General features: G+C 73.1%; 50 protein-coding genes and 2 pseudogenes (1 of these 52 cut by a window edge). 27 read left to right on the top strand and 25 right to left on the bottom strand.

Annotated features, from left to right (window positions below; all coding sequences use genetic code 11):
• The 3 genes from glyA to ACFY04_RS18915 form a co-directional block, all read right to left on the bottom strand.
• On the bottom strand, positions 1–673 hold the 5' portion of the coding sequence (gene glyA, locus ACFY04_RS18925) for a serine hydroxymethyltransferase (RefSeq protein WP_389118038.1). Its footprint begins 728 nt before the window's first position; 673 of the gene's 1,401 nt are visible here — the first part of the coding sequence; its start codon is at positions 671–673; the stop codon falls past the left edge of the window.
• Positions 674–727: 54 nt separating this feature from the next.
• Positions 728–4,003, bottom strand: coding sequence for an amino acid adenylation domain-containing protein (locus ACFY04_RS18920; RefSeq protein ID WP_389118036.1), 3,276 nt, complete (start codon positions 4,001–4,003; stop codon positions 728–730).
• 91 nt (positions 4,004–4,094) lie between these two features.
• Positions 4,095–5,999, bottom strand: a complete 1,905-nt coding sequence (locus tag ACFY04_RS18915) for a BTAD domain-containing putative transcriptional regulator (RefSeq protein ID WP_389118035.1) — start codon at positions 5,997–5,999, stop codon at positions 4,095–4,097.
• 200 nt (positions 6,000–6,199) lie between these two features.
• Between ACFY04_RS18915 and ACFY04_RS18910 the strand changes: the two genes are divergently transcribed.
• Positions 6,200–6,421, top strand: a complete 222-nt coding sequence (locus ACFY04_RS18910) for a hypothetical protein (RefSeq protein ID WP_389118032.1) — start codon at positions 6,200–6,202, stop codon at positions 6,419–6,421.
• Between the two features lie 65 nt (positions 6,422–6,486).
• Here the strand turns inward: ACFY04_RS18910 and ACFY04_RS18905 are convergent, their stop codons facing one another.
• Both ACFY04_RS18905 and ACFY04_RS18900 read right to left on the bottom strand, forming a co-directional pair.
• Positions 6,487–9,528: a BTAD domain-containing putative transcriptional regulator gene (locus ACFY04_RS18905; RefSeq protein WP_389118030.1), complete on the bottom strand. Its 3,042-nt coding sequence runs from the start codon at positions 9,526–9,528 to the stop codon at positions 6,487–6,489.
• A gap of 160 nt (positions 9,529–9,688) precedes the next feature.
• Entirely contained in the window at positions 9,689–10,159 is a 471-nt protein-coding gene (locus ACFY04_RS18900; RefSeq protein ID WP_389118028.1) for a MarR family winged helix-turn-helix transcriptional regulator, read from the bottom strand.
• A gap of 416 nt (positions 10,160–10,575) precedes the next feature.
• On the opposite strand from ACFY04_RS18900, the gene ACFY04_RS18895 reads away from it, so the two are divergent.
• Entirely contained in the window at positions 10,576–12,069 is a 1,494-nt protein-coding gene (locus ACFY04_RS18895; RefSeq protein ID WP_389118156.1) for an FUSC family protein, read from the top strand.
• On the opposite strand, the gene ACFY04_RS18890 is transcribed toward ACFY04_RS18895, so the two are convergent.
• Positions 12,059–14,356 (bottom strand): HelD family protein, encoded by a 2,298-nt coding sequence (locus ACFY04_RS18890; RefSeq protein ID WP_389118026.1) that lies wholly within the window; start codon positions 14,354–14,356, stop codon positions 12,059–12,061. The genes ACFY04_RS18895 and ACFY04_RS18890 overlap by 11 nt on opposite strands.
• Positions 14,357–14,497: 141 nt before the next feature.
• On the opposite strand from ACFY04_RS18890, the gene ACFY04_RS18885 reads away from it, so the two are divergent.
• From ACFY04_RS18885 to ACFY04_RS18875, 3 genes are all read left to right on the top strand, one after another.
• Complete coding sequence (locus ACFY04_RS18885; RefSeq protein WP_389118024.1) at positions 14,498–15,091, top strand: GNAT family N-acetyltransferase; 594 nt, start codon at positions 14,498–14,500, stop codon at positions 15,089–15,091.
• 212 nt (positions 15,092–15,303) lie between these two features.
• Positions 15,304–16,440 carry a nitric oxide synthase oxygenase gene (locus ACFY04_RS18880; protein WP_389118022.1) on the top strand — a complete coding sequence of 379 codons (1,137 nt, stop codon included), beginning with the start codon at positions 15,304–15,306 and terminating at the stop codon, positions 16,438–16,440.
• Positions 16,441–16,495: 55 nt separating this feature from the next.
• A complete protein-coding gene (locus tag ACFY04_RS18875) occupies positions 16,496–17,560 on the top strand; it encodes a lactonase family protein (protein ID WP_389118021.1) in 1,065 nt (354 codons plus the stop codon).
• Between the two features lie 86 nt (positions 17,561–17,646).
• On the opposite strand, the gene ACFY04_RS18870 is transcribed toward ACFY04_RS18875, so the two are convergent.
• From ACFY04_RS18870 to ACFY04_RS18860, 3 genes are all read right to left on the bottom strand, one after another.
• On the bottom strand, positions 17,647–18,561 hold the full coding sequence (locus tag ACFY04_RS18870) for a sirohydrochlorin chelatase (protein WP_389118018.1): 915 nt from the start codon (positions 18,559–18,561) through the stop codon (positions 17,647–17,649).
• 96 nt (positions 18,562–18,657) lie between these two features.
• Positions 18,658–19,344, bottom strand: a complete 687-nt coding sequence (locus ACFY04_RS18865; protein ID WP_389118016.1) for a uracil-DNA glycosylase — start codon at positions 19,342–19,344, stop codon at positions 18,658–18,660.
• Between the two features lie 11 nt (positions 19,345–19,355).
• Entirely contained in the window at positions 19,356–20,447 is a 1,092-nt protein-coding gene (locus ACFY04_RS18860; protein ID WP_389118015.1) for a WD40/YVTN/BNR-like repeat-containing protein, read from the bottom strand.
• Between the two features lie 223 nt (positions 20,448–20,670).
• On the opposite strand from ACFY04_RS18860, the gene ACFY04_RS18855 reads away from it, so the two are divergent.
• The 3 genes from ACFY04_RS18855 to ACFY04_RS18845 all read left to right on the top strand — a co-directional run bounded on the left by ACFY04_RS18855 (position 20,671) and on the right by ACFY04_RS18845 (position 23,657).
• A complete protein-coding gene (locus ACFY04_RS18855; protein ID WP_389118013.1) occupies positions 20,671–21,993 on the top strand; it encodes a wax ester/triacylglycerol synthase family O-acyltransferase in 1,323 nt (440 codons plus the stop codon).
• 76 nt (positions 21,994–22,069) lie between these two features.
• Entirely contained in the window at positions 22,070–23,170 is a 1,101-nt protein-coding gene (locus ACFY04_RS18850; RefSeq protein WP_389118011.1) for an NADH:flavin oxidoreductase/NADH oxidase, read from the top strand.
• Between the two features lie 139 nt (positions 23,171–23,309).
• Positions 23,310–23,657 carry a helix-turn-helix domain-containing protein gene (locus tag ACFY04_RS18845; RefSeq protein WP_314241949.1) on the top strand — a complete coding sequence of 116 codons (348 nt, stop codon included), beginning with the start codon at positions 23,310–23,312 and terminating at the stop codon, positions 23,655–23,657.
• Between the two features lie 58 nt (positions 23,658–23,715).
• On the opposite strand, the gene ACFY04_RS18840 is transcribed toward ACFY04_RS18845, so the two are convergent.
• The 3 genes from ACFY04_RS18840 to ACFY04_RS18830 all read right to left on the bottom strand — a co-directional run bounded on the left by ACFY04_RS18840 (position 23,716) and on the right by ACFY04_RS18830 (position 26,673).
• Positions 23,716–24,336: a prealbumin-like fold domain-containing protein gene (locus ACFY04_RS18840; RefSeq protein WP_389118009.1), complete on the bottom strand. Its 621-nt coding sequence runs from the start codon at positions 24,334–24,336 to the stop codon at positions 23,716–23,718.
• Positions 24,337–24,563: 227 nt separating this feature from the next.
• A complete protein-coding gene (locus tag ACFY04_RS18835; RefSeq protein WP_389118007.1) occupies positions 24,564–25,928 on the bottom strand; it encodes an FAD-dependent oxidoreductase in 1,365 nt (454 codons plus the stop codon).
• Between the two features lie 52 nt (positions 25,929–25,980).
• Positions 25,981–26,673 (bottom strand): DUF305 domain-containing protein, encoded by a 693-nt coding sequence (locus ACFY04_RS18830; RefSeq protein WP_389118155.1) that lies wholly within the window; start codon positions 26,671–26,673, stop codon positions 25,981–25,983.
• 82 nt (positions 26,674–26,755) lie between these two features.
• Here ACFY04_RS18830 and ACFY04_RS18825 point away from each other — a divergent pair, with 82 nt between their 5' ends.
• A complete protein-coding gene (locus tag ACFY04_RS18825) occupies positions 26,756–28,240 on the top strand; it encodes an LVIVD repeat-containing protein (RefSeq protein ID WP_389118006.1) in 1,485 nt (494 codons plus the stop codon).
• A gap of 2 nt (positions 28,241–28,242) precedes the next feature.
• Here the strand turns inward: ACFY04_RS18825 and ACFY04_RS18820 are convergent, their stop codons facing one another.
• The 4 genes from ACFY04_RS18820 to ACFY04_RS18805 form a co-directional block, all read right to left on the bottom strand.
• Positions 28,243–28,899, bottom strand: coding sequence for a TetR/AcrR family transcriptional regulator (locus ACFY04_RS18820; RefSeq protein ID WP_389118004.1), 657 nt, complete (start codon positions 28,897–28,899; stop codon positions 28,243–28,245).
• Positions 28,900–29,001: 102 nt separating this feature from the next.
• Entirely contained in the window at positions 29,002–29,661 is a 660-nt protein-coding gene (locus ACFY04_RS18815) for a phosphatase PAP2 family protein (RefSeq protein ID WP_389118003.1), read from the bottom strand.
• A 56-nt stretch (positions 29,662–29,717) separates the two neighbouring features.
• Complete coding sequence (locus ACFY04_RS18810) at positions 29,718–30,659, bottom strand: M56 family metallopeptidase (RefSeq protein ID WP_389118002.1); 942 nt, start codon at positions 30,657–30,659, stop codon at positions 29,718–29,720.
• An 81-nt stretch (positions 30,660–30,740) separates the two neighbouring features.
• On the bottom strand, positions 30,741–31,295 hold the full coding sequence (locus ACFY04_RS18805) for a DUF5134 domain-containing protein (protein ID WP_389118001.1): 555 nt from the start codon (positions 31,293–31,295) through the stop codon (positions 30,741–30,743).
• A gap of 130 nt (positions 31,296–31,425) precedes the next feature.
• Between ACFY04_RS18805 and ACFY04_RS18800 the strand changes: the two genes are divergently transcribed.
• On the top strand, positions 31,426–31,965 hold the full coding sequence (locus tag ACFY04_RS18800) for a GNAT family N-acetyltransferase (protein WP_389117999.1): 540 nt from the start codon (positions 31,426–31,428) through the stop codon (positions 31,963–31,965).
• 75 nt (positions 31,966–32,040) lie between these two features.
• Here ACFY04_RS18800 and ACFY04_RS18795 read toward each other — a convergent pair whose 3' ends face one another.
• Positions 32,041–32,733, bottom strand: a complete 693-nt coding sequence (locus ACFY04_RS18795; protein ID WP_389117997.1) for a glycerophosphodiester phosphodiesterase — start codon at positions 32,731–32,733, stop codon at positions 32,041–32,043.
• A 190-nt stretch (positions 32,734–32,923) separates the two neighbouring features.
• Positions 32,924–33,550: a PadR family transcriptional regulator gene (locus tag ACFY04_RS18790; protein WP_389117995.1), complete on the bottom strand. Its 627-nt coding sequence runs from the start codon at positions 33,548–33,550 to the stop codon at positions 32,924–32,926.
• 49 nt (positions 33,551–33,599) lie between these two features.
• Here ACFY04_RS18790 and ACFY04_RS18785 point away from each other — a divergent pair, with 49 nt between their 5' ends.
• The 5 genes from ACFY04_RS18785 (at position 33,600) to ACFY04_RS18765 (ending at position 38,920) form a co-directional block, all read left to right on the top strand.
• Positions 33,600–34,721 (top strand): LLM class flavin-dependent oxidoreductase, encoded by a 1,122-nt coding sequence (locus tag ACFY04_RS18785; RefSeq protein ID WP_389117993.1) that lies wholly within the window; start codon positions 33,600–33,602, stop codon positions 34,719–34,721.
• Positions 34,722–34,967: 246 nt separating this feature from the next.
• Entirely contained in the window at positions 34,968–36,374 is a 1,407-nt protein-coding gene (locus tag ACFY04_RS18780; RefSeq protein ID WP_389117991.1) for a DUF6421 family protein, read from the top strand.
• 26 nt (positions 36,375–36,400) lie between these two features.
• A complete protein-coding gene (locus ACFY04_RS18775) occupies positions 36,401–37,162 on the top strand; it encodes an SDR family NAD(P)-dependent oxidoreductase (protein ID WP_389117989.1) in 762 nt (253 codons plus the stop codon).
• Positions 37,141–38,235, top strand: coding sequence for a low specificity L-threonine aldolase (locus ACFY04_RS18770; protein ID WP_051773584.1), 1,095 nt, complete (start codon positions 37,141–37,143; stop codon positions 38,233–38,235). The genes ACFY04_RS18775 and ACFY04_RS18770 overlap by 22 nt, the downstream gene beginning before the upstream one ends.
• Positions 38,236–38,320: 85 nt before the next feature.
• Complete coding sequence (locus tag ACFY04_RS18765; protein WP_389117987.1) at positions 38,321–38,920, top strand: transglutaminase family protein; 600 nt, start codon at positions 38,321–38,323, stop codon at positions 38,918–38,920.
• On the opposite strand, the gene ACFY04_RS18760 is transcribed toward ACFY04_RS18765, so the two are convergent.
• Positions 38,856–40,109: an MFS transporter gene (locus ACFY04_RS18760; protein ID WP_389117985.1), complete on the bottom strand. Its 1,254-nt coding sequence runs from the start codon at positions 40,107–40,109 to the stop codon at positions 38,856–38,858. The genes ACFY04_RS18765 and ACFY04_RS18760 overlap by 65 nt on opposite strands.
• Before the next feature lie 80 nt (positions 40,110–40,189).
• Here ACFY04_RS18760 and ACFY04_RS18755 point away from each other — a divergent pair, with 80 nt between their 5' ends.
• The 3 genes from ACFY04_RS18755 (at position 40,190) to ACFY04_RS18745 (ending at position 42,575) form a co-directional block, all read left to right on the top strand.
• Complete coding sequence (locus tag ACFY04_RS18755) at positions 40,190–40,750, top strand: CGNR zinc finger domain-containing protein (protein ID WP_389117983.1); 561 nt, start codon at positions 40,190–40,192, stop codon at positions 40,748–40,750.
• A gap of 90 nt (positions 40,751–40,840) precedes the next feature.
• Positions 40,841–42,055 carry an alginate lyase family protein gene (locus tag ACFY04_RS18750; protein ID WP_389117981.1) on the top strand — a complete coding sequence of 405 codons (1,215 nt, stop codon included), beginning with the start codon at positions 40,841–40,843 and terminating at the stop codon, positions 42,053–42,055.
• Between the two features lie 112 nt (positions 42,056–42,167).
• On the top strand, positions 42,168–42,575 hold the full coding sequence (locus tag ACFY04_RS18745) for a hypothetical protein (protein ID WP_389117979.1): 408 nt from the start codon (positions 42,168–42,170) through the stop codon (positions 42,573–42,575).
• A gap of 79 nt (positions 42,576–42,654) precedes the next feature.
• Here the strand turns inward: ACFY04_RS18745 and ACFY04_RS18740 are convergent, their stop codons facing one another.
• Positions 42,655–43,377 carry a lysophospholipid acyltransferase family protein gene (locus tag ACFY04_RS18740; protein ID WP_389117977.1) on the bottom strand — a complete coding sequence of 241 codons (723 nt, stop codon included), beginning with the start codon at positions 43,375–43,377 and terminating at the stop codon, positions 42,655–42,657.
• A 235-nt stretch (positions 43,378–43,612) separates the two neighbouring features.
• Here ACFY04_RS18740 and ACFY04_RS18735 point away from each other — a divergent pair, with 235 nt between their 5' ends.
• The 5 genes from ACFY04_RS18735 (at position 43,613) to ACFY04_RS18715 (ending at position 48,294) form a co-directional block, all read left to right on the top strand.
• Positions 43,613–43,942: a thioredoxin family protein gene (locus ACFY04_RS18735; RefSeq protein ID WP_389117975.1), complete on the top strand. Its 330-nt coding sequence runs from the start codon at positions 43,613–43,615 to the stop codon at positions 43,940–43,942.
• A 279-nt stretch (positions 43,943–44,221) separates the two neighbouring features.
• A complete protein-coding gene (locus ACFY04_RS18730; RefSeq protein WP_389117974.1) occupies positions 44,222–44,806 on the top strand; it encodes a flavin reductase family protein in 585 nt (194 codons plus the stop codon).
• A 200-nt stretch (positions 44,807–45,006) separates the two neighbouring features.
• Positions 45,007–45,792: an electron transfer flavoprotein subunit beta/FixA family protein gene (locus ACFY04_RS18725; protein WP_030012969.1), complete on the top strand. Its 786-nt coding sequence runs from the start codon at positions 45,007–45,009 to the stop codon at positions 45,790–45,792.
• Positions 45,793–45,850: 58 nt separating this feature from the next.
• On the top strand, positions 45,851–46,813 hold the full coding sequence (locus ACFY04_RS18720) for an electron transfer flavoprotein subunit alpha/FixB family protein (protein ID WP_202202861.1): 963 nt from the start codon (positions 45,851–45,853) through the stop codon (positions 46,811–46,813).
• A gap of 182 nt (positions 46,814–46,995) precedes the next feature.
• A complete protein-coding gene (locus ACFY04_RS18715; protein WP_389117971.1) occupies positions 46,996–48,294 on the top strand; it encodes a DUF6986 family protein in 1,299 nt (432 codons plus the stop codon).
• Positions 48,295–48,328: 34 nt separating this feature from the next.
• Here ACFY04_RS18715 and ACFY04_RS18710 read toward each other — a convergent pair whose 3' ends face one another.
• On the bottom strand, positions 48,329–48,574 hold the full coding sequence (locus ACFY04_RS18710) for a hypothetical protein (RefSeq protein WP_389117970.1): 246 nt from the start codon (positions 48,572–48,574) through the stop codon (positions 48,329–48,331).
• A 225-nt stretch (positions 48,575–48,799) separates the two neighbouring features.
• Positions 48,800–49,786 carry a LacI family DNA-binding transcriptional regulator gene (locus ACFY04_RS18705; protein ID WP_389118153.1) on the bottom strand — a complete coding sequence of 329 codons (987 nt, stop codon included), beginning with the start codon at positions 49,784–49,786 and terminating at the stop codon, positions 48,800–48,802.
• Positions 49,787–49,975: 189 nt separating this feature from the next.
• On the opposite strand from ACFY04_RS18705, the gene ACFY04_RS18700 reads away from it, so the two are divergent.
• Positions 49,976–51,013 (top strand): NUDIX domain-containing protein, encoded by a 1,038-nt coding sequence (locus ACFY04_RS18700; RefSeq protein WP_389117968.1) that lies wholly within the window; start codon positions 49,976–49,978, stop codon positions 51,011–51,013.
• On the opposite strand, the gene ACFY04_RS18695 is transcribed toward ACFY04_RS18700, so the two are convergent.
• Positions 50,983–51,591, bottom strand: a complete 609-nt coding sequence (locus ACFY04_RS18695) for a TetR/AcrR family transcriptional regulator (RefSeq protein ID WP_389117965.1) — start codon at positions 51,589–51,591, stop codon at positions 50,983–50,985. The two genes, ACFY04_RS18700 and ACFY04_RS18695, sit on opposite strands and share 31 nt — an antisense overlap.
• A 92-nt stretch (positions 51,592–51,683) precedes the next feature.
• On the opposite strand from ACFY04_RS18695, the pseudogene ACFY04_RS18690 reads away from it, so the two are divergent.
• Positions 51,684–51,755 (top strand): annotated as a pseudogene (locus ACFY04_RS18690) (hypothetical protein); the annotation flags it as partial.
• A 109-nt stretch (positions 51,756–51,864) separates the two neighbouring features.
• Positions 51,865–52,152: pseudogene (locus ACFY04_RS18685) on the top strand (FAD-dependent oxidoreductase); the annotation flags it as partial.
• Positions 52,153–52,199: 47 nt separating this feature from the next.
• Here ACFY04_RS18685 and ACFY04_RS18680 read toward each other — a convergent pair.
• Positions 52,200–52,904, bottom strand: a complete 705-nt coding sequence (locus ACFY04_RS18680; protein WP_389117964.1) for an MBL fold metallo-hydrolase — start codon at positions 52,902–52,904, stop codon at positions 52,200–52,202.
• A 116-nt stretch (positions 52,905–53,020) separates the two neighbouring features.
• Positions 53,021–54,385, bottom strand: coding sequence for a dipeptidase (locus tag ACFY04_RS18675; RefSeq protein ID WP_389117963.1), 1,365 nt, complete (start codon positions 54,383–54,385; stop codon positions 53,021–53,023).
• 370 nt (positions 54,386–54,755) lie between these two features.
• Between ACFY04_RS18675 and ACFY04_RS18670 the strand changes: the two genes are divergently transcribed.
• Complete coding sequence (locus ACFY04_RS18670) at positions 54,756–55,955, top strand: geranylgeranyl reductase family protein (protein WP_389118151.1); 1,200 nt, start codon at positions 54,756–54,758, stop codon at positions 55,953–55,955.
• Positions 55,956–56,105: the final 150 nt, after the last annotated feature.

Raw genomic sequence — 56,105 nt, 5'->3', positions numbered from 1 at the left:
CGTCCGCGATCTCCCGGAAACGGGCGAAGTCGATGCTGCGCGGGTACGCGCTCGCCCCGCAGACGATCAGCTTCGGGCGGTGCTCCAGGGCCAGTTCGCGGATCTGGTCGTAGTCGAGCAGCCCCTCCGGGGTCACCCGGTAGCCGTGGGCGCGGTAGTAGCGGCCGGTCACCGAGGCGGGGGAGCCGTGGGTGAGATGGCCCCCGCAGTCCAGGTCCAGCCCGAGCAGGCTGTCGCCCGGGCTCAGCAGCGCCGTGATCACGGCGAGGTTGGCGGAGGAACCGGAGTGCGGCTGCACGATCGCATCCTGCGCCCCGAACGCCGCGCACGCCCGGTCGATCGCGAGGCGCTCGATCTCGTCGGCGACCCCGCAGCCGGCGTGGTAGCGGTTCCCGGGGAAGCCCTCGGCGGTCAGGTTGCCGAGCGCGCTGCCCCCGCAGGCCAGGACGGAGGGATCGGCGACGCTGGACGCGGCGACCATCATCAGGGTGTCGCGCTGGCGCGCCGACTCCCGGGCCAGCAGGTCGTACAGGACGGAATCGCGTTCTCTCAGCCGGGTGTTGGCGTGCGCGGCGAAATCGACCAGGTCCGGCGCGGGCACCCGCGGTGCGCCGCCCCGGAGTCCGTCCTCGTCCAGCGGATCGGTGACGGGCGCGGGCAGGGTGAGACTCATGACTGTCCCCTCTCGGAATCGTCCGTGATGGCCGTGCTGAACCGGCTCGTGTCCTCAGCCGTCCGCATCGGCGGTGTCCGTCTCGTCCGCCTCCAGCTCGCCGAAGGCCTCCGCGGCGGCGACGGCCTCCGCGCCGTGCTGCTCGTCCGCGGCGATCTTCTCGGCCAGCCCGGAGATCAGCGGGTTCTGGAACACGGTCTTCACCGGCACGGGCACTCCCAGCAGCTCCTTGAGCAGACCGGCCAGCCGGGTACCGCTGAGCGAATCGCCGCCCAGGCTGAAGAAGTTGTCACCGGGCGCCACCCCGTCGAGGCCGAGGATGTCGGCGACCGCCGCACACAGCACGAGCTCCAGCGCGCTGCCCGGCCCGTCCCCGGCGTCGCGTACGGCCGCCTCGTCGGCGGACTGCTGCCGCCCCGCGGAGGAGGCCAGCAGCAGCCGGTCGACCTTGCCGTTGCGGGTCAGCGGCAGCTCCGGCAGCACGGTGAGCGCGGCCGGCACCATGTAGCCGGGAAGCTGCGCGGCGAGCCGCTCCAGCACCGGCCCGGCCGCCTCGGCTCCGGCCACGACGAAGGCGTGCAGCCGCCGCACCCCGTGCGCGCTGGCCGGGGCCACCACCACGGCCGCCTCGACCTCGGCGTCCTGGCGCAGCACGGCTTCGATCTCGCCGAGCTCGATCCGGTGGCCCTGGATCTTCACCTGGAAGTCGTCCCGGCCGAGGATCTCGATGCTGCCGTCCGGCAGGTACCGGCCCAGGTCACCGGTCAGGTAGGCGCGTTCGCCGCTCTCCGGAAGGTGCACGAAACGGTTCGCGGTGCGCTCCGCGTCGTTCCAGTAGCCGAGCGCGAGCCCGACGTCGCTGGCCACCGCCATCTCGCCGACCACCCCGAGCGGGCGCTCGTAGGCGGCCGGGTCGACGACGTAGTAGCGCTGGTTGGTGATCGGCTTGCCGTACGGGATGCTCGTCCAGGAGGGGTCGACCTCGCCGATCGGCTGGAACAGCGACCAGCAGATCGTCTCGGTCGGACCGCCCGAACCCACCACCTCGATCCGGGGGCTCTGCGCCCGCAGCCGGTCCGGCAGCGTCAGCGGGATCCAGTCGCCGGAGAGCACGGACAGCCGCAGGGACTCCAGCGGCCGGCCGCCGCCGCGCCGCTCGCGTACCTCGGCCTCGCCGACCAGCAGTTCCATCAGGACGGGCACGGAGTTCCAGAGGGTGACCTGCTCGTCCTGGACCAGATCGGCCCAGACATCGGGCTCGGCGTGCTCGAACGGCGGCGGCAGCACCACGGTCCCGCCCTGCGTCAGCACCCCGAACACGTCGTAGACCGAGGCGTCGAAGTGCAGCCCGGAGATGGCCAGCAGCCGGTCCCGCGCACCGACCTCGAAGCGCTCGGCGACATCGCGGATCAGGTTGACCACGCCGATGTGGTCGACCATCACGCCCTTGGGCTCACCCGTCGAGCCCGAAGTGAAGATCGTGTACGCGAGGTCCGCCGGGGTCTGCGCGGTGTCGGGCCGGGTGTCGGTCCCGGACTCGAAGTCCTTGTCCACCCGGTAGCGGCGGGCCGTGGGAGGCCAGCTGATCCGGGAGTCCAGCCAGGACTGGGTGAGGATCCGGTCGACCTTGGCCTCGGTGAGCAGGCGGCGCAGCCGCTCCGGCGGCACGGACGGGTCCAGCGGCAGATAGGCGGCGCCGGAGGCGAGGATCCCGTAGACCGCGGCGTACTGCTCCCAGCCCTTCTCCATCACCACGGCGACCAGCTCGCCCGGGGCCGCCCCGTGGTCCCGCAGCGTGTGCCCGATCCGCCAGGCGTACGAGGCCAGCTCGCCGTAGCTCAGGCGCCGCCCGGCATCCACCACGGCCTCGGCGCCGGGGGTGCGCTCCACCTGCTGGGCGAACAGCTCGTGCAAGGTGGTGTACGGGATCTGCCCGGCCGTGTCGTTGACCTGCCGGCGCAGCGTCCGCTCGGCCGCCGGGATCAGGTCGAAGCGCCGGGTGTGCAGGGACTCCGGGTCCCGCGTGAGCCGCTCCAGGAGGTCCACGTACACGCCGAAGGCGGCGTCGACGAAGCCGGGCGCGAACGCCCCGTCGACGAAGTCCCAGATGACGCGCAGCTCACCGGCCAGTTCGCGCAGCTGTACGTCGAGCGAGACCTGCGGGGTCTGCGAGATCGAGTACACCTCCCGGCCCAGGTCCGTGACGGGCCTGCGCACCGGGTAGTCGAGCAGGCTGGTCACGACCACCGGCATGCCGGCCTGCGCGCCCACCCCGTGCAGCCGGGTCAGCTCGCGCAGCACCCGGACGCCGTTGAAGGCGCCGTGCTCCGCGTCGCGGGCGAGCTGGTCGCGCAGGGCGTGCGCCCGGTCGAGGAAGGTCGCGCCCGAACCGTCGGCGGCGAGCATCACGGCGTTGGTGAAGTCACCGAGGACGCCGGTGATGTCCGGGTGCACCGCCGGGCGCTGGAAGACAGGGTAGTTGATGGTGAAGTCGGACTCCTCCGCCCAGCACCGGACCACCTCGGCGAAGGCGGCGGTGAGCAGGACCGACGGCGTCAGCCCCGCCTCGCGCGCCCGCGCCGAGAAGCGCTGCCAGTCCGCGGGGGAGAGGCGGTGCTCGCGCCGGTCGAAGCGCACCTCGCGCCCGCCGCCGCCGGAGCCCCCCGTGGGCAGCGAGGGGGCGGGCGGCAGGGTGGGGACGCGCTCGACCCAGTAGTCGCGGGCGGCGCGGAAGGCCTCGGTGTGCGGCAGGGCGTCCGCGCGCCAGCGGGCGTACTCCGCGAAGCTGATACCGGGCTCCGGGAGTTCGGCGTCCGGGTTCTCGTACAGGTCGACCAGCTCGGGGAAGAGCACCTGGAAGGCACTGGAGGCGTCCAGCACCTGCAGGTCGATCCCGAGGTGGACGCGGCTCAGGTTCCCCGGGCCGCCCAGCCGGATGATCCGCAGGTCGAACAACGGCCAGCTGCCCACCGGGAAGACCACGTGGCTCATCTCGTCCCGCAGCGCGGCGAGCCGCTCCCGCGAGGCGTCGGCGGACAGCCCGCTCAGGTCCACGACCGGTATCCCGAAGGGCAGCGGGTCCGCCGGCACCCACTGGGTGCCGTCCGTGCGGCCGATCGCGCGGAGCATGTCGTGACGGGCGACCACCTTGCGCCAGGCGGCGGCGAAACGCTCGGGATCGAGGTCCGCACGCTCCCACTCGAAGTATCCGTAGCAGCCGATACCGCCCAGCTCGACTGCTTCACCTCGCCCGATCATCAGTGCCTGCTGCGTCTCGGTCATCGGGAAGGACGCGGCACTGTCCGCGCGAGCGGGCAGGAGCTCGGTCATGGTCCAACTCCATTCGGTGTTACGGGCCGTTGGCTGGTGCTTGCCTGGGGTGGTGACGGGCCGGAGCGCCCTGCTGCGGGGCAGGGCGAGGCTAGGGGCGGTGAGTTAGCCGCCGGTTATGTTCCGCCCGGGCGGCGGTGACGGTGGCGGTGGCGGCGGCGGTGGCGGCGGACCCGCGGTCGGGCGCGGCCCCTTCGCCCAGGGTGAGCGCGAAGAGCCGTACGAGCGGATGGAACAGGTAGCAGGGCTGGCCCCACTCGTCCGCGCCGCTGACCTCCAGCAGGGCCGCGTCGGCGAGCGCCTCCAGCAGCCGCTCGGCCTCGGTCTCCGGCAGGTCCAGCGACATCGCCGCGTCCGCGGCCGGGAACGGCTGCGGGCCGAGCGCGGCCAGCGCCGGGAACACCGCCCGCACCTCGGGGTCCAGCGCCCGCCAGGACGGCAGCAGCGAGCTGTGCACGTCCAGATCGCCCGAGTGCAGCTCCCGCAGCCGGGTGACGGGATCCGCCAGCCGGCGGGCCAGCCGGTCCGGGGTGGAGTGCGGCCGGGCGGCGATCCGGGTCCCGACGATCCGCAGGGCCAGCGGCAGACCGGCGCAATGCTCGACGATCGCGGACGCCGCCCCGGGTGCCGAGGCCACCCGGGCGGGACCGGCCGCGGCCGAGAGCAGCTCCAGCGAGTCCCGGGGTGCCAGGGGAGCGAGGGCCACGGTGTGCGCCCCGGCCACGGTGGGCAGGGCCGTCCGCCCGGTGACCAGGACCGCCGGCTCCGGGGTGTTGGGCAGCAGCGGCCCCAGCTGGGCGGCCCCGGAGGCGTTGTCCAGCACGATCAGCAGCTGCCGGCCCCGGGTCCGCTCCCGGTAGAGCCGGACCAGCTGCTCCTGGTCCTCGGCGGCCGGTACGTCGTCCATCGGCCCCAGCGCGCGCAGCAGCCCGCGCAGCACCCGGTTGGGGTGCCGGGGAGTGCCGTCGGGCGCGCGCAGGTCGGCGTACAACTGCCCGTCGGGGAAGTGCCGCTGGCAGCGGTGGGCCGCGTGGACGGCCAGGGCGGTCTTGCCGAGCCCGGCCATACCGGTGACCAGGACCCGGCGGGGCCGCCCGGAGCCCTGCGCATCGGGGGCCAGCGCACGGCACAGCAGCTCCAGTTCGGGCTCCCGGCCGGTGAAGTCGACGGTGTCGGGGGGCAGCATGGCGGGAGCGCCGTCCGGGCGGCCGGCCGCGTCCCGCCGGGGGCCGGCCAGGACGGCGGGGGCGGAGCGCGGCCGCCGGTCCAGCGTGCCCTCCAGCAGCGCCCGGTAGGTGGCCTGGAGCTCCTCGCCGGGGTTCACGCCCAGCTCGTCGGCGAGCACCGCGCGGCCGTGGTGGTAGAGGTGGATGGCGTCCGCCTGCCGCCCCGACCGGCACAGGGCGGTCATCAGCTGGCACCGGATGCGCTCGCGCAGCGGGAACTCGGCGACCAGGCCGGTGAGCTCGCCGGTGATCTGCTCGTGCCGGCCCAGCGCGAGATCGGCCGCGATGCGGTGCTCCAGAGTGACCGCCCGGGCCTCGGTGAGCCGCGGCGCCTCGGCGTCGGCGAGGTATTCCGTGGCGTTGGCGAAGGGCAGCCCGTTCCACCGGGCCAGGGCGCCGCGCAGCAGCTCACCGGCCTTTTCGAAGTCCTCGGCGACCAGTGCCTCGCGGCCGCTGAGCGCCAGCTTCTCGAATTCGCTCAGGTCAAGGGTCGCATTACCGATGCTCATGGCATATCCGGGCGGCCGACGATCGATCAGAACATCGTCGCCGAGAATCTTGCGCAAACGGGAAACATAGGTGTAGAGCTGTGCGCTGACGGTGGCCGGCGGAGCCCAGCCCCACAGCAGCCGGCACAGCCGTTCGTCGGAGATCACCTCTTCACGGGCCACGAGGAGCGCCGCGAGCACGGTGTGCAGCTTCGCCCCGGAGAACGCGACCCGGCGGCCGTCCCGCCGTACCTCGACTGGCCCGAGCACTCGGAATTCCATGTACCGCCCCATCCGTGATTCATGGAGAAGAATCTCTGAACGAAGCTAGTGGAGTGCGTTGTCTCCTCGATATCGTGGCGATTTCGAGGGCGGCCCGGGTCACGAAATCGATGGAACACAGAAGAAAAAGGAGGCGTCCCTACTGTTCCATTCATGCCGCAGCGAGCGGCAGTGATGCTCCACCGAGAGGGGATTCCCAGATGCGCAGCACGCGGACGGTGAAGACGGCGAACACGACGGCGGCGGCCTGCCTGGTCGTTCTTGCGGGGGTGTTCGTCGGCGCGGGGGGAGCGTCGGCCGTCCTGGCGGACACGCACATCACCACGCAGGCGGACGACGACATGCCCTGGGGCGTCGTCAAGCCGCTGGTCCCCCCGCACCCCGGCTCCGCCGGCACGAACGGCGACATGCCCTGGGGCTGACCCGCCCCGCCCCGCTCCGGCCCCGCCCCCCGCTCCCGCCCCGCGCTACGACGCGCCGTCGGCCGCTAGGCCTTGTCGCCCTCCGGGTGCGTCAGCAGCAAGGTCAATTCCGCCGCGGTGAAGGAACGATGCGGCAGCTCACCGGCGCCCCCACCGCCCGGCTCGCCCCCACCGCCCGGCGCGCCCTGGACCGCCGCCAGCAGCCGGTCCGCCTGCGCCCGCCAGGGCTGCGCGCCGACCTCGCCGAACGCGGCCCGCGCCCGCCGGAACCTCTCCGCCGCCTCCGCCGAGCGGCCGCCGATCGCCTCCACACATCCCAGATCGGTCTCCACCCGGGCGTACAGGAAACGGTCCGCCAGCTCATCCGTGATCTCCAGGGCCTGCTGCAGCGTCCCCCCCGCCGCCGACAGCAGGCCCTGGCTCCACTGCGTCTGCCCCAGCCCCCGCAGCGCGTGCGCCTCCCCGACCCGGTCGCCCTCGCCCCGCGTCAGCCGCAGTACCGCGCCGAAGGCCTCCGCAGCCTCGCCCAGATCTCCGGCGCGCAGCCGGACCTCGGCCAGCCGGTACACGCTCTGCGCCTCCGCCCGCACCGATCCGGTGCGCCGGCTCAGCGCCACCGCCTGCTCCGCGAGCGGCAGCGCGCCGCCCACGTTGCCCCGGTCCAGTTCGATCTGCGCCTGGAAACCGAGCAGATGGGCCTCGTTCCCGATGTCACCCGACGCGTGGAAACCGCCGAGGGCCGCCTCGCAGTACTCCAGGGCCCGCTCCCAGTCCCCCTGGAACCGCGCGCACATGGCCAGGTTCCGCTGGGCGAGCGCCGCGCCGCCCACGTCACCGGTGTTGCGCAGCAGCCGCAGCGCGGCCATGTTCCAGCCCTCGGCCTGCTCATACCGCCGCTGGTAGATCGCCAGCGACCCCAGCAGCCGCAGCATCGTCGCCTCGCCCGGTTCGTCGCCGGTGCGCCGGGCCGAGGCCAGCGCCTGCTCGGCGCAGCGCTGCCAGTCCTCCAGGTAGTTCTTCGTCTCGAAGTGCGGGACCGCGCTCTCGGTCAGCGTCCACGCGTACCGCGCCCGGCCCGTCTCCGCCGCGTGCGCCACGAGGTCCGTGACGGCCGTGCGCTCCGACTCGAACCAGTCCATCGGCGTGGCCAGCAGCTCGTCGGCCAGCTCCGGCAGGAAGCGCGGGGCCGGTGCCGGCGTCCGGCCCACCGGGAACTCCCGCCCGTCGATCCGCCGGTGCGCCTCCTCGGCCAGCCAGAGCCAGGACGCGAAGGCCCGCTCCAGCGCGGCGTCGGTCTCCCCCGCCGGCTCGTCCGACTCCGCCCGCTCGCGGGCGAACAGCCGCAGCAGGTCCTGGAACCGGTAGCGGGCGGCCCGCCCCGGCTCGGCGTCGGCCACCTCCAGCAGCTGCGCGTCGACCAGCTGGTCGATGAGTTCCTCCGCGTGCCACACATCGGTGTCCAGTACCGCCGCCCCCGCCCAGGCGGCGAAGTCCGCCGTGCGCAGCAGGCCGAGCCGGCGGTACATCCGGGCCGTCTCCGGCGGCAGGTCCCGGTAGGTGAGCCGGAAGCCGGCGCGCACCCCGCCCTCGCCCGGGCTCAGCACGTCGAGGCGGGAGCGGTGGTCGCGCAGCCGCGCCACCAGGCTCCGTACGCTCAGATTGGGTTTGGCCGCCAGCCGCGCGCCGGCGATCCGCAGTGCGAGCGGAAGGCAGTCGCACAGGGCGCCGAGCTGTTCCACCGCGACCGGGTCGCTGCCGAACCGGTCGGCCCCGGCCAGTTTGATCAACAGCGCCGTCGCCTCGGTCGGCTCCAGCATCCGCAGCCGCAGGGTAAGTGCCGTGTAGTCCCCGGTCAGATCGCCCAGGCTCTCCCGGCTGGTGGCCAGCACCACGCTGCGTCCGCCACCCGGGAGCAGGGGTCTGAGCTGGTGGAAGGAACGTACGTTGTCCAGGACGATCAGTGTTTTGCGGGTGCTGAGCAGGCTCCGGAACAGCGAGGCCCGCTCGTCGGGATCCGCCGGTATCTGGGGGGCGCCGATCCCGAGGGCGCGCAGGAAGCGGTCGAGCACGGCGGCGGGGGACACCGGCGCGTGCTCCTCGTCGTACCCCCGCAGATCGGCGAAGAGCTGGCCGTCCGGGAACTGGTCGGCGACCTGGCTCGCCCAGTGCACCGCGAGTGCGGTCTTGCCCACCCCGCCCACGCCGACGATGGTCGCCAGCGCAGGGGTGTGGGGGTTGTAGGGCTCCTTCAGGAGCCGGTCCAGGGAGGTCATCTCCCGCTGCCGGCCGGTGAACGCCATCACGTCCGCGGGCAGTTGTGCCGGGATGGTGCTCAGGGCCGCCGGCGCGGGCGCCGCCGTGGCGGGGGGCCGGGTCAGTTCGGGGGAGTCGCGCAGGATCAGTTCGTGCAGCTGACGCAGTCCGGGACCCGGTTCGATCCCGAGCTGCTCGGTGAGTAACCGGCGGCCGTGCAGGAACACCTCGAGGGCCTCGGCCCGCTGACCCGACCGGTACAGGGCCAGCATGAGGTGTTCGCGGCACTGCTCGCGCAGGGGGTGCCGGGCCACCAGCTCGGTGAGCTCACCGGTGAGCGCGCGGTGCCGGCCCAGCTGGAGCATCAGCCCGGCACGCTCCTCCATCAGCGCGAGCCGCATCTGCTCCAGCCTGGTGGTCTCCGCCTCCAGCCGGGAGCCGGAGGGCTCGTCCAGCGCGGAGCCCCGCCAGATGCTGAGCGCCTCCTCGAACTGCGCGCACGCTTCTTCGGTCCGTCCGTGCCGGGCGGCGTCCCGCCCCTGCTCGGCCCGCTCCATGAACTCCTGGACGTCGATCCGGTGCTCCCCCTTGGCCAGCAGGTAGCCCGGGGGAGAGGTGATCAGCAGATCGGTCACCCCGGCCTGCTTGAAGGTCTTGCGGAGGGTGGCCACGCAGATGGCGATCTGGTTGCGGGCCGTCGCGGGGGGAGATTCCGGCCAGACGGCGTCCACCAGGGTGTCCACCGACACGATCCGGTCGGCGTAGAGCAGCAGCATCGACAGGACCGTGGCCTGGCGCCGGCCGTTGATGCGCAGCGGACCGTCATCGGTCTGGACGAGCAGCGGTCCCAGCACTCTGAAGACAAACCGATTCAAAAGGTCCCCCGGCCTTGAAACCCCGCGTCAGGCGCGAACGGTACCGCAAAGAGCGTTCCTCGGCGCAGTCAACTCTTGGGAAAAACATGGGCAGTTTCAGGCCAGCTTGTCCGTATAGCGGCGGACGCGTGCGCGGGCTTCACCGAGAGTCGTCGGACCCGATCGACGACAACGCGCCGGACAGGCCCCGCAGCACCTCGGCCGTGCGCTGTACCTCGTCCTCGCCGCCGAGGCCCTCGCACAGCTGCCGCGCCAGCCCGGCGAGACAGGAGTCGATCTCCCGTTTCACGGCCACGCCCTGCTCGGTGGCGGTGAGCAGCTTGGCCCGCCGGTGCGCCGGATTGTCCAGATAGACCGCGAGCCCCTGCCGCACCAGCAGGTCCGCTATGCGCTGCACGCTCTGCCGGGTGGTCCCCACCCGCCGGGCCACGGCGGACACGGACAGTGATTCATCCGTCACCGTGCTGAGTATCTGCCAGCGTGCGGCGCTGAGCCCCGAGGCGAGCGCGAGCCGGTCGAGGGCCGCGGTGAACCGTCCGTTCAGCCGGAAGACCGCCACGGCGGCCCGGCTGAACGCCTCGGCCTCCCCGGACTCCGCCGTACGCGTCAACGTCGGTCCCCTTCCGTACGCCCCGCGGGTCGCTGCACGATAACAGCGCGTGGTCACGTGGACGAGAGTCGGCCGCGACGGCGCGACCCGGCCGGTGCGCCGGGCCCGTCGGGGCGGTGGCACGGGTCGGCGGAGGGTGCCCGCCGGGCTGGTCCGTTGGCAGGTATGTGGCCGACAAATCCGCTCATGAACTGTACCAATGGCCCAGTCCCGGCAAGCTCGGTTGAGCCAGTGGGCCTCCGGATGCTTATCTGTGGCGTATCCATGTACTTACGGCGCCGCGCAGCGCCGGACGGCAACGAAGCCGGTTCCGGAGCGCGGCGCCTTCGCCGTGCCCGTCCACCGCCCACCACCCCCGGGCGGCGCCGGGCCGGCGCGCAGCACTGCAAGGGGGGCGGCACACCGCCGTGAAGAGGATGTTCGTGGCTCCGGATCCGGGGCGTATGAGACTGCGGAACTCGGCCCGCGCGGTGATCGGCGTCGCCGCCGCCGTCGCCCTCGCCGAGGTGTGCGGTCTCTCCCTGACCGCCTCCATCACCGGGGGGCTGGCGGCCCTGCTCGCCCTCTTCACCGTGCTCGACGCGAACGTCCGGGCCCAGCGCCTCACCACCGCCCTCCTGCCCGTCGCCGGGTTCCCCGTCCTGGCCCTCGCCACCACCCTGCACGGGGTGCCGCTCGCCCGGGACGCCGCCTTCCTCGCCGTCGTGTTCGCCGGGGTGTACGCCCGCCGCTTCGGCCCGCGCGGACACGCCCTCGGGATCTTCGGCTTCATGATGTTCTTCGTCACCCAGTTCCTGCACGCCCGGCCCGGGCAGCTGCCCGAGCTGTACGCCGCCGTCGGCCTGGCGCTCCTCGCCGCCGGTGCCGTGCGCTTCCTGCTGTGGCCCATCGAGCGGCGCACCCCGCCTCCCGCGGCCCCGCCCGGCCTGCCCGGAACCGGGCTCGCGCGGCCGACCACCCGGCAGGCCTTCCAGGCCACCGCCGCCTGCGCCTTCGCGCTCGGCATCGGCCAGGCGCTCTCCGACGACCGCTGGTACTGGGCCGTCGGCACCTCCTGGTGGATCTTCGTGAACACCGCCTCCCGGGGCGAGACCCTCGTACGGGGCTTCCGCCGCGTCCTCGGCACCGTCGTCGGCATCGCCGCCGGGCTGCTGATCGCCGTACCGCTGCACGGCGCGCCGGCGCCCACCGCCGTACTGGTCGCCGTATGCGTCTTCGGGATCTTCTACACGGCCGCGCCCTCGTACTCCTGGATGATGTTCTTCGTCACCGTCATGGCCGGACTGCTCTACGGCCTCCTCGGCGTCCTGCACCCCGGACTGCTGCTCCTGCGCTTCCAGGAGACCGCCATCGGCGCGCTCGGCGCCGCCCTCGCCGTCGTGCTCATCCTTCCGGTCACCACCCACGCCGCCAACGACGCGTGGATCCAGCGCGCCCTGCACTGCGTACGCGCCTCCACCGCGGCCGCTCTGGAACGCCTCGCGGGCGACCCGGACGCCGACCCCGCCCCGCACGCCGCCGAGCTGGAGCTGCTGCTGGGCCGGGTCCGGATGGCGCTCGCGCCGCTCGTCCACCCGCTGAGCCCGCTGCGCGCCCGCAAGGCCCGGGCCCGGCAGGTGCTCGCGCTGCTCGACGACTGCGCCCGGGACGTGCGCGGGCTGGCCGCCGTCGCCGCCGACCCGCAGGCCTCGCACGACGCCCGGCTGGCCGCCGCCTGCTGGCGCGTGGAGGCCGCGGTGGAGGCCCTGACCGCCCCGCACGGCACTCCCGGGATCGCCACCGTGCCGCACCCCCGGCCCGCCGCCGCGGAACCGGCCCTCGCCCACCTCCACGGCCTGGAGCACACCCTCGTGGCACTGGCGACCCCGCTGCGCACCGACCCCCGGGCGCCGCTGGTCATCAGCGCCTGAGCAGCCCCTCCGGGGTGTCCGCCAGCCCCGCCGGCAGCCGGCCGGCGGTGTGCACCACCCCGAGGGCCTGGGTGGCCCGGGTCAGCGCCACGTACAGGTCGCTCGGCCGGAGCTCGTCCGGTTCCACCACGATCACCGTGTCGAACTCCAGCCCCTTGGCCTGGCGCGGGTCCAGCAGGACCACCTCCGCGGTCAGGTCCGGCTCCGCGCCCGCGCGCACCCCCGGCAGTACGGCGGCCAGCGCCGCGTGCCGCGCCCGCGGCGCGATCACCGCGAGCCGCCCCTCGGCCGGCAGCTCCCGCGCCACGGCCTCCCGGGTCGCCGCCGCCAGGTCGCCGGTCGCGTGCGCCCACGGCCGCACCCCGGTGGCCCGTACCGAACGCGGCGGTTCGAAGCCGGGATCGCGCGTCCGCAGCACGGCCGCCGCCACCTCCATGATCTCGGCCGGCGTGCGGTAGTTGACCCCCAGCCGGACCAGCTCCCAGCGCTCGCCCACGTACGGCGAGAGGATCCGCTCCCACGAGCCGCAGCCCGCCTCGTCGGCCGTCTGCGCCGGATCGCCGACCAGGGTCATCGACCGGGTCGGGCAGCGCCGCATCAGCAGCCGCCACGCCATCGCCGACAGCTCCTGCGCCTCGTCCACGATGACGTGGCCGAAGGCCCAGGTACGGTCGGCCGCGGCCCGCTCGGCGGTGCTGCGGTGGTCGGCCTCCTCGTGGCGCTCGGCCATCCGCTCCGCGTCGATGATGTCGTGGGCCGCGAGGAACTCGTTCTCCTCGTCCTCGAACTCGTACGACTGGGAGCCCTCGGACAGGTCCAGCACGCCCTGCGCGTAGGCGATGCGGCGCTGCCGGTCCCGCTCCTCGGCGGCCCGCCGGGCCGTGTCGTCCTCGCCGAGCAGCTCGGCCGCCTCGTCCAGGAGCGGCACGTCGGCCGGGGTCCAGTCCGGCCGGGCCGAGGGCGCTCGCCGGATCAGGTCGGCCTCGTGCGCGGGCAGGTGGGTGGGCTCCGCCAGGAAGTCGGAGACCAGCTGCTGGGGGGTGAGGGAGGGCCACAGCGCGTCGATCGCCGCGTGCACGGCGGCGCTCGTCGCGATCTCCTTGCCGAGCTGGGCGATGTCGTCCGACCCCAGCAGGTTCGGACCGCCGTACGGATCGGCGCCCAGCCGGTCGGCGAGCTGCGCGGTGAGCGCGTCGATGACCGGGAAGGCGAAGGAGGGCCGCGCCTGGTTGTGCGGCAGCCCGGTGGCCCGGGCCCGGTCCCGCGCCTCGTACGCCATGGTGCGGTCCAGCAGCAGGGTCCCGTACCCCTCGTGGTCGATCTCCAGGGCCGGCTCGGGGACGGTGTCGTACTCCTCGCCGGTGTCCGCCGGTACGGTCTCCGGCAGGCACTGCCGGTCGGCCACCACCCGGGCGAGGACCTCCGCCATCGCGGCCCGCCCCTTCACCGCGGCGGCCCCGGGGCGGTCGGTGCCGGTGGCGTGCACCCCGGGGAAGAGCTCACCCGGGGTGGCCAGCAGTACGCCCGTCTCGCCGAGGGCCGGGAGCACCCCGCCGATGTAGCCGAGGAAGGCCGGGCCCGGTCCGACGATCAGCACACCGCGCTTGGCGAGCAGCTCCCGGTGGGCGTACAGCAGGTACGCGGCGCGGTGCAGCGCGACCGCGGTCTTGCCGGTGCCGGGACCGCCCTCGACGACCAGCACCCCGCGGTGCGTGGAGCGGATGATCCGGTCCTGCTCGGCCTGGATGGTGCGCACGATGTCGTGCATCCGGCCGGTCCGGGCGGCGTCGAGGGCGGCGAGCAGCACGGCGTCCGCGTCCGCGCCCTCGTGGCCGGTGCGCTCCGCGTCGGTCAGGTCGAGGATCTCGTCGTGCAGGGCGGTGACCACGCGCCCCCGGCTGCTGATGTGCCGGCGGCGGCGCAGCCCCATGGGGGTGTGACCGGTGGCGAGGTAGAAGGGGCGGGCCACGTCCGCGCGCCAGTCCAGGACGAACGGAGTCCGTTCCGCGTCGTCGGCCCGGATTCCGAGCCGGCCGATGTGGTGGTCCCGGCCGTCGGAGAACTCCAGACGGCCGAAACAGAGGCCGTTCTCGCCCGCATTCAGGGCGGAAAGCAGACCGGACTGCCCGGCGACCAGGACGTCCCGCTCCAGCCGCGCCTGAAACCCGGTACCGACATCGCGCAGCGCCCCTTCGACCGCCCGTTCGGCCTGGTCACGGAGACCGTCGAGGCGCTCATAGAGCTCGGTGACGAATTGCTGCTCTTTCCGGAATTCCTCGGTTGACAATTGCACTCCTGCCGCGATACGGTGTCCTCGTAAGCTTCTTCACGACTTCGTTTCAGGCGAAGTCGTGAACCATTGAATATACGCTCTCTTCTCCCTCGGCAGCCAATTCGGCCGGGGGATTTTTTGCGTACGGTGGATCTCATGACCACCGCACACGGCTCAGCCGACGGAATCGTCTACCGCCTCGCCCGTCCCGAGGACGCGGGTGCCATCGAGGCCCTGGACAGCTCCTTCACCACCGCCACGGTCTTCGAGGTGAGCGACCCGGGCTCGGGTGACGGCGCCGGCTCCGGCTTCCTGCTCCGCGAGGTCCCCGTGGACCCGCCCGTGCACAAGGTGTTCCCGCCGGAGGAGCACGACGAGCAGGTCTTCGGCGGCGGGAAGGACTCGGCCGCCGACGCGCGGACCTTCGTGGCCCTCGACGGAGACCTGCTCTGCGGGTTCGCCGCCGCCGGCTACGCCCCCTGGAACCGGCGGCTGACCATCGAGGACATCGAGGTCTCGCCCGGCCACCGGGGCCGCGGCATCGGACGCGCACTGATGGAGTGTGCCGAGCGGTTCGCCCGCGAACGGGGCGCGGACCACCTGTGGTTGGAGGTCAGCTCGGTCAACGCCCCCGCGGTGCACGCCTACCGGCGCATGGGATTCACCTTCTGCGGCCTCGACACCGCGCTGTACGGCGGCACGCCGGCGGCCGGTGAGCAGGCGCTCTACATGAGCCGCCCCTGCCGCTGACCCGGCGCAGGGCCAACTCCCGGAATGCGCCGCATTGTACGCCCCTGCGTGCCCTGCCGCAGCCCGATCCATGAGGGATCACCCGGAGGGGTGCTCCCTCACTGCCGACCACCCCACGCTGACCTGCGACATGTACAACGGGTAATTGTTTATTGCACATTCATCCGGCATGTACAGGGTGGATCTGGTCGGACAGGGGGTAACCGCCCGGAATGGAAATTCTTCAACAGCGCTCCACCACCGCTCAGGTGTGGGAAGCGGCCGAGGAGTTCATCCGACTCTTCCACCGGGAGACCGCGGACGCCGGCGATCCGCGCGCCCGGCTCGCCGCCGTGAGAGCCGAGCTCGCCGAGACCGGCAGTTATGTGCACACCCCCGAGGAACTGGTCCACGGGGCCCGGGTGGCCTGGCGCAACAGTAACCGCTGCATAGGCCGGCTCTACTGGAACTCGCTGCGGGTCCGCGACCGCCGCGAGCTCACCGCCGCCGACGACATCGCCGCCGAGTGCTTCGACCACCTGCGCGAGGCCACCAACCGGGGCAGGGTCAGGCCCACGATCACGGTCTTCGCCCCGGACACCCCGGCCCGGCCCGGCCCGCTGATCTGGAGCGAGCAGCTGGTCAGATATGCGGGCTACGGCGACCACCCGTCGATAACCGTCGGCGACGCCCGAAACGCCCCGCTCACCGAGGCCCTCCTCCAGCTCGGCTGGTCCGGCGGCCCCGGCACCCCCTTCGACCTCCTGCCGCTGGTGGTCCAGGGAGCCGACGACAAACCCCGCTGGTTCGACACCCCCGCGGACGCCGTCCTGGAGGTGTCGATCGGCCATCCCGACGGCGACGGCTGGGCGGACTGGGGGCTGCGCTGGCACGCCGTACCCGCCATCTCCAACATGTGCCTGGAGATCGGCGGCATCCACTACCCGGCCGCGCCGTTCAACGGCTGGTACATGGGCACCGAGATAGGCGCCCGCAACCTCGCGGACACCGACCGGTACAACCTGCTGCCCGCCGTCGCCCGCCGCCTGGGCCTGGACACCACCAGCGACCGGTCCCTCTGGAAGGACCGCGCGCTTGTCGAACTGAACCGGGCCGTCCTGCACTCCTTCGACCGCGCCGGGGTCACGATCGCCGACCACCACACCGAGTCCCGGCGCTTCCTGTCCCACATGGAACGGGAGGAGCGCAAGGGGCGCGAGGTGGGTGCGGACTGGTCCTGGATCGTGCCGCCGATCTCCGGCTCCGCGACCCCGGTCTTCCACCGCACCTACGAGGACCGCAGCAGCAGCACGGCCTACGTCCACCACCCCGGCGCGCAGGAGCGGGCCCAGGGGCGGGATTTGGTCTAGACCTTCTGTTACCGTCGGCACCGGACGGATCCGGCAGCGGTGAGAGGGGTTTCCTGTGGGCGGCGCGGACAGCAAGGGCCGAAGCGGCGAACACCGGGCCTACATCGGCTCCTTCACCTCGGGGGGCGGCCGCGGTGTGACCATCGCGGCCGTGGATCCGAAGACCGGGGCGCTGACCCCGCTCTCGGTTGCCACCGCCGAGGATCCGTCGTACCTCGCTCTCGCCCGGGACACCGGCGTCCTCTACGCGGTGAGCGAGACCGAGCGGGGCGAGGTGGCGGCCTTCCGGCCCACCGCCGGCGGCCTCGCCCCGCTCGGCGCACCCATGCGCGTCGGGGGCTCCGGGCCCACCCACCTCAGCGTGGCCGGGCGCAGGCTGCTCACCGCCAACTACACCTCCGGCAGCGTCAGCAGCCTCCCGCTCGCCGCCGACGGCCGCCCGGGCGGGCCCTCCCACGTCCTGCCGCACCAGGGTTCCGGCCCCGACACCGGCCGGCAGGAGGGCCCGCACGCCCATCAGGTGCTGCCCGACCCGACCGGCCGCTGGGTGCTCAGCGTGGACCTCGGCACCGACTCGGTACGGGTCTGCGCGCTCGACCCGGCCACCGGGGCGCTGCGGGTGCACACCGAGACCGTGCTGCGCGCCGGGACCGGTCCCCGCCACCTCGCCTTCCATCCGGAGGGCGCGGTGGCGTACGTCCTGCACGAGCTGGAGCCGCAGGTGACCGTCTGCCGCTGGAACGGGGCGTCCGGGCGACTGGAACCGGTCGGCGAGGTCCCGGTGGCCTCCGGGGGCGCCTCAGGGGCCGTACGGGCCTATCCCTCGGCGATCGTCGCCTCACCCGACGGCGGATTCCTCTGGGCGGCCGTCCGGGGGGCCGACACGCTCGTCACCCTCTCCCTCGCCGACGGCCCCGGGAAGCCGCGGCTCACCGGCGCCGTGGACTGCGGCGGCGCGTGGCCGCGCGATCTCGCCGTCGACCCCTCGGGGAACCGGCTCTACGCGGCCAACGAGCGCTCGGGGGACGTCACCTGGTTCGAGGTGGACCCGCTGACCGGGCAGCCGCACCGGGCCGGCTCGCTGGCCGTGCCGGCGGCCGCCTGCGTGGTCCTCGGCTGACCCGGGCGCGCGGGGCACGCGAAAGGGCCCCCGGCGGCCACGGTCTCCCGTGGCCGCCGGGGGCCCTTTCGCGTCATACGGGCGGGTCAGTGTGCGGCGGCGTCCTGGGTGATCCCGAGCGCCGCGGCGTACTGCGCGACGGCCAGCTTGCCGAGCGCGCCGTAGGCGCCGAGCACCTCGGCGGTGGCGCAGTCGGCCTCCTTGCAGGCGGTGTCCAGGAGCCCGTCGGCGGCCTCCGGGCCGATCAGGTACGGGGCGAGCGCGAGCAGCGTGGAGCCCTCGCGGCGCAGCTGCTCGGCGACCGCGGCCACCGAGCCCTCCTGGTCGAGCGCGGCGGCCATGACGGGCACGGCGAGCCGGGCGGCGAGCAGCATGCCCGTGATCCCGGCGGCCTGTACGGCCTCCTCGCCACCGGTGGTGGCCAGCACGATGCCGTCGGCGGCGGTGGTCACGGTGAAGAGCCGGGCGCGGTCGGCGCGGGCCAGGCCCGCCTCGGACAGCCGCACGTGCAGGCCCTCGGCGAGCAGCGGGTGCGGGCCGAGCACGTCGGCCAGCTCGGCGGCGGCCGAGGAGTCCATCAGCGCCTGGCGGATCCGGCGGAGCAGATCGCTGTCGGGGCCGGCCAGCAGCGGCACGACCACGGCGTCCGGGCCGGTCGGCGCGGGCACCTCGTGGCCGGCCGCGCGGGCGAAGTCCGCGCGCGCGACACGCTCGGTCGCGACGGCGCTCAGCACGCCGGACAGGGACGGGAATTCGGTGGCGTCGTCACCTTCGAGGAAGCCGATCCGGGCGTCGAGGCCCGGCAGCTCGGAGCGGCCGATGCTGATGATCTCTTCCGCGAGCCCTCGCGAGGCGGCCGAGGGGGCACCGGGCACGGCGAGCACCAGCGCGGGCGCGCCCTCGGGCGCCACCGCGGGCTCGGGCCGGCGGTGCCGTCCGGTCTGGCGGGGTCGCGGCATTCGTACGGGCAGGCCATTTGCGGGCCCAGTGGGGGAGCTCATGGCGCCGCATGCTACTGGCTTATCGGAACAAGGTGTTCGGGCAGGGCCTTCTCGCGAGGCATCTGTCCGTATTTATCCGGTGAATATCAGATACGTTCAACTGACTGACGGCAAGCGCCAGTCCACAGGCTGTGAACCCTGGCCCACCAGCAGCTCGTTCGTCCGGCTGAACGGCCGGGAGCCGAAGAACCCGTAGTCGGCCGACTTGGGGGAGGGGTGCGAGGACTCCACGACGGGCAGTTCGCCGAGCAGCGGGCGCAGGTTGCGCGCCGCCCGTCCCCAGAGGATGGAGACCAGCGGCTTGCCGCGCGCGGCCAGGGCCCGGATGGCCTGGTCGGTGACGGCCTCCCAGCCCTTGCCCTGGTGCGCGTTGGAGCGCCGGGGCGCGGTCGTGAGCGACCTGTTGAGCAGCAGGACGCCCTGCCGGGTCCACGGGGTGAGGTCGCCGTTCGCCGGGCGGCCGGTGCCGATGTCCCGGTGCATCTCCAGGAAGATGTTGTCCAGGCTCGGCGGAACCGGCCGTACGTCGGGGGCGACCGAGAAGGACAGGCCCACCGCGTGTCCCGGCGTGGGATAGGGATCCTGCCCGACGATCAGTACCCTGACCTCGTCGAAGGGCTGTTGGAAGGCGCGCAGCACATTGGCCCCGGCCGGTACGTACGTCCTCCCCGCCGCGATCTCGGCGCGCAGGAAGTCGCCCATGGCGGCGATCTGCCCCGCCACCGGCTCCAGAGCACGGGCCCAGCCCGGCTCGACGATCTCGTTCAACGGTCGTGCTGCCACGGTGGATCACTCTACTGGCCCAACGTGGCCGCCCGCACACACAGGACGTCGGGCAGGTGCCCGGCGAGCAGTTGCCAGCTCTCGCCGTCGTCGTGGCTGGCGTACACCTCGCCGTTGCGGTTGCCGAAGTAGATGCCCGCCGGGTCCGCGTCGTCCGTGCACAGCGCGTCCCGGAGCACCGTGCCGTAGTGGTCCCCGGCCGGGAGCCCGCGCGCCAGCGGCTCCCAGGTGGCGCCCGCGTCCCGGGTGCGGAAGACCCGGCACCGGTGCTCGGCCGGGACCCGGTCGGAGTCGGCGTTGAGCGGGAAGACGTAGGCGGTGTCCGGCCGGTGCGGATGGGCCGCGACCGCGAACCCGAAGTCGGAGGGCAGGCCGCCGCCGATGTCGGTCCACCGGCCGCCCGCGTCGTCGCTGCGGTAGACGCCCCAGTGGTTCTGCAGGTACAGCCGGTCCATGTCCCCGGCGTCCTGGGCGATCTTGTGCACGCACTGGCCGAACTCCGGGTTCGGGTCCGGCAGGAACACCGCCGACACCCCCTCGTTGGACGGCGCCCAGCTGGCCCCGCCGTCCCGGGTCCGGAACACCCCGGCGGTGGACACGGCCACGGTCACGGCTTCCGGATCCCGCGGGTCGGTGATCACCGTGTGCAGGCCCTCACCGCCGCCGCCCGGTACCCACTTCCCACGGCTCGGGTGCTCCCACAGAGGGCGGACCAGCTCGAAGGAGTCGCCCCGGTCGGTCGAGCGGAACAGCGCGGCCGGTTCCGTCCCCGCGTACACCACGCCGGGAGCCTCGGGGCCGGCCGGCTGCAGCTGCCAGACCCGCTCCAGGGAGGCCCCGGTGTCCTGGGGGAACTTCACGGCGGGCGCGGCGGGCTCCCGCCAGGTCGCCCCGAGGTCGTCGGAGCTGAAGACGGACGGCCCCCAGTGCGAGCTGTCCCCGCCGACCAGCAGCCGGGGCGCCGGACCCCGCCGGTCGACGGCGACCGCGTAGACGGCCTGGGCATGGAAATGGGGCCCGTCGAACTCCCAGGGCGCACCGCCCCGGCGGCGGCCGATGAAGAGTCCTTTGCGGGTTCCCACGAGCAGCACTGCGTCGGCCATGGCCGGCACCTCCGGACCTCGTCGCCCTCGGCGGGCGTCCTTGCGGGGTATCTTTTTGGCCAGTCTGCACCTGCCCGGTGACAGTGACCCGGCGGACAGCGCAGGGCTGCTGATGAGCAGATCAATACCGATCATTTACCGCCCGGAAATGCTTGTTGCTTGCATGTGGGTGTCCGTAATGGATTGACTTCAGGTCACTGCCGCCGCCCGCGAGAGGACGTATGTGGCCACCGAGCACCTGTCCCCGCTCGACCTCGCCTTCTGGCGGATCGAATCCGCCGACCACCCCATGCACCTGGGTGCCCTCGCCGTGTTCCGCGCCACCGGGCCCGGCGCCGCGGAGCGGGCCGCCCGCCTGCTCGCCACCCGGTGCGCGGCCGTGCCGCGCCTGCGCCGCCGGATCCGCGACGTGCTGCTGCCGGTCGGCGCGGCCGCCTGGTCGCCGGACCCCGGCTTCGACCCGGCCCGGCACGTGTTCCTCGTCCGTACCGACGAGGCCGTCCCGCACGCCGCCGCCGGACCGCTGATGGCCCGGCCGCTGGACCGGGCGCTGCCTCCGTGGGAGGCGCACGTGCTGGCCGGACCCGATCCGGACTCCTTCGCGGTGCTCTTCAAGTTCCACCACGCCCTCGCCGACGGCCTGGGCGCGCTGGCCCTCGCGGCCACCCTGTTCGACGAGGCGACGGCCCCGCGGCCGCCCGCGCGCCCGGTCCCCGACCAGCGGGGCGGCTCCGTCCTGCGCCGCCTCCCCGGAGTCCTGGCCGCCCGGGTCCAGGACGTCGGCCAGGCCTTGGAGATCGGCGCCGCCGTGGCCCGCGCCGGACTGCCGCTCGGGGTGCCGGCGGCCCTCACCGCAGGCCCCACCGCCTCGGGCGCCCGTGCGGTGGCCGGCCTCGCGCTCGACCTGGACGAGGTCAACCTCGTCCGCAAGGGCGCCGGCGGCACCGTCAACGACGTGCTGATCGCACTGGTCGCGGGCGCGCTGCGGCGCTGGCTGGCGGAGCGGGGCGATCCCGAGCCCTGGGGCGCGGGCCCGCGCGCGCTGATCCCGGTGTCCCGCCGCCGCGGGCCCGGAGGCTCGGGGGGCGCCGGAAACCGGCTCTCCGGCTATCTGCTCCGGCTGCCGCTCGCCGAATCCGATCCGCTGCGCCGCCTGGACAGCGTGCGCGCCGCCATGGACCGCAACAAGGACGCCGGACCCGCCCGCGGCGCCGGGGCCGTCGCCCTGCTCGCCGACCACATCCATCCGCTCGGCCACCGGCTCGGCGGCCCGCTCGTGGCCCAGGCCGCCCGGCTGCTCTTCGACATCCTGGTCACCAGCGTGCCGCTGCCGGGCTTCACCTTCACCCTGGGCGGCAGCCCGGTCCGCGAGGTGTACCCGCTCGCCCCGCTGGCCCGGGGGCAGTCGCTCGCCGTCGCGGTCTCCACGTACAAGGGGACGGTCCACTACGGACTGGTCGCCGACGCGGAGGCCGTCCCGGATCTGGCGGCCCTGGCGGGGGCGCTGCGCGCGGAACTCGACGAGCTTGTACGAGAGGTCTCGTAGTACGAGGAAATTCGTAGTACGGTGACTCTCGTACTTGGTCGATCCCCGGCATGCCCGGTCGTATCTGGAGAGCCTGATGAGTGCTGCCCCCGCCGCCTTCGCCGCCCTGTTCGCGCCCTACACGCTCCGCTCCGTCACCATCCCGAACCGGGTGTGGATGGCCCCGATGTGCCAGTACAGCGCCGAGGCCTTCGGCCCGAACGCGGGCGTGGCCGGCGACTGGCACTTCGCGCACTACGCCGCCCGCGCCACCGGCGGTACCGGGCTGATCGTCCAGGAGGCCACCGCGGTCTCCCCGGAAGGCCGGATCTCCCCCTACGACCTCGGCATCTGGAACGACACCCAGGTGGCGGCACTGCGCCGGATCACCTCCTTCGTCAAGGCCCAGGGCGCCGTTCCCGGCATCCAGATCGCACACGCCGGCCGCAAGGCCTCCACCGACCGCACCTGGAAGGGCGGGCGGCCGGTCGGGCCCGAGGCGCACGGCTGGCAGCCGCTCGCCCCGAGCGCGGTGCCGTTCTCCGAGGACCACCCGGTGCCGCACGAGCTGACGGTCGAGGAGATCCGGGAGATCACCGGCCAGTTCGCGGCCGCCGCCGAGCGCTCACTGGCCGCGGGCTACGAGGTCGTCGAGATCCACGGCGCCCACGGCTACCTCATCGGAGAGTTCCTCTCCCCGTTCAGCAACAAGCGCACCGACGAGTACGGCGGCTCCTTCGGGAACCGCACCCGCTTCGCCCTCGAAATCGTGGACGCCGTACGGGCGGTGTGGCCCGAGGAGCTTCCGCTGTTCTTCCGGATCTCCGCCACCGACTGGCTGGAGGAGGAGGGCTGGACCGCCGACGAGACGGTCCGGCTGGCGGACCTGCTGCTGGCGCACGGGGTGGACCTGCTCGACGTCTCCACCGGCGGCCTCGCGCCGCACGCGCAGATCCCCGTCGGCCCCGGCTTCCAGGTTCCCTTCGCGGCCCGGGTCAAGGCCGGGACCGCCCTCCCCGTGGCCGCCGTCGGCCTGATCACCGAACCGGAGCAGGCCGAGAAGATCCTCGCCAACGGGGAGGCCGCCGCCGTCCTGCTGGGCCGGGAACTGCTCCGCGACCCGTACTGGGCCCGCCGCGCCGCCAAGGAGCTGGGCGGGGAGATCCGTACGCCCGAGCAGTACCAGCGCTCCTGGTGACGCGGGTACGGCTCCGGCGCCGCCCGCCCCGGAGCCGTACCACCGGTTTCCACGACCCACCCGCCTTCTTCGACGACTCTCGTACGATGGGGCCCACGCAGCATCCGGAGCGGACCGATCGAGTGAGTGGAGCAGGGACATGACGGAACGGGACACCTCCCGCACCCTCGCCCACCCCGAGGCGGGCGAGATCCGCCTGGAAGGCGTGCTGCACGCGCTCTCCGACCCGGTCCGGCTGTCCATCGTCCTGGACCTGGCCGCCTCGGCGGAGGACCTGGCCTGCTCGTACTTCGACCTGCCGGTCACCAAGTCCACGACCACCCACCACTTCCGCGTCCTGCGCGAGAGCGGCGTCGTACGCCAGGCCTACCGCGGCACCACCAAGCTCAACGCCCTGCGCCGGGAGGAACTGGAGGCGCTCTTCCCCGGCCTCCTCGACAGCGTCCTCGCTGCGGCCGCGGCCGAGGCGGCCCGGCTCGCGTCCTGAGCCGCGGCGCGTGAGCCGGTGCGGCATCCGCCCGCTGGCCGGGGCCGTGATGGGCGGGTTACGCGACCTCACCGGCGGTCACGGGCGTGGGCGTGTTCTCGGCGGTCACCGTCACGCCTTCGGCGATGTTCTCCTCCGTCAGTACCAGGGGGCCGAACACCGGGCCGGCGGGCAGGTCGTAGCCGGGCGGGGCCTGGGTCTCCTGCCAGTAGTAGACGCCGGTCGGCAGGGTGCGCGTGCACGTCCCGTCGGCTCCGGTGGTGCAGGGGTCGCCGATCCCGGTGTCCGGGTCGCCGCCGGTGGGCTGGAGTCCCGGGATGCCGTTGGTCTCCTCCCAGAGCTGGAAGCCGGCGCCGGCCAGCGGGTTGCCGGTCGCCTCGTCCTCCTTGATCACCGTGACGTCACCGAGGGGCACACCGGGGCCCTCGCAGCCGGGAGTCCCGGCCTCGCAGTGCGGCGGAGGGCACCACCCCGGGCCGCCGGCCAGGGTGTGGTCCGGGCACCGGGCGGCACCCCCGGCAGCCAGGCTCGCGATGCCCGGCTGGTTCCGGACGGTTGTGACCGCCCCGGCCGCCGCCGCGGCGTACGAGGGCGTCGAAACCAGCAGCGCCGTCGTCGCCACCCCGAGGACCCAGGGCCGCCACCCGCTCCATGACCGACGGAATCCGTTCGGTGCCATGACACTCCATCCGCATACCGCTCCGGGGCATAACTCCAGCGACATGATCGGCCCGCGCGCGCGGGCTGGCCCGGCGACACTCCCGCATGAGGGCATTCCGCCCGGATCACCACCCGGAAGCACTTCCGCGACGTCCGTGACGGGGAGCCACGCGAAACGAGGTCGGGGGTGCCGCAGGATCTCCGCCCGCCGCGACACCGGGGGAGGGATGATCCGCGGCAGCCGGCCTAGGCCCGGCCCGAGTCCGCCGCGTCCAACAGGCCCTGCCAGTCCGGGATCTTCACCGAGCGGCGGCCCAGGGAGCGCCCCAGATCGGCCTCGGCCGCCTCGATGGCCAGCCACCCCGGCCACCGCACCGGGCGCAGACCCGCCGCCCGCAGGGCGTCCAGCGGGTCCCCGGGAAGGTCGCGCCGGGCCAGTGCCCCCGCGTCCTGGAGCAGGGAGGACACGGTCTCCTTGGCGCAGGGCCGGTTCGTGCCGATCACCCCGGTCGGGCCGCGCTTGATCCAGCCCGCCACGTACTCGCCGACCGAGGCCCGGCCCGCGCGCAGCACCCGGCCCGCCGCGTGCGGGACCGTACCCTTCGCGGGGTCGAAGGGCAGCCCGGTGAGCGGAACGCCCTTGTACCCCACCGAGCGCAGCACCAACTGCGCCTCGATGTCCTCGTGCACGCCCGTCCCCGTCACCCCGCCCCGGCCGTCCGGGGCGGTGCGCTCGAAGCGCATCCCGGTGACCCGGCCGTCCGGCCCGCCCAGGATCTCCACCGGCCGCAGGTAGAACCGCAGGGCGATCCGGCGCGGCCCCGCGTCCGGGCGGGCCCCGGACCAGCCGCGCAGCACCTCCAGGTTCCGCCGGGCCACCGCGGGCAGGGCGGCGGCCGCCTCCGGGTCGGCGTACACGGGGTCGAGGGCCAGTTCGGCCGGGTCGGCCCAGGTGTCCACGCCCGGCAGGGTGCCCAGTTCACGCAGCTCCTTGGTGGTGAACCTGCCCTGCGAGGGCCCGCGCCGGGCCACCATCGCCACCTCGCGCACCCCGCTCTCCGCGAGCGCGCCGAGCGCCGGCTGCGGCATGTCCGTCGGCGTCAGTTCGGCCGTGCCCCGGGCCAGGATCCGCGTCACGTCCACCGCGACGTTGCCCGCCCCGACCACCACCGCCGCATCCACGCCGGGCAGGTCGAAGACCTCGCCGGCGGCGTCCGGGTGCCCGCTGTACCAGGACACGAAGGCCGTGGCGGAGTGCACCCCGGTCAGCTCCTCACCGGGGATCCCCAGCATCCGGTCGCGGGCCGCGCCCACGCAGTAGACCACCGCGTGGTACAGCTCCAGCAGCCGGTCCGCGGGCAGCGCCTCCCCGCCGACCTCGACATTGCCGAGGAAGCGGATGCGCTCGTCCTCCAGCACGGTGCGCAGGCTGCCCTGGAGCGACTTGATCTTCTCGTGGTCCGGGGCGACCCCGTACCGGACGAGCCCGTAGGGGGCGGGGAGCCGGTCCAGCACGTCCACCCGTACCCCGGGCACCTCGCGCTGCTGCACCAGCGTCTGGGCCGCGTAGACCCCGCTGGGGCCCGATCCGACAACGGCGACTCGAAGCACGGCGGAGCTCCTCCCGCAGGTGGTCCCAGCATGACACCGGCCCCCCGCGGAGTCAGCCCATCGTGCGCATCCGGTGGATCTCGGCGCTCTGCGTGGCCACCACCTCGGTGGCCATCTCCTCCACCGCCACGTTGTTCCCGCCCGCCAGCGCCTCGCCGGCCATCGTCAGGGCGCCCTCGTGGTGGGCGGTCATCAGCTTCACGAAGAGCCGGTCGAAATCGGCCCCCCCGGCCGCGGTCAGATCCGCCAGCTGCCGCTCGGTCGCCATGCCCGGCATCGCTCCGTGGTCGTGGCCCTGCCCGTGCCCGCCGGAGCCCGCCGCCGGGGCCGGATGGAGGGCCAACCACTTCTCCATCGCGCCGATTTCGGGCTTCTGGGCCGCCGTGATCCGCTCCGCGAGCCGTTTGACCCCGTCCGCCGCGGCCCGCTCCGGGGCCAGCGCGCTCATCGTCAGCGCCTGCCGGTGGTGTTCGATCATGCGCGACACGTAAGCCTGGTCGGCGGCGTTCGGGCTGTCGTCCGGTTTCGCCTTCGCGGCCTCTTCGGGGGTGAGGTGACGGGCCTTCTCGCCCGGTCTGCCCGGCGCGACGACCGTGGCCCGTCCGTCGTCCGCCCGGTCCGTCCCCTGGTCCCCCTGGCAGCCGGAGAGCGTCAGCAGGAGGCCGGCGGCGGCCGCCACCACGGCGGCGAGCCGGACGGGCGGCGCCGGTAAGGCCCGGGGGCGGCCCCTGAGGTCTTTTGCCATGTCCATGAAGAGAAGATACTGCGGGGGTCCTGGTTCCGCTCCCTCGCGGGCGGAGCCGATCGGGCTCTCAAAGGAGGGCACAGTGACCTCGCTACACACCAGGCGGGTGCGGAACAGGAGGGTGGGGGTGGCCGTCGCCGCGGCCGGGCTCCTCACCACGCTCCTGACGGCCGGACCGGCGGCCGCGACCCCCGACCCGGGCGACTTGGCACCCGGCAGCGCGCATCAGCACGGCGCCGGCCTCGCCGAGGGCCGGGAACTCGCCCCGGGCGACATCCCCGGCCAGGACGAGATCGTGCACAGCGCCAACGTCAAGCCCCTGGCCAACATCCCCAGCAGCGACCCCGCGGGGATCAACACCGACCTGGCCTTCCAGGGCAGGTACGCCTACGCGGGCAGCTACAGCGGCTTCACCATCTACGACATCGCGAACCCGAAGGCACCGAAGACGGTCACCCAGGTGCTCTGCCCCGGCGGCCAGAACGATGTCTCCGTCCACGGCGACCTGCTCTTCCTGTCCACCGACTCCTCGCGCAGCGACGACTCCTGCAACAGCGTCTCGCAGCCCGCCACGGAGAAGTCCTCGTGGGAGGGCATCAAGATCTTCGACATCAAGGACAAGAAGAACCCCAAGTACATCAAGTCCGTCGAGACCGCCTGCGGTTCACACACCCACACCCTGGTGCCGGGCGACCGCGACCTCTACCTCTACGTCGCCTCGTACTCCCCGAACGAGGCCTTCCCCGACTGCAAGCCGCCGCACGACGGCATCTCGGTCGTGAAGGTCCCGAAGAAGGCGCCGGCGAAGGCCGCGGTCGTCGCCTTCCCGGTCCTCTTCCCCGACGGCGGCAACCCGGGCGCGCCCACCAACCCCGGCGTCTCCAAGACCACCGGCTGCCACGACATCACCGTGCTGCCGTCCAAGAACCTGGCCGCCGGAGCCTGCATGGGTGACGGCATCCTCTTCGACATCAGCAAGCCCGAGCAGCCACGGGTCATCGACCGGGTCCAGGACAACGTGAACTTCGCGTTCTGGCACTCGGCCACCTTCAACGAGCGCGCGAACAAGGTGGTGTTCACCGACGAACTCGGCGGCGGTGGCGGCGCCACCTGCAACGAGGCCACCGGTCCGAACCGCGGCGCCGACGGGATCTACGACATCACCGGCCGCGGGGACCAGCGCAAACTCGCCTTCCGCGGCTACTTCAAGATCCCGCGTCACCAGGCCGACACCGAGAACTGCGTGGCCCACAACGGCTCGCTGGTCCCGGTCGGCGGCGGCCGCGACATCATGGTGCAGGCCTGGTACCAGGGCGGCGTCTCCGTATGGGAGTTCACCGACTCCGCCCGGCCCAGGGAGATCGCCTACTTCGAGCGCGGACCGCTGACGACGGACCAGCTCGGACTCGGCGGGTCCTGGTCGGCGTACTACTACAACGGGCACATCTACTCGAACGACATCGTCAAGGGCCTCGACGTGCTGCGGCTCGACGACCGGCGCACCGAGAGCGCCCGGTGGGTGCGGATGGACCGGCTCAACGTGCAGACCCAGCCCGCGTACCACTGACCTCAGGGGCGCGACGGGTGCGAGGGGTGCGGAGGGGGTGAGGGAAACGTTCCGCCGGGCGGCCCGCCGTCCGGCGGAACGCCGAGCTCCCAGTCCAGCCCGTAGCGCTGGAACAGTTCCGCCCGCAGCCGCTGTGCCGGCATCGGGGCGCCGGGCAGCAGGATCGCCACGACCGCGCCCATCAGCAGGGCCCGCAGCAGCGGATAGTCCGTGTCCGGGTCCGCCGAGCCGTACCGGACGACGGTGTCCCGCAGCAGCTCCGCCAGCCGTTGCTGCTCGGGGCACTGCACGAAGCCCTCGGCCGTGAGGATGCCCGCCATGTGCGTGCGCATCAGCAGGGGTTCGTCCCGGGCGAGCCCCAGGACCGCGTCGACGGCACGCGCGAGCCGTTCGCGCCCGCACTCGCTGCGGGGCTCCCGCTCCAGCGCGGCGTACAGGGTGAGGTGCATCAGCCGGTGCACCGCGGACTGCAGCAACTGCCGTTTGCCCGGGAAGTAGTACGAGACCAGGCCGCGTGCCGCGCCCGCCCGGTCGGCGATGTCGCCGAGCGTCGTGGCCTCGTAGCCGTGCTCGGCCACGAGTTCGACCGTGGACTGCAGCAGCCGCTCCCGGGAACGTCTGCGCAATTCTTCATTGACCGATGCGCTGCGCGGGGACATGCTTACTCCTGCGTTGACTGGCTCCTGGCCAATATACTCAGCGCAGGGTGTCGCCTGCTCTGGGTGACACGGGGGATCATCCAGGGCAGGCACGCCGTACCCTCACTGTTCCACCGGGCCGCAGCCGCGTTCGCGGACGGGCACGGACGTCGCGAGAGCCACCAGGGCCACTCCCAGCAGCCAGCCCGCCAGCACGTCCGACGGCCAGTGCACCCCGAGGTACACGCGGGTGAAGCCGACTCCGAGCACCGAGACCACGGCCACCGCCCAGGCGGCCACCACCCAGGGGACCGGCACCCGGCCCCGGGCCGGGCGGGGGAGCAGCCACAGGAGCAGTCCGCACACCACCGTCGCGGTCATGGCGTGGCCGGACGGGTAGGCCGCGTACTGCGCCGAGTCCACCGGATCCGGCCACACCGGACGCTCCCGCCCCACCAGTGCCTTCAGCCCCTGCTGCAGCGCCGAGGCCGCCAGCGTCACCAGGGCCACCCGCAGCGCCCGCCCCCGGTCGCCCCGCCACCACAGCAGCGCGCAGGCGACCGCCGCCAGCGCCCGCATGGTCCAGGGGTCCCACACCCAGTCGCTGAGCACCTGCATCAGGTGCGTGACCCCGGGGTGGGTGACGGCGTGGACGTGGAGATCCCGGGCGACCCGTTCGTCGTAGGCGAGCAGCGGCCGCCACTGCGCGACCACCAGCGCCGTCAGCACCGCCCCCAGCAGGGCGCAGCCGATACCCGTCCACCGCAAGTGATCGTTCCGCATGTGGAGATCCTTGCACCGCCACCCGCCGGGCGGCGTGGGGCGGCGCCGGGGCGTACCTACTGGGCGAGGGCGCTCAGCCCCGGTACGAAGGCCACCAGCAGCGGGATCGCCGGGACCAGCGTGGCCAGCGCCGTCAGCCGCAGCCGGCGGCCGGGGGAGAGCCGGGGCGCCGCCGACAGCAGCCTGCGCACCCGCTGCGGAACGTGCGCGTGCTCGGGCGAGGAGGCCCCGAACACCCCCCGGTCCTCGTTGAGTCCGACCAGGGCCAGCGCGATCGTCAGCCGTCCGAACCGCCGGGAGGCCATGTCGTCGGCGGCCATCTCCACCAGCCGGTGCATCTCCGCCTCGAACGCCGCGAAGACCGGAACCTGCGGGAAGCCCCTGGCCAGCGCCCGCGAACAGTGCAGCAGCCAGTCGTGCCGGGCCGTCGCGTGCCCCTGCTCGTGCGCCAGCACCGCGTCCAGCTGGCTGCCTTTCAGCCGGCCCAGCGCCGCCGTCGTGACCACCAGCTGCGGGGCCGCTCCCGGCAGCCACCAGGCGTCCGGCCGGGGACCCTCCAGGACGACGAGCCGCGCGCCCGCCGGGTCCTCCCCGGGCAGCAGCGGGGCCCGTACCAGCAGTTCGCTGCCCTGCGCTCGCCGCCGGGCCCGTGCCCGCAGCACCTCACCGGTCAGCATCGCCCCGGTCCACAGCCCGCCGCCCGCCAGCACGAGCGCGGTGACGGCGGCCCAGGGCCCGCCGGCCGGGCCGAGGGCGTAGGCGTCGACCACCCCGTGCGGGGCGGAGGCGAACAGCCGGCCCCGGACCTCCTGCCAGGCGGCCGCCGAGCTCAGCAGCATCGACAGCCCGAAGCACAGGAGCACGGCGCCGACCACGCACTGCCACACCCACAGGGCGACGACCGGCTCACGCTCGGGCCACCGGGCCCGGGCCAGCAGACGGGGGGCGAGCACCGCGGTCAGGGCGCCGAGCAACAGGAGAACGGCGGGGACCATCATGGCCGCCAGCCTATGAGCGAGGGACTACCTGCGGGTACGTCCTCGGGCCATTGGTGACGCAGGACACGTCCGCCGGCTCCGTCACATCGTGAGCAGCATGGCCAACATCCCCATTCCCATGGCGAGTCGGCAGGCGCGGACGAGTTCGGTGGGCCCGCCCCGGCCGGCGGCCGGCCGCGAGGACGCGGCGTCGCCCGCGGCGATCAGCCGGGTCCCGCCGAGCATCACGTACCCGGCGTAGTAGAGGAGCAGCGCGCCGGTCAGCAGGGGCGGCCCGGCCGCCTGGGCGTGCTCCGGCCCGTGCTCCGGCCCGGACCCGGCCATCAGGGTCATGTAGACCATCGTCAGCGAACCCACCAGGTGGTGCGTGTGGTGCGGTCTGCCCCGCAGCAGCCACAGGGCGTGCAGGGCCGCGCCGCAGAAGACCACACCCAGCACCGGCGCCCGCCACCCGTCGCCGCGCCCGCCGAGGGGCACGGCCATCAGGGCCATCCCGAATCCCATCACCGCCTCCCCGGCGGCGCCGCCGTCCGAACCCCGCGCCCGCCGCAGGCAGTACGCACCGCTCACCGCGCACAGCAGCACCAGCAGCCAGGAGGAGACGGAGGTGGTGGGGGACGTGGCGGAACCGTGCACGGCGGAACCTCCCGGTTCGTCGGCGTCACGGGGAGAGATGCCCCTCTCACACCACCCTCACGCGGCTCCGGGATACGCTCTCCCTGCCTTCCAGGCATGTCATATGCCGCCGTACTGAACGGAGCGCCCGATGTCGACCGCCCAGCCCGCCGCCCTGAGTTTCCGAAGTGCCGTCGAGGCGGACGTGCCGGAACTGGTGGAACTCGTCGAGTCCGCCTACCGCGGGGACGCGAGCCGGGCCGGCTGGACCACCGAGGCCGACTACCTGGACGGGCAGCGCACCGACCCGGACGGGGTCCTCGCCGTCATCGCCGCCCCGGACGGGGTCCTGCTCGTCGTCGAGCGCGCGGGCGAGCTCGTCGCCTGCTGCCAGCTCGAACACCGCGACGACCACGTCTACTTCGGGATGTTCGCCGTCCGCCCCGGCCTCCAGGGCGCGGGCCTCGGCAAGGAGATCCTGGCCGAGGCCGAGCGCCGCGCCCGCGAGACGTGGGGCGCCAAGGAGATGCGGATGACGGTGGTGCACGTACGGGAGGACCTCATCGCGTACTACGTGCGCCGCGGCTACCGGCGCACCGGCGAGCTGAGCCCCTTCCCCTACGGTGACGAGCGCTTCGGCGTCCCGCTCCGCGAGGACCTGGCCTTCGAGCTGCTGGTCAAATCGCTCTGAGCCGGAGACGGAGACGGATCCGGACCCGTATCCGGACCCGTATCCGTAGCTGTATCCCGTGCCGGGCCGCCGCCGTCAGGCGGTGAAGCGTCCCGTGCTGCGGATCTCCGGGAAGTCCGTGGCGGCGCCGTCCAGTCCGAGCGCCCGCGCGAGCCGCAGCAGGTCCAGGGTGTCGACCGCCCTGCCCGTCACGCGCAGGCCCGCCGCGTGCGCCGCGTCCACCGTCTCCAGGCTGAGCCGGTGGATGTCCACGGCGACCGTCGCGGCGCCCGCGGCCAGCGCCCGGTCCACGACGGACCCGGCTCCGCCGCCGGGGGAGGCCGCGTACAGGACGGTCCGTACGCCCGGCACCAGCCGGGCCGTCTCGGCGAGCACCGCCTCCTGGGTGGAGGCCACCTCCACCCGGGAGGTCAGGTCGTGGCGCAGGATCAGCTCCGCGAGCACCGCGGCAGTGGCCAGGTCGGCGACGAAGGCCTGGAGCGGCACCCCGACCGCGTCCAGGACCTCCTCCAGGACCGGCACGTGCTCGCCCTGACCGGCGTCCAGCTCGCGCAGCTCGGCCAGGGTCAGATCGGCGACGGCCCCCGAGCCGTCGGTGGTCCGGTCCACCTCGGGGTCGTGCACGGCGACGAGGGCTCCGTCCTTGCTCAGGCGCAGATCCAGAGCGATGACGTCCATGCCGCAACGTTCCGCTCGGAGGTACGACCGCAGGGTGTTCTCCGGTTCGACACCCATGACCCCGCGGTGACCGATGGTGAGGAAAGTCAAGGTTCTCTCGCTTCCGTCGACGGCGGCTCCCCGCGCGGCTTCGGTGTCCCGACCGGCCGCGCGCGATGAGGTCGCATGCTAGTGCGCCGCGGGTGCGAAGGGACCGGGCGTGCACGGCCCCGGAGGAGCGCCCCGGCCGCTTCCCGCCAGGGTTGTGCGCCCCACCGGGACCGGCGCCGCGCCTGTCGCGTCACCCGGGCGTGGGCGCGTCCCCGTCGGCTTGACGGCCCGGGTCCTCCTGGGCGCCGGCCAGCCCGTCCAGGTCGGTGAGCAGGGCCTCGGCGAGCTCCAGTTCGGCCAGGTGCTGCCGTTCGCTCCAGCGCAGCGCGAGGGCCGGGAAGGTCCATTCCGGGACGCCGCTCGCGTGCTCCATGGCCTCCCGTACGGCGGCCAGCTCGCCCCGGGTCCGCTCCAGATGCTCGCCGACCATCGCGCGCAGCCGCTCCGGCTCGGCCAGGTGGCCGAGCCAGATCCGCAGCAGCAGCCCGTGCTTGAGCACGGGGGGCCCGGCCTCGCCGGTGTCGGCGGCCCAGCCGGCCAGCGCCTCGCGCCCCGCGTCGGTGATGGCGTAGCGCCGCTTGGCCCGCGCCTCCTCGGGTCCCGAGCGCACGGAGGCCGCGTAGCCCCGTTCCTCCAGACGGCGCAGCTCCGCGTAGATCTGGCTGATGGCCGGTGACCAGTAGAAGAAGCGCAGGGAGGAGTCCGCCCACTTCTTCAGCTCGTAGCCGGTGCGCTCGCCGGGGAAGGAGAGCAGGCCCAGAACGGCCCACGCGGTCGGCGGCAGCTCTTGCTTCTTCGACTCCTGACTACTAGTCATATTTCGAATTGAAGTGAGACCGGGTACGCGACGCAACCCTGGAGGCACAGTGAAATTCTCCGTGATCTTCGAAGCCCAACTTGCCGACCCGACGGTGGAACGGGAGCACCGGCTCTTCCGTGACTGCGTCGAGCAGGCCGTGCTCGCCGAACGCATGGGATTCGACCGGATCTGGGCGGTCGAGCACCACTCGCTCAAGTGGTACGCCCACATGAGTGCCCCCGAGATCTTCCTGACCTGGGTCGCGGCCAGGACGAACACCATACGCATCGGTCGCGGCGTCGTGTGCATGCCCTTCAACTTCAACCACCCGGTGCGGGTCGCCGAGCGGGCCGCCATGCTCGACCTGCTCTCGGGCGGGCGCCTCGACCTCGGGGCCGGGCGGGGCGGCACCGAGCAGGAGACCTCGCTGTGCGGGGTGGACCGGGACCGCACCACGGCCGAGGTCGAGGAGGCCCTGCGGATCATCGGCAGCGCCTGGCAGGAGGAGGAGCTGGAGTACCACGGCGAGCTGATCGACATCGACCCGCACCCGATCCTGCCGCGGCCGCGGCAGACCCCGCATCCGCCGCTGTTCCTGGCGTGCAGCCGGGGCGAGACCCTGGTCCAGGCGGCCGAGCTGGGGATCGGGGCGCTGGTGATGGGCTTCGCCGGCCCGGAGTCCATCGCGCGGATGCGGTCCGTCTACGACGCCGCGATCGCCGGGCGCGACGGGAGCCGGTTCGTGTCCACCGTGGTCAACGACCACTTCTCCGTGCTGTGCCCGACCATCGTGCTCGACGACCGGGAGGAGGCGCGCCGGATCGGCACCCGCGGGCAGCGGTTCTTCGCCCAGTCCATCGGTCACTGGTACGGCGGGGCCGGCGTCCCGGACGAGGCCGTGGTGGCGGGCGCCGACGAGGCCGCGGAGATGCGCAGGGCCGCCGAGCAGGTGGTGGCCCGGCTGCACGAGCTGGACATCCCGGTCCGGCCGGCCTCGACGGCCACGTTCAACGCCGACCACGCCTACGGGACCGCCGACGAGGCCATCGCGTACGTGGAGCGGCTGAGGGAGGCGGGCGCCGACGAGATCATGTGCCTGATCCAGATGGGCACGGTGGGGCAGGAGGCCTGCCTGGAGACCCTGAGGCAATGGGGCAAAAAGGTTATTCCGTACTTCCGGGGTGTGTGACGGGTGTGTGATGTGCGCCCCATGCCGGCCGTCGGGCTCCGTCCGCCCCGGCCCGGCCGGCGGGCGGCCGCCGGCCGGGAAGCCTTGGCGCAATTGGGCGGAGTGGTCGGTTCCGCGCTGACGAACGGGAAGACTTCCGGTGAAATGGGGGGTCGCGCAGGATAATTTCCGGAGTTCCCTCTTGAGGGGGAGAGCCTCGCGCGCATACTCTGCCCATACGTGAGGTTCTCCTGTGGAGGAAGTGACATGACGGAAACTCTTGTGCCCGGTACCGGCGGCGCCGTGATAACCGCTGGAGCGCGGGTGGTCGACCACCCCGCGTGGCCCGAGCTCAAGGCCGCCGTGGAGGAGATCCGGCCCTGGCAGGCCAAGGACGGCTCCATCGACTTCGAGGTCGAGGGCGCGCACGGCCGTGCCACCGTCCTGGCCGCGGTGGAACGTGTGATCACGGCGGTCGAGGCGCTGTCGCCGCTGCTCCCGCACGCGGCCGCGTACCACCGGGCCCTCGTCGCCGACCTGCGCAAGTGGGCCGCGGACGACTTCAAGGTGCCGGACTTCCTCGACTCCCTGCTGGCCTTCCACCCGGCCGCCGAGCGCGCGGACGGGCTGCAGCACCTCGTCGTCTTCCCCATGTACACCCAGAACGGCAACCTGGACCGCAACCTGGAAGCCGTCGTGCTCAAGATGGTGTGGCCCGAGTGGCTCGCCGAGCTGGAGCGCACCCGGTACGACAACCCGCTCTTCCTCGGCATCACCTTCGAGGACTTCACGCCGGGCTACGACACCCACTCCGCCGTGCTCTTCCCGGAGACCATCGCCGTGCGCGAGGCCCCCGAGCGCTTCACCTGGGGTGGCATCTTCTGCGACCGCGAGGCCGCCCGCTACCGCAAGGTGACCGAGGCCGCCGTCGACATCCTGGGCATCGACCTGCCCGAGGACATCGCCCGCATGGTCGAGGACCAGGAGCGCTGCGAGAAGGCCTTCGTCCTGTGGGACATGGTCCACGACCGCACCCACAGCCACGGCGACCTGCCGTTCGACCCCTTCATGATCAAGCAGCGCCAGCCGTTCTGGATGTACGGACTGGAGGAGCTGCGCTGCGACCTCACCGCCTTCAAGGAGGCCGTGAAGCTGGAGTCCGAGGGCAACGAGCACGGCCGTGACGTGCAGTACGCCGTCCTCTTCGACCGGATGTTCCGCTTCCCGGTCTCCGGTGACCGCAACCGCAACTACGACGGCCTCGGTGGCCAGCTGCTCTTCGCCTACCTCCACAAGCACGACGTCGTGCGCTGGACGGACAACAAGCTGAAGATCGACTGGATGCGCGCCCCGCAGGTCACCAACCAGCTGTGCGCCGAGATCGAGGACCTGTACCGGGCCGGCATCGACCGCCCGAAGCTCGTGCACTGGTTCAAGGCGTACGAGCTGGTCTCCACCTACCTCGCCCCGCACCCGGGTTCCAAGTGGGCCAAGGGCCCCGACGCCCTGGACCTGACGCAGCCGCCGCGCAAGCTCGTGGACGACGTGCTTCCGGACGAGTTTCCGCTCAGCATGTTCTTTGAGGCGCTCGCCAAGAAGCTCAAGGGGACGATCGCCGCGACCAAGGGCATTACCGCCCTGAACGCAGAGCAGGCCGAGCGAGTTGCCGCGTGAGCACTCGCCCACAGGAGGCTGCACAGATGAACGGCTCCGGGAACGGCAACGGAAAGCTGCACGGAGCGGTGGTGGCGGTGGCCGGGGCCGGCGGGCCCGCAGGCCGCGCCACCCTGCTCCGCCTCGCCGAGGCGGGTGCGGTGGTCATCGCGTCGGACGCCGATCCGGCGCGGCTGGCGGAGGCCGTGGACGCGGCACGCTACGCCCACGGTGGCGCCACCATCACCGGTGACACCGTGGACCTGCTCGACCTGGACGCCACCAAGGCCTGGGCCGAGCAGACCGAGAAGGAGTTCGGCCGGATCGACGGCCTGGTGCACCTCGTCGGCGGCTGGCGCGGCAGCAAGACCTTCACCGATACGGACCTCGCGGACTGGACCTTCCTGGAGAAGCTCCTCATCCGCACGGTCCAGCACACCTCGCTGGCCTTCCACGACGGGCTGCTGCGCAGCGACCGCGGCCGCTACGTGCTGGTCAGCCAGTCCGGGGCGCACAAGCCGGTCGCCAACAACGCCGCGTACAACGCGGGCAAGGCCGCGGCCGAGGCCTGGACCCTGGCCATGGCGGACTCCTTCCGCAAGGCGGGGGGTGACGAGGGTCCCGGCGCGGCAGCTGCGATCCTGGTCATCAAGGCACTGGTGCACGAGGCGATGCGCGCCGAGCGTCCCAATGCGAAGTTCGCGGGCTTCACCGACGTGACGGAGCTGGCCGAGGCCATCGCCGGCGTCTGGGAGCGGCCCGCCATCGATGTGAACGGACAGCGTCTGTGGCTCACTCCGCAACCGTGAGAACCGAGGCAGGGAAGACCGACGCCCGGCGCCACCACGACCCGGCGGTGCGCGGGTTCGCGAGCGACAACTACGCGGGAGTGCATCCGGAGGTCCTGGCGGCCGTCGCGCTCGCCAACGGCGGCCACCAGGTCGCCTACGGCGAGGACGACTACACCGAACACCTGCAGAAGGTCATCCGCAGCCACTTCGGGCCGTACGCGGAAGCCTTCCCGGTCTTCAACGGCACCGGCGCGAACGTCACCGCCCTCCAGGCGATGACGGACCGCTGGGGTGCCGTGATCTGCGCCAAGAGCGCCCACATCAACGTGGACGAGGGCGGCGCGCCCGAGCGGATGGCGGGCCTCAAGCTGCTCGCCGTACCGACCCCGGACGGCAAGCTCACCCCCGAGCTGATCGACCAGGAGGCCTGGGGCTTCGAGGACGAGCACCGGGCGATGCCGCAGGTCGTGTCGATCACCCAGAACACCGAGCTGGGCACGGTCTACACCCCGGACGAGATCCGGGCGATCTGCGAGCACGCCCACGGGCTCGGCATGAAGGTCCACCTCGACGGTGCCCGGATAGCCAATGCCGCGGCCTCCCTCGACGTGCCGATGCGCGCCTTCACGAACGCGGTGGGCGTGGACGTGCTGTCGTACGGCGGCACCAAGAACGGCATGATGTTCGGCGAGGCCGTGGTGGTGCTCAACCCGGACGCGGTCCGGCAGATGAAGCACATCCGCAAGATGTCCATGCAGCTCGCGTCCAAGATGCGCTTCGTGTCGGTGCAGCTGGAGGCCTTGCTCGCCAAGGACCTGTGGCTGCGCAACGCCCGGCACGCCAACGCGATGGCGCAGCGGCTCGCCGCCGGCGTGCGCGAGACGGACGGCGTGGAGATCCTCTACCCGGTGCAGGCGAACGCGGTGTTCGCGCGGCTGCCCCATGAGGTCTCGCGGCGGCTGCAGAAGCGTTACCGCTTCTACTTCTGGGACGAGGCCGCCGGCGACGTCCGCTGGATGTGCGGTTTCGACACCCAGGAAGAGGACGTGGACGGCTTCCTCCAGGCGCTGAAGGAAGAGCTGGCGCGCTAGCCGACACCTCGCGGAAATCTGCATAGCTATACTCTCGACCGTAAATCTATTGATCTGCGGTCGGGGGTTTGCCTATGCTCCGGCCATGCAGCTGATCCAACAGAGCCCCGATATTCACGCCTACTTGGCGTCCGACGAGGCGATCGACCACTGGAATCCGGTCGTACAGGAAACCGCCGACACCCTGTGGTCCGCCAGCGGTGACGCATATTCATACGCCGAGGCCGCCTTCGAGTTCGTCCGCGACACCATCCCGCACTCGGGTGACTCCGGCGACCCGCGCGTCGCCTGGCGCGCGTCCGACGTCCTCGGTACGCGCAACGGGATCTGCTACGCCAAGTCGCACGCCCTCGTCGCCCTGCTGCGCGCCCAGGGCATCCCGGGCGCCCTGTGCTACCAGCGCCTCGCCGACGACGACGGAACGAACCCGGTCGTCCACGGCCTGGTCGCCCTGCGGCTGCCCGGTGGCGCGCGCTGGTCCCGCCTCGACCCGCGCGGCAACAAGCCCGGAGTGGACGCCCGGTTCGACCTCGACCAGGAACGACTGGCCTTCCCCGTACGCCCCGAACTCGGCGAGATCGACTACCCCGAGCTCTACGCCGCCCCGCACCCGGCCGCGCTCAAGGCCCTTCGGGAGTCCGCGGACCGGCCGCAGCTGTGGCGGAACCTGCCGACGGCTCTGTAGCCCCGGTGCGGGCGGGCCGTCCGGGCTGCCCGGGCTCCCGCACCACCGTCAGGGCGTGCAGCAGCGCCGACGCGAGCAGCAGTCCGGCGATCCCGGTCAGCAGCGCCGCCGCGGGCGCGTCGGCCGCGACCCCCACCAGGGCCGCCCCGGTCGACGCCGCCGTCACCTTCAGCCCCGCGCCCAGGGTGAACACCTGGGTCCGCACCCCGTCCGGCGCGTACCGCGCGCGGATCCGCAGCGTGGCCGTGAGCAGCGGCCCGTCGCACACCCCGGCGACCGCGAACAGCGCCGCCGTCACGGCCGCCGACGGGGCGAACGCGGCCGCCGCGAGAGCAGCCCCGGTCCCGGCCAGCGCCCACCGCACCAGCCGGCCGGACTCCACGGACGTGATGCGGCCCAGCGTGAGCGAGCCGCCCAGCGCGCCCACCGCGAACGCCGTCATCAGCACGCCCCCGCCGCCCGGGCTGCCGAGCTCCGTGGCCAGCAGCACCGAGACGGTGGTGAGCGAGCCGATGCCCACGAAGCCCAGGGTCGTGGCCGAGGTGACCGCCCGCAGCTCACGGACCCGCCACAGGGCCGCCAGCCCCGCGCCCAGCCCCGCCCGGGGAGCGCCCGGGACCGGGCCCGCGCCCTGGTCCTCGTACGGGAGGGTGGCCGCCAGCGCGGCCGCCAGGGCTCCGGACGCCGCCAGGACGGCCATGGCGGGCCCGGCCGAGCCCAGCGCCGCGACCAGGCCGACCGCCGCCGGCGCGGTGACGGCCGCCGCGTTGTAGGTCGCGGCGTCCCAGCCGTACGCCCGGTCCCGCCCGGGTCCTGCCGGAACCAGGCCGGTGATCAGGCTGGACAGCCCGCCCGTCACCATCGGCCCGCAGGAGCCGCCGAGCACCGCCACGGCCAGCACCAGCGGTACGGGGGCCCGGCCGAGCAGGACGGTCAGCGCCGCGACGGCCGTCGCGAACCCGGCCAGGGCGCCGACGTGGAACGGGCGCGGCCGGCGGGCCCGGGCCGCCGCGGCGCCCGCGAGCGGGGCCGCCAGGACGTGCGGGGCCAGCCAGGCCGTCAGGACGAACGCCCCGTGCGCCGCGCTCCCGGTGCGCTCCAGGGCCAGCAGCACCACGGCCATGCCCATGCCCTCCGAGGCGATGCGCGCGGCCAGTGCCGCCGCCAGGTACCGCCCGAATCCGCTCATGGACCCCTCCCCGGTATGCTGTAACGAGATAGACGCACAAGACGTTACGTCATACGCGTGTAGGGCGAAAGGATGTGGGGATGGCCGACGTGCGGGACGGCTTCTCGGCGGCCCGGAGGCTGATCGACCTCGCCGAAGCGGTCCGGGCGGCCCCCGAACTGCCGCGCGCCGAGCTCGCGGAGCTGCTCGCCGGGCACGGGGAGCGTCCCGCCGACCTCACGGAGGAGGCGTTCCCCGAGGCGAGCGCGGCCGAACTGCGCGCCGCGGCCCGGCGGATGGGGGAGGTGCTCGGGGAGAGCGATGAGGACCGCGCCGCCGAGGCCCTCAACGAGCTGTTCGCGGAGTACGGCACCCGCCCCCGCCTGACCCGGCATGACGGCCATCCCTGGCACCTGCACGTGGACCGGGGCGAGGAGGCCGGCTGGGGCGACTGGTTCCTCGCCTCGGGTGCCCTCGCGCTCGCCCGACTGCTCACGGAGTACGGGCGGATCGCCTGGGGCGCCTGCGCCGCGGCCGGCTGCGGGCGGTTCTTCCTCGCCACCGGGCCGGGCAGCGCGCGCCGCTACTGCTCCGGCAGTTGCGCCACGCGGGCGCGGGTCGCGGCCCACCGCCGCCGGAGACGGGAGGGGGCGGGGGGCTGATAGGAAACTTTCTTGTCAGACATCGTTGTCACTTGGCATGGGCATGAGTATCTTCGGGCCACCGGAACCCCTCCCACCGGAAGGCCCCCCATGCGTTTCGGAATCCCCGCCGGCCTCACCGCCCTCGCCCTCGGCCTGGCGATGACCCTGATCCCCCTCCCCACGCTCGCGGCGCCCGCGGCTCCGGCCGCCCCTACCGCCGCTCCCGCGGCCCCCGCGAAGTTCGCCCACCCCGGAGTCCTGAACAGCCGCGCCCAACTGGACTTCGTACGCACCCAGGTGCAGGCCGGCCGGCAGCCCTGGAAGGCGGCCTACGACCAGATGCTGACCAGCAGGTACGGCTCACTCTCGCGCACCCCCCGGCCGCGCGAGGTCGTCGAGTGCGGCTCCTACTCCAACCCGGACAACGGCTGCTCCGAGGAGCGCGAGGACGCCATCGCCGCGTACAGCCACGCGCTCGCCTGGTACGTCACCCGGGACGCCAGGTACGCGAAGAAGTCGATCGAGCTGATGGACGCCTGGTCCGCGAAGATCAAGGACCACACCAACAGCAACGCGCCGCTGCAGAGCGGCTGGGCGGGCTCGACCTGGCCGCGCGCCGCCGAGATCGTCAAGCACACGTACACCGGCGGCTGGCCGAACCAGGGGCGCTTCGCGCGCATGCTGCGCGACGTCTACCTGCCCGAGGTGATCGGCGGGAGGCCGAACAGCAACGGCAACTGGGAGCTGATCATGATGGACGCGGCCGTCGGCATCGCGGTCCACCTCGACGACCGCGCGAGCTACGACCGGGCGATGGCCGTCTACCTGGGGCGCGTCCCCGCCTACTTCTACCTGGCCGCCGACGGCGCGCAGCCCGCGTACCCGCCGCGCTCGTCCATCGACACGCGCGCCGAGCTGATCGACTACTGGCACGGCCAGAGCACCTTCGTGGACGGACTCGCCCAGGAGACCTGCCGCGACTTCGGCCACACCGGCATGGGGATCGCCGCGGCCATGCACGTCGCCGAGACCTCACGGATCCAGGGCCGCGACCTCTACCCGCAGTTCAAGGACCGGTTCCGGCACGCGCTGGGCTTCCACGCGACCTACGAACTCGGCGCGGCCGTGCCCTCGTGGCTGTGCGGCGGGAAGCTGACCACGGGCATCGGCCCGGCCACCGAGGTCGGCTACAACGCCCTGCACACCCGGCTCGGCATCACCCTGGAGAACACCCGCAGGCTCACCGAGGGCCGCCGCCCGGCGGGCACCGAGAACCACTTCGAGGCCTGGGAGACCCTGACGCACGCCGACAATCCGAGCTGAGGTCACGGGCTCTTGGATCCGTCAAGCCACGAGATCCAGCGGCATGACGGGACGCGGCCGGCGAGGCGTACTGGAGGGGACCATTCCGGCATCCCTCACGAGGAGAACGGCCATGACCCACCCCTTTCGCACCCGACGCCTCGCCCTGCTCGTAGCCTCGACCGCCATCGCCGCAGGAGGTGTGCTCGTACCCACGACCGCCCTCGCCGCCACCCCGACGGCGGCGCACCAGGTCGTGGCGGACGGCGCCGGCGGGGTCCGCGTCCCGGACGGGGGGCAGCAGTGGCAGTGCTTCGCCGCCCCGTGCGAACCCCCCGGCGGCACCGGCCCGGAAACGGACGGTCACGACGGGTGGGACCACCACGGCAAGGGAGGCCACGACAAGTGGAACCGCCACGACAAGTGGGGCGAGCACCGTCCCGGCAGGAACGACGACGGCGGGGTGCACGTCCCGGAGGGGGAGCCGCAGTGGCAGTGCTTCGCCGCTCCGTGCGAGCCCCCCACCGGTGCCCGGCACTGAGTGCCGGGTACCCGGGCTACCGCCTCGGCCTCCAGGACCCGGTGGTGGTCCGGGAGGCCGACGTCATGGGCGGAGGGGATCAGCCGGCCTCGCGGACCTCGGCCGCCGTCGGCGCGGTGCCGCCCAGGTGGGCCGGGAGCCACCACGAGTCGTCGGCGCCCTTCGGCTTGTCCGGGTAGGCGCGCTGCGCGGCGTCCAGCAGCTCCTGCACGCGCTCGCGCAGCCGGCGGGTGATGGCGCCGGCGTACTGGTCGGCCGGGGCCTCCACGGGCTCGCCCACGCGCATCGTCACCGGGATGTGGCTGCGCTTGAGGTTCTTCGGGCGGCCCTTGGTCCACAGCCGCTGGGTGCCCCACAGCGCCACCGGGATCAGCGGGACCCCGGCCTCCTGCGCCATGCGCGCGGCGCCCGACTTGAAGCTCTTGAGCGTGAAGGACTGGGAGATCGTCGCCTCGGGGAAGACGCCGATGATCTCGCCGGCCCGCAGCGAGTCCAGGGCGTGCTGGTAGGCGGCCTCACCCTGCTTGCGGTCGACGGGGATGTGCTTCATCGCGCGCATCAGCGGGCCGGACACCTTGTGCCGGAACACCGACTCCTTGGCCATGAAACGGACCAGCCGCTTCTGCGGCCGCGCCGTCAGGCCGGCGAAGATGAAGTCGAGGTATCCGATGTGGTTCGACACCAGGACCGCACCGCCCTTGCGGGGGATGTTCTCGGTGCCCTGCATGTCGATACGGATGTCCAGCGCGCGGAAGAGTCCGTGCGCGGCGCCGATCACGGGAGGGTAGACGAGCTCAGCCATGGTGGGGAGACCCCGCTTTCTGCCTGGGGAGGTGCTCCCGGCCGGAAGTTACGGAAGCGTAGGTACGCGACCATGGGGATCGTGCCCCATACGCGGCCCGCTGGCCAGTCCAGAAGCCCCTGCTAGGGGAGATTCTCATCACGCCGGGAATGTCGGGGGCCCGTGGGGCGCTCCGATTCACGGACGGGCGTACGAGGATGGTGTACGCGGACGAATACGGCGAGGGGAGCGCGGGGTGCCAGGGCAGGAAGACGCGCCGACCCGGCTGGGCGCGGCCGAACTGGGTGCGGAACCGGGGGAGCGGGCCAGCCTGGTGCAGTTCTCCAGCGCCTTCTGCCAGCCCTGCCGGGCCACGCGGCGGATCCTCGCCGAGGTCGCCGCGATGGTGGACGGGGTGGCGCACATCGAGATCGACGCGGAGGAGCGGCTCGAACTGGTGCGGGCCCTCGGGATCGAGAAGACCCCGACCGTGCTGGTCCTGGACTCGGCCGGCCGGATCGTGCGGCGGGCGGCCGGAATGCCGCGCAAGGTGGACGTGATCGCCGCCCTCGGGGCCGCCGTATGACGCGCGGCCCGGCAGCCGGGCGGCCCGACGCGGCGGGGCCGGGGGCGCCGGTGCGCGCGCCCGCACACAGCGTGACGCGCCTGACATCTGCCCGATCTCGCTTGACTGCGTCCACGGGAGATCGCCACGCTGGCCGTATGCGGTATGAACTCCTGCTCTACGGGCGGGTCCATGTGGACCTCGTCCGCCACGCGAGCGCGCGCTGTCGGGGCCACTGAACAGCCCGGCCCCCGATCCCCGACAGTGCCCGCGCTTCCCGCGGCAGAAGGCAGAACCCTGATGACTGCTCCGACAGTCCCGACGGTCCCGATCGTCTCCACGGCTCCGTCCCCCCGTTCCCCCCTCTCCCCCCGTTCCGGCGCCGGAACGGCCACCGACACGGCCCGCACCGGCTCGCCCGAGCTGCTGCGCTCGGTCTTCCGGCAGCACGCCGCGGGGGTCGCCGTGATCACCGCCGAGGACGGCGGCCGCCCGGTGGGGTTCACCGCCACCTCGCTCAACTCCGTCTCCGCCGATCCGCCGCTGCTGTCCTTCGCGATCTCCACCGGGGCCTCCAGCTGGCCCGCGCTGCGCGACAGCGAGTACCTCGGCGTCCACATACTCGGCGAGCACCAACGGGAGCTGGCGGGCCTGTTCGCCCGGAGCGGAGCCGACCGCTTCGGCCCGCCGACCGGCTGGGCCGCCGGCCCGCACGGGGTGCCGGTGCTGGACGGCGTACTGGCGTGGCTGGTCTGCCGGGTGGTCGCGCGTGTGCCCGCCGGCGAACATCGTGTGATCATCGCTGAGGCGGTCGTCGGGGATCCGGCCGGGGAAGGCCGCCCCCTGCTGTACCACCAGGGGCGCTTCAACGCGTTGCGCGACTGAATCGTCCCTGCTTGGAAGGGGCGGGTGGCGTTGGGCAGATCACAGTTCACCAGCCTTGCGACTTGGCGGGACCCACGGTGTACTGACGAGTAACATTCCCTTCGGAGCGCGGGCCGCCCCGACCGGGATCCGCCCGACAAGGCGCCTATGCTGCCTGCATAAGGCGGTACCAGAAAAGACGATGCGGTAGGAGAGCCGGCGTGAGCCTGAGGATCGTTGTCTGTGTGAAGTACGTGCCCGACGCCACGGGCGACCGGCAGTTCACCGAGGACTTGACCGTCAACCGTGACGACGTCGACGGCCTGCTGTCGGAGCTCGACGAGTACGCCGTCGAGCAGGCGCTGCAGATCGCCGACGAGGCCGACGATGCCGAGATCACCGTTCTGACGGTGGGCCCCGAGGACGCCAAGGACGCGCTGCGCAAGGCGCTCTCGATGGGCGCCGACAAGGCCATCCACGTCGAGGACGACGACCTGCACGGCAGCGACGTCATGGGCACCTCGCTGGTGCTCGCCAAGGCGATCGAGAAGGCCGGCTACGACCTGGTCATCACCGGCATGGCGTCGACCGACGGCACCATGGGTGTGCTGCCGGCGATCCTGGCCGAGCGCCTGGGCGTCCCGCAGGTCACCCTGCTCTCCGAGGTCAAGGTCGAGGACGGCACCGTGACCGGCCGCCGCGACGGCGACACCGCGAGCGAGCAGCTGGAGGCCTCCCTCCCCGCGCTCGTCTCGGTGACGGACCAGTCGGGCGAGGCCCGCTACCCGTCCTTCAAGGGCATCATGGCCGCCAAGAAGAAGCCGGTCGAGTCCTGGGACCTGTCCGACCTGGACCTGGAGTCCGACGAGGTCGGCCTCGAGGGCTCCTGGACCGCGGTCGACTCCGCGGCGCAGCGCCCGGCCCGTACCGCCGGCACGATCGTCAAGGACGAGGGCGAGGGCGGCAAGCAGCTGGCCGAGTTCCTGGCCGGCCAGAAGTTCATCTAAGAACCTCGGCCACCCCTCTTAGCCCCCAGACACTTCGCAATCGCAGGAGAGCAGTCCCATGGCTGAAGTTCTCGTCTACGTCGACCACGTGGACGGCGCCGTCCGCAAGCCCACCCTCGAACTGCTGACGCTGGCCCGCCGCATCGGCGAGCCCGTCGCCGTCGCCCTGGGCGCCGGTGCCGACGCCACCGCCGCGGTGCTCGCCGAGCACGGCGCGGTCAAGGTCCTCACCGCCGACGCCCCCGAGTTCACCGAGTACCTCGTGGTACCGAAGGTGGACGCGCTCCAGGCCGCGTACGAGGCCGTTTCCCCGGCCGCCGTGCTCGTCCCGTCCTCCGCCGAGGGCAAGGAGATCGCCGCGCGCCTGGCCGTCCGTATCGGCTCGGGCATCATCACCGACGCCATCGACCTGGAGGCGGGTGACGAGGGTCCGGTCGCGACGCAGTCCGCCTTCGCCGCGTCGTTCACCACCAAGTCCCGCGTCTCCAAGGGCACTCCGGTCATCACCGTGAAGCCGAACTCGGCCCCGGTCGAGGCCGCTCCGGCCGCCGGCGCCGTCGAGGCGCTCGCCGTCACCTTCGGCGCCCTGGCCACCGGCACCAAGGTCACCGGCCGCACCCCCCGCGAGTCGACCGGCCGCCCCGAGCTGACCGAGGCCGCGATCGTCGTCTCCGGCGGCCGTGGCGTCAACGGCGCCGAGAACTTCCACATCATCGAGGACCTCGCGGACTCCCTCGGTGCGGCCGTCGGCGCCTCGCGTGCCGCCGTGGACGCCGGCTGGTACCCGCACTCCAACCAGGTCGGCCAGACCGGCAAGTCGGTCTCCCCGCAGCTGTACATCGCCTCCGGTATCTCGGGCGCGATCCAGCACCGGGCCGGCATGCAGACCTCGAAGACCATCGTGGCCATCAACAAGGACGCCGAGGCCCCGATCTTCGACCTCGTCGACTACGGCGTCGTCGGCGACCTCTTCGCCGTCGTCCCGCAGCTGACCGACGAGATCAAGGCGCGCAAGGGCTGACCGCCTGACCTGCGCTTCTCTTCGTAGCATCGCTTCTTCGGGGCCGTGTGGTGATTCTCACCGCGCGGCCCCGAGTCGTTTGTCCAGGACGGCGGGGGGACCATTGACGGAGCGGAACCACGTGACTAAATTCTGCTATGCGGATCTAAGCTTCCGTGAAGCGGAAAAGAGGAGAGTGCACGATGGGTCAGCAGGAGAAGGTGGCGACGAGCCTCGCAGGCGCGGTCAGCGAGGGCATCAGCGCCTCCCTCGCGCCGGTGGACGCGGAACTCGCGCGCCACTACCCGGGCGACCCCGGCACCCGGCAGCCCATCCACACGGTCTACGTACCCGGTGACGTCTTCGCCGCGGACACCATCCGCTCCTGGGGCGACCAGGCCCTCGCCGCCCTTGACGAGCACGCCCCGGACGCCACCACCTTCGCCAAGGTGCTCGGCATCTCCGACGAGCTGGCCGTACCCGTCTACGACCGCGTCCGCGCCAAGCTGCTCAGCGAGCCCATCGAGGACCTGCGCGTCGACTTCGAGGACGGCTTCGGCGTCCGCTCCGACGGGGAGGAGGACCAGGCCGCGGCCCGCGCCGCCCGCCTCGTCTCGGAGGCCTTCTCCAACGGCACCAACGCGCCGTACATGGGCATCCGCATGAAGTGCATGGAGTCCAACGTCCGCGACCGCGGCATCCGCACCACGGACATCTTCCTCTCCGGCCTGCTGGAGCACGGCGGCCTGCCCGAGGGCCTCGTCCTGACCCTGCCCAAGGTCACCTACGCCGAGCAGGTCAGCGCCTTCGTCAAGCTGCTGGAGGCCTTCGAGACCACCCGGGGCCTGCGCCCGGGCCGGATCGGCTTCGAGATCCAGATCGAGACCAGCCAGTCCATCGTCGCCTCCGACGGCACCGCCACGGTCGCCCGGATGATCGAGGCCTCCCAGGGCCGCGCCACCGGCCTGCACTACGGCACCTTCGACTACAGCGCCTGCGTCGGCGTCTCCGCCGCGTACCAGTCGAGCGACCACCCCGCCGCCGACCACGCGAAGGCGATCATGCAGGTCGCGGCCGCCGGCACCGGCGTACGCGTCTCCGACGGCTCGACCAACGTCCTGCCGATCGGCACGACCGAGCACGTCCACGAGGCCTGGAAGCTGCACTACGGCCTGACCCGCCGTGCCCTGGCCCGTGCCTACTACCAGGGCTGGGACATGCACCCGGCGCACCTGCCGACCCGCTACGCGGCCGTTTTCACCTTCTACCGCGAGGGCCTGGAGGCCGCCGCCGCGCGCCTGAAGGCGTACGTCGCCAAGATCGAGGGCGACGTGATGGACGAGCCCGCCACCGCCAAGGCCCTGGCCGGCTACCTGGTCCGCGGGCTCGACTGCGGCGCGGTGGGCACCGACGAGGTCACCGCCCTCACCGGCCTGACCCGCGCCGAACTGGACGCCTTCGCCATCCCGCGCCGCTCGGCGACGCTGACGGCGACCAGCTGATCCCGGCTCACGGCCCGGGCGGCCCGGCCCCGGTTCACCGGGGCCGGGCCGCCGCCGTGTGCGGACCCGGCAGCATCCACAACCGCAGGGCCCCGACCGGTGCCCGGTGCCCGTTCCGTACCGGACCGGCCTTCCCGGCGGCGTCCGGATGGCAGGTTCCGACCCCGTGGTGCACGGCCACGGCCGGCATCCGGCCGTCGGGGGTGAACGTCCCCCCGATGCCGTTGCGCGCGCCGGTCAGTACGTGGGACCTCGTGTACGCCTCGGGCACGGACGGCACGGACGGCACGGACGGCGGGGACGGCGGGCCGGAGGCGGCGCAAGTCCGCCGCGAAGCGGCCCAGTTCGTCCCCGAAGGCGCTCTTCCCGTCCCTCCTGATCGGCCTCACGGCAGGCGACCCGACCCTTCCTCGGCGGTACCGGCGCGCGCCCCTGACCGTGCTCGCCGGGCTCGCCGCCGGCGGGGTGGCCGTCCCCGTGCTGCGCGGCCTGATCCGGTGAAGGGTCAGCCGGCCGGGGGGAGTTCGCCCGAGCCGCGGGGGATCAGCCGGGTCGGGAGCTCGATGCGGGTCGGGGTCAGGTCCGCGCCCGCGAGGCGCTGGAACAGGCGGTCCGTGGCCACCCGGCCCAGGGCCGCCGGGTCCTGGGCGACCACCGTCACGCCCGGGCGGAGCAGATCGGCCAGCTCGAAGTCGTCGAAGCCGACCAGCGCCACCGGCCGGCCGTGCGCCGCGAGGACCCGTACCACGGTCACCGTCACCCGGTTGTTGCCGGCGAAGACGGCGGTCACCGGCTCCGGGCCCCCAAGCATCGCCGCGGCCGCCGCCGCGACCCGCGCGGGGGCCGTGGACCCGAGCGAGATCCAGGATTCCGCCACCGGCAGGCCCGCGTCCGTCATCGCCGCGCGGTAGCCGCGCAGGCGCTCCGCCACCGTGTGGATGCGGGGCTGGTCGCCGATGAAACCGATCCGGCGGTGGCCGCCCGCGATCAGGTGGGCCACCCCGCCCCGGGCACCGCCGAAGTTGTCCGACAGCACCACGTCCGCGTCGATCCGCCCGGCCGGGCGGTCCACGAACACCGTGGACACACCGGCCCGCATCTCCGGCTCCAGATAGCGGTGGTCGTCCCCGGCCGGGATCACGATCAGCCCGTCCACCCGGCGGGCGCACAGCGCGAGCGCCAACTCCCGCTCCCGGTCCGGATCCTCGGCGCTGGAGCCGTTGATGAGCAGCGCCCCGTGCGCGCGGGCCACCTCCTCCACCGCCCGGTTCAGCGGGCCGTAGAAGGGATCGGCGAGATCCTCCAGGACCAGGCCCACGGTGGCGGTACGGCCCTTGCGCAGTACGCGGGCACTGTCGTTGCGGCGGAAGCCGAGGACCTCGATGGCCGCCTGGACCCGGCGTTCGGTCTCGGGGGTCACCCCCGGCTCGCCGTTGACCACGCGCGACACCGTCTTCAGGCCGACGCCCGCCTGGGACGCCACGTCCTTCATGGTCGGCCGGTTGCCGTAGCGGGGCTCGGACGGGCGGCGGTTGTGGGGCACGGTGGCGAATCCTCCGGGGCTCACGTGCAGGGCTGTGACCTTGAGGATAAGCACTGGGCCGATCGTGAGGTTTTCGTGGCAGGCTGGGGCGGGCAAGCCACTGGGGGCTCCGGACGAGCCATGGGGAAAGGGGTAGACGTGATTGTCTGGATCAACGGCACGTTCAGCGCCGGAAAGACCAGCACGGCCCGCGAACTGACCGGAATCCTGCCGGACAGCACCCTGTTCGACCCGGAGTTCATCGGCGACGCGCTGCGCGTGCTGCTGCCGCCCAAACGACTGGCGGAGGTCACCGACTACCAGGACATCCCGAGCTGGCGGCGGTTGGTGGTGGACACGGCCGCGGCGATGCTCGCCGAACTGGGCGGGGTGCTCGTCGTACCGATGACGCTGCTGCGGCAGGAGTACCGGGACGAGATCTTCGGCGGGCTGGCGGCTCGGCGGATCCCGGTGCGGCATGTGTTGCTGGCTCCTGCGGAAACGATCCTTCGGGAGCGGATCGCGGCACGGCAGGAACCCGGGGAGCCCGCGGAGGTCGAGCTCCGGGTCCGCCGGTGGGCGTACGACCACATCCCGGTCTACCAGCAGGCCCTCGGCTGGCTGACCGGCGACGCGCACGTCATCGACAACGGGGTGCTGACCCCGCGGGAAACGGCGGAGCGCATAGCCGAGGCCGTCCGCTCGGAGACGGCGAAGGTCTGCGACATCGTGCAGACCCCGGAGCCCACCCGGGAGACGGTGGCGGCCGGGGTGCTGCTCTTCGACGAGCAGGACCGGGTGCTGCTGGTGGATCCGACGTACAAGGCGGGCTGGGAGTTCCCGGGCGGAGTCGTCGAAGCGGGCGAGCCACCCGCGGCCGCGGGCGTACGGGAGGTCGCGGAGGAACTGGGCGTCGTACTGGAACGGACGCCCGGGCTGCTGGTGGTCGACTGGGAGCCACCGCAGCCGCCCGGCTACGGCGGGCTGCGCCTGCTCTTCGACGGCGGCCGCCTCTCGGACGAGGCGACGGCCCGGCTCCGGCTGCCCGGCCCGGAACTGAGGGCCTGGCGCTTCGTCACGGAGGCCGATGCCGCCGGTCTGCTCCCGCAGCACCGCTGCGAACGCCTGCGCTGGGCCCTGCGCGCCCGCGAACGCGGCCGCCCCCTCTACCTGGAGGCGGGCGTCCCCACCGGCTGATCCGCCCGCCCCGCCGGACGCAGGGCGGCGGCGACGAGGCCTTCGAGAGCCTCGCGCGGCACGTCGCCACCGTTGACCAGCCGGTCGAATACCAGCCCGTCGATGCAGGTCAGCAGGGTGTGGGTGCGGTTCTCGACGTCCGTCACGCGCACGCCGTGCCCGGCGAGGAACAGCCGGACGGCTTCGCGGCCGGCGTTCTCGCGCGGTACGAGGATCTCGCGCAGCTCAGGGTCGCGCACGCTCTCCACGGTGCAGGCGTACCGGGCGAGCGAGCGGCGGCGGCCCTCTCCGGTGAGCCGGCGGCGGGTGAGCAGCGCCATGCCGTCCACCAGTTCACCGGCGGTGCGCAGGAGGGGGAACTGCTCGGCCGTCGTCTGCAGTTCCGCCTGATCGAGGTGGACGAGCCGGGTCACGAGCCCGGTGAGCAGTGCGGCCCGGGTGCGGTAGTACGCCGACGTGGTGCCGGGCGGCATGGCCGCCCGGCGGTCGACCGCGCGGTGGGTCAGGCCGCGCATGCCCTCGTCGGCGAGTACGTAGAGAGCCGCGTCCGCGAGGAGGGTGCGCCGATCGGTAGCCATGGTTCCCATGGTCCCTTTCTACACCTGTAGTAACCCCGCGGTGGCTCGGATAGGGTCGTCCTTCTACAGGTGTAGAAGGAGTGGGGTTCGCCATGGGCAACACGGCAGTGGTCGTCGGAGGGGGCATCGGCGGGCTGGCCGCCGCGATCGGTCTGCGCCGCATCGGCTGGGACGTGACGGTCGTCGAGCGCGCCGGTGTGCCGGCCGACGCGGGAGCGGGCATCTCGCTGGCCGCCAACGGCCTCCGGGCGCTGGACGAACTCGGCGTCGGCGAGGCTCGGGCAGGGCGCCTGTCAGGCGCTGGAGGACGCGGTCACCCTGGCCGCCGCGCTCACCGCCGAACCCACCGTCGAGGCGGCGCTCGTCCGCTACGACGCCGAACGCCGACCGCGCAGCCAGGCGGTCGCCAAGGCCGCACGGCAGGCCGGGCGGATGGGCCACCAGCTCGCCCACCCGCTGGCCGTCGCCCTGCGCAACACGGCGATGCGGCTGACCCCCTCCCGCACCGCCGTGCGCATGATCCTCCGGCACCACGCCTGGGAACCACCGAGGCTGGGCTGACCCGCGGTGCTCGCCGGGAGCGTGCGGGCGGCCCCGGGGGCCGAGCCTCAGCCGGAAGCGGCCGCCTCCCGGGCCGCCTTGACGAGGGCCTCCGCCGTGTTCTCCGTCAGCGGATCGCCGTGGCCGAAGCAGGCGGTCGAAGGGGCGAGCGAGGCCAGGCGCTGGAAGGTCTCGATCGCCCGGGCGCGGTCCACGTTGAAGACGCCCAGCATCAGCGGGCCCACGGCCGCGACGCAGTCACCCGTGAACAGCACGCCGTGGCGCGGAAGGTGGATCCCGATGCTGCCGTCCGTGTGGCCCGGGGCGTGCACCACGTACGCCCCGTCCCCGAAGCCCAGCGCGTCCCCGTCCTCCAGCTCCCGGTCGACCGGGGTGGGCGGGGCCTCGGGGACGGCGGTCAGGGCGTGCGCGTACAGCGGGAGCTCCCAGTCGAGCAGCACCGGTTCGGGAACGGGCCGCTCTCCCCGGATCACCGGCGCGTCCAAGCGGTGCGCGAGCACCTGCGCGCCCCAGCGGGCGGCGAGCTCACCGGCCGCGCCGAAGTGGTCGCCGTGGCAGTGGGTGAGGACGATCCGCTCCAGCCGCTCGGGCGCCAGCCCGAGGGAACGTATCGCCTGCTCGATCCCGTCGGCGGATCCGGCATGGCCCGCGTCGATCAGGGTGAGGGCTTCCCCGTCCTGCCAGAGGTAGGCCTGGCCGATGGGGAAGCGGAGCATGTGGAGCCGGTTCGGCAGCACTTCGACAAGATCCATACGGTCAACGTACGGACGGCCGGGCCCGTACGGCGCCGAGTTCGCCGGGAGCGCAGTACGCCCAGGGCGCACTGCGCCCTGGGCGCACACGATGCGGCCGACACCGCCCGCCGGGGTCAGGCGCGCTTGGACTCCGCGTAGTTGACGAGGAAGAGGGCCTCCGCCACCGACAGGCGCTCCAGCTCCTGCGGCGACACGCTCTCGTTGACCGCGTGGATCTGCGCCTCCGGCTCGCTCAGACCGATCAGCAGCATCTCCGCGTCCGGGTACAGGGAGGTCAGCGTGTTGCACAGCGGGATCGACCCGCCCATGCCACTGATCTGCATCTCCTGGCCGGGGTAGGCGGCCTCCAGGGCCGTGCGCATCGACGCGTACGCCGGACTGTCGGTGTCCGCCTGGAACGGCTGGCCCTGGCCGACGACCTCGAGTTCGAGGCGCGCCTTCCACGGGGTGTGCGCCTCCAGGTGGGCCTGCAGCAGCTTGACGGCCGCAGAGGTGTCCACGCCCGGCGGCACCCGCAGGCTGATCAGAGCGCCGGCGCTCGCCTGCACCGACGGCGTCGCGCCGACCACGGGCGGGCAGTCGATGCCGAGGACCGTGACGGCAGGGCGGGCCCACAGCCGGTCCGCGATCGTGCCCTCGCCGATGAGCTCGACACCGTCCAGGACCTTCGCGTCGGCGCGGAAGTCCGCCTCCGGGTACTGCAGGCCGTCCCACACCTCGTCCGAAGCCAGCCCGTCCACGGTCGTCGAACCGTCCGCCGCGCGCAGCGAGTCGAGTACGCGGATCAGCGCGGCCAGCGCGTCGGGGGCGGCGCCGCCGAACATGCCCGAGTGCAGGTTGCCGCCCAGCGTGTCGATCTTCACCTTGACCAGGCACATGCCGCGCAGGGTGGCCGTCACCGTCGGCAGGCCGAGGCGGAAGTTCCCCGCGTCGCCGATGACGATGGTGTCGGCGGTCAGCAGCTCCGGGTGCGCCTCGGCGTACTGCTGGAGGCCGCCGGTGCCCTGCTCCTCCGAGCCCTCGACGATCACCTTCACGCTCACCGGCACACCGCCGTTGGCCTTCAGCGCGCGCAGCGCCAGCAGGTGCATGATGAACCCGCCCTTGCAGTCGGCCGCGCCGCGCCCGTACCAGCGGCCGTCGCGCTCGGTCAGCTCGAAGGCGGGGGAGGTCCAGGCCGCGTCGTCGAGCGGCGGCTGGACGTCGTAGTGCGCGTAGAGCAGCACGGTCGGCGCGCCCTCGGGGCCGGGCAGGAAGCCGTAGACGGACTGGGTGCCGTCGGGGGTGTCGAGCAGCGCCACGTCCTGGAAACCCTCGGCGCGCAGGGCGTCGGCCACCCAGTTCGCGGCGGCCTCGCTCTCGCTCTTGGGGAACTGCGCCCAGTCCGCCACCGACTGGAAGGCCACCAGCTCGGTCAGCTCCTGCTTGGCGCGGGGCATCAGCGAGGCGATGGTCTCGGCGATCGGATTCTGGGACATGGGCACGCTCCTTTTGGGTGCGACGTTGTTCTCCGTGTACGCCGCCCGCATCCGCGGGGTGTGCGTATGCCGGGTACGGCGAAAGACATTCTTGATCCTCGCACAGCGGGACCGGGCGGTGTCTCGCCGTAGGATTTCCCCGGCATCGGAGCAACCGGGTGATCAGGAGCGGCAACACATCGTGAGCAGCGACGACGACGTACGCGACGCAGACGCAGGCGCGGGCGCAGGCATGGACGCAGGGGCGGGCATGGACGCGGGTGCAGACGCAGACGCAGACGCAGACGCAGGCGTGGGCACGGGCACGGGGCGGGACGCCCGGCGGGCTGCCGACGAGGCGGGCGACGAGGCCGCCGGGGAGACCGGCGAGGTGTGGGACGTGGTCGTGGTCGGGGCGGGACCTGCCGGGTCCTCGGCCGCGTACGCGGCGGCGACGGCCGGGCGGCGCGTCCTGCTGCTGGAGAAGGCCGAACTGCCCCGCTACAAGACCTGCGGCGGCGGCATCATCGGCCCCTCGCGCGACGCGCTGCCTCCGGGCTTCGTACTGCCCCTCAAGGACCGCATCCACGCGGTCACCTTCTCGATGGACGGGAAGCTGACCCGCACCCGGCGCTCGAAGCACATGCTGTTCGGGCTCATCAACCGCCCGGAGTTCGACGCCGGCCTGGTCGCCGAGGCGGAGAAGGCCGGCGCCACCGTCCGTACGGGTACGGCCGTGGCCCGCGTCGAACAGCACGGGGCGGCCGTTCCCGACCGGCGCACCGTCGCCGTGGTGCTCGCCGACGGGGAGACCGTGCTGGCGCGCGCGGTGGTCGGCGCGGACGGCAGCGCGAGCCGGATCGGTGCGCACGTCGGGGTGGAGATGGACCAGGTGGACCTGGGCCTGGAGGCGGAGATCCCCGTTCCCGAGACGGTCGCGGAGGACTGGAAGGGGCGGGTGCTGATCGACTGGGGCCCGCTGCCCGGCAGTTACGGCTGGGTCTTCCCCAAGGGCGACACCCTGACCGTCGGGGTCATCTCGGCCAAGGGTGAGGGCGCCGCGACCAAGCGCTACCTGGACGACTTCATCGCCCGGCTCGGACTCGCCGGCTTCGAACCGGCCGTCTCCTCCGGGCACCTGACCCGCTGCCGCAAGCCCGATTCGCCGCTCTCGCGCGGCCGGGTGCTGGTGGCGGGCGACGCGGCCGGACTGCTGGAGCCGTGGACCCGGGAGGGCATCTCCTTCGCGCTGCGCTCCGGGCGGCTGGCGGGGGAGTGGGCGGTGAAGATCTCCGAGGCGCAGGACGCCGTGGACGCGCGCCGCCAGGCCCTCAACTACGCCTTCGCGGTGAAGGCCGGGCTGGGCGTGGAGATGGGCGTCGGCAAGCGGATGCTGAACCTCTTCGAGGTCCGGCCCCGGATGCTGCACGCGGCGATCACCGGATTCGGTCCGGCGTGGCGGGCGTTCGCCCGGATCACGCGGGGCTCGACGACGCTGGCCGACCTGGTGCGTACGTACCCGCTGGCCCGCAAGGCGCTGCACATGATGGACGCCCGGCAGGCGGCGGCCCGCAGCGGCGGCCAGGGCTAGTCCCTGCCATGCGCGGGAGCGGCGGAGGCACGGCCGACGGTGCGGGCACGGGCGACGGTGCGGGCACGGGCGACGGTGCGGGCACGGGCGACGGTGCGGGCACGGGCGACGGTGCGGGCACGGGCGACGGTGCGGGCACGGGCGACGGAC

It is taken from the genome of Streptomyces sp. NPDC001549, assembly GCF_042894025.1.
In the GTDB taxonomy this organism is placed as follows: Bacteria; Actinomycetota; Actinomycetes; order Streptomycetales; family Streptomycetaceae; genus Streptomyces; species Streptomyces kutzneri.
The sequence above is the reverse complement of the archived record's forward strand: the minus strand, read 5'-3'. Positions and strand labels throughout refer to the sequence as shown.

What these genes read in the sequence shown, in the direction of transcription:
- ACFY04_RS18920 (WP_389118036.1), bottom strand. Translation starts at nt 4,003, where the DNA reads ATGACCGAGCTCCTGCCCGCTCGCGCGGACAGTGCCGCGTCCTTCCCG.
- ACFY04_RS18915 (WP_389118035.1), bottom strand. Translation starts at nt 5,999, where the DNA reads ATGGAATTCCGAGTGCTCGGGCCAGTCGAGGTACGGCGGGACGGCCGC.
- ACFY04_RS18910 (WP_389118032.1), top strand. Translation starts at nt 6,200, where the DNA reads ATGCGCAGCACGCGGACGGTGAAGACGGCGAACACGACGGCGGCGGCC.
- ACFY04_RS18895 (WP_389118156.1), top strand. Translation starts at nt 10,576, where the DNA reads ATGTTCGTGGCTCCGGATCCGGGGCGTATGAGACTGCGGAACTCGGCC.
- ACFY04_RS18885 (WP_389118024.1), top strand. Translation starts at nt 14,498, where the DNA reads ATGACCACCGCACACGGCTCAGCCGACGGAATCGTCTACCGCCTCGCC.
- ACFY04_RS18880 (WP_389118022.1), top strand. Translation starts at nt 15,304, where the DNA reads ATGGAAATTCTTCAACAGCGCTCCACCACCGCTCAGGTGTGGGAAGCG.
- ACFY04_RS18870 (WP_389118018.1), bottom strand. Translation starts at nt 18,561, where the DNA reads ATGAGCTCCCCCACTGGGCCCGCAAATGGCCTGCCCGTACGAATGCCG.
- ACFY04_RS18860 (WP_389118015.1), bottom strand. Translation starts at nt 20,447, where the DNA reads ATGGCCGACGCAGTGCTGCTCGTGGGAACCCGCAAAGGACTCTTCATC.
- ACFY04_RS18850 (WP_389118011.1), top strand. Translation starts at nt 22,070, where the DNA reads ATGAGTGCTGCCCCCGCCGCCTTCGCCGCCCTGTTCGCGCCCTACACG.
- ACFY04_RS18845 (WP_314241949.1), top strand. Translation starts at nt 23,310, where the DNA reads ATGACGGAACGGGACACCTCCCGCACCCTCGCCCACCCCGAGGCGGGC.
- ACFY04_RS18840 (WP_389118009.1), bottom strand. Translation starts at nt 24,336, where the DNA reads ATGGCACCGAACGGATTCCGTCGGTCATGGAGCGGGTGGCGGCCCTGG.
- ACFY04_RS18830 (WP_389118155.1), bottom strand. Translation starts at nt 26,673, where the DNA reads ATGGCAAAAGACCTCAGGGGCCGCCCCCGGGCCTTACCGGCGCCGCCC.
- ACFY04_RS18820 (WP_389118004.1), bottom strand. Translation starts at nt 28,899, where the DNA reads ATGTCCCCGCGCAGCGCATCGGTCAATGAAGAATTGCGCAGACGTTCC.
- ACFY04_RS18815 (WP_389118003.1), bottom strand. Translation starts at nt 29,661, where the DNA reads ATGCGGAACGATCACTTGCGGTGGACGGGTATCGGCTGCGCCCTGCTG.
- ACFY04_RS18810 (WP_389118002.1), bottom strand. Translation starts at nt 30,659, where the DNA reads ATGATGGTCCCCGCCGTTCTCCTGTTGCTCGGCGCCCTGACCGCGGTG.
- ACFY04_RS18800 (WP_389117999.1), top strand. Translation starts at nt 31,426, where the DNA reads ATGTCGACCGCCCAGCCCGCCGCCCTGAGTTTCCGAAGTGCCGTCGAG.
- ACFY04_RS18790 (WP_389117995.1), bottom strand. Translation starts at nt 33,550, where the DNA reads ATGACTAGTAGTCAGGAGTCGAAGAAGCAAGAGCTGCCGCCGACCGCG.
- ACFY04_RS18780 (WP_389117991.1), top strand. Translation starts at nt 34,968, where the DNA reads ATGACGGAAACTCTTGTGCCCGGTACCGGCGGCGCCGTGATAACCGCT.
- ACFY04_RS18775 (WP_389117989.1), top strand. Translation starts at nt 36,401, where the DNA reads ATGAACGGCTCCGGGAACGGCAACGGAAAGCTGCACGGAGCGGTGGTG.
- ACFY04_RS18765 (WP_389117987.1), top strand. Translation starts at nt 38,321, where the DNA reads ATGCAGCTGATCCAACAGAGCCCCGATATTCACGCCTACTTGGCGTCC.
- ACFY04_RS18760 (WP_389117985.1), bottom strand. Translation starts at nt 40,109, where the DNA reads ATGAGCGGATTCGGGCGGTACCTGGCGGCGGCACTGGCCGCGCGCATC.
- ACFY04_RS18755 (WP_389117983.1), top strand. Translation starts at nt 40,190, where the DNA reads ATGGCCGACGTGCGGGACGGCTTCTCGGCGGCCCGGAGGCTGATCGAC.
- ACFY04_RS18750 (WP_389117981.1), top strand. Translation starts at nt 40,841, where the DNA reads ATGCGTTTCGGAATCCCCGCCGGCCTCACCGCCCTCGCCCTCGGCCTG.
- ACFY04_RS18745 (WP_389117979.1), top strand. Translation starts at nt 42,168, where the DNA reads ATGACCCACCCCTTTCGCACCCGACGCCTCGCCCTGCTCGTAGCCTCG.
- ACFY04_RS18740 (WP_389117977.1), bottom strand. Translation starts at nt 43,377, where the DNA reads ATGGCTGAGCTCGTCTACCCTCCCGTGATCGGCGCCGCGCACGGACTC.
- ACFY04_RS18730 (WP_389117974.1), top strand. Translation starts at nt 44,222, where the DNA reads ATGACTGCTCCGACAGTCCCGACGGTCCCGATCGTCTCCACGGCTCCG.
- ACFY04_RS18720 (WP_202202861.1), top strand. Translation starts at nt 45,851, where the DNA reads ATGGCTGAAGTTCTCGTCTACGTCGACCACGTGGACGGCGCCGTCCGC.
- ACFY04_RS18715 (WP_389117971.1), top strand. Translation starts at nt 46,996, where the DNA reads ATGGGTCAGCAGGAGAAGGTGGCGACGAGCCTCGCAGGCGCGGTCAGC.
- ACFY04_RS18705 (WP_389118153.1), bottom strand. Translation starts at nt 49,786, where the DNA reads ATGAAGGACGTGGCGTCCCAGGCGGGCGTCGGCCTGAAGACGGTGTCG.
- ACFY04_RS18695 (WP_389117965.1), bottom strand. Translation starts at nt 51,591, where the DNA reads ATGGCTACCGATCGGCGCACCCTCCTCGCGGACGCGGCTCTCTACGTA.
- ACFY04_RS18680 (WP_389117964.1), bottom strand. Translation starts at nt 52,904, where the DNA reads ATGGATCTTGTCGAAGTGCTGCCGAACCGGCTCCACATGCTCCGCTTC.
- ACFY04_RS18675 (WP_389117963.1), bottom strand. Translation starts at nt 54,385, where the DNA reads ATGTCCCAGAATCCGATCGCCGAGACCATCGCCTCGCTGATGCCCCGC.